The sequence below is a fragment of the Brevibacterium senegalense genome, from assembly GCF_000285835.1.
GTDB classification, from domain to species: domain Bacteria; phylum Actinomycetota; class Actinomycetes; order Actinomycetales; family Brevibacteriaceae; genus Brevibacterium; species Brevibacterium senegalense.
The window spans coordinates 1-57671 of the sequence record NZ_HE978603.1 but is presented as its reverse complement, the minus strand read 5'-3'; the positions used below and the strand labels follow the sequence as shown (position 1 = coordinate 57671).

The 57671-nt window shown below is 71.2% G+C and carries 54 protein-coding genes (1 of these 54 running past the window's edge); 43 read left to right on the top strand and 11 right to left on the bottom strand.

Annotation, left to right across the window (positions count from 1 at the left end; translation table 11 throughout):
• Together dapA and HGBR_RS07970 are read left to right on the top strand one after the other, a co-directional pair.
• Positions 1-351: the final stretch of a 4-hydroxy-tetrahydrodipicolinate synthase gene (dapA, locus tag HGBR_RS07975; RefSeq protein ID WP_019158810.1), read on the top strand. 573 nt of this gene lie to the left of the window's left edge; the window shows 351 of its 924 coding nt (coding positions 574-924); its start codon lies off the left edge, out of view; its stop codon occupies positions 349-351.
• Complete coding sequence (locus HGBR_RS07970) at positions 345-2030, top strand: ribonuclease J (RefSeq protein ID WP_019158809.1); 1686 nt, start codon at positions 345-347, stop codon at positions 2028-2030. Before dapA ends, HGBR_RS07970 begins: the two co-directional genes overlap by 7 nt.
• Positions 2031-2133: 103 nt before the next feature.
• On the opposite strand, the gene HGBR_RS07965 is transcribed toward HGBR_RS07970, so the two are convergent.
• A complete protein-coding gene (locus tag HGBR_RS07965; protein WP_026077435.1) occupies positions 2134-2895 on the bottom strand; it encodes an IclR family transcriptional regulator in 762 nt (253 codons plus the stop codon).
• Between the two features lie 37 nt (positions 2896-2932).
• The gene (locus HGBR_RS07960) at positions 2933-4792 is read right to left on the bottom strand and encodes an L-lactate permease (RefSeq protein WP_019158807.1); all 1860 of its coding nucleotides are present in this window, start codon (positions 4790-4792) and stop codon (positions 2933-2935) included.
• Between the two features lie 335 nt (positions 4793-5127).
• Here HGBR_RS07960 and HGBR_RS17080 point away from each other — a divergent pair, with 335 nt between their 5' ends.
• Entirely contained in the window at positions 5128-7080 is a 1953-nt protein-coding gene (locus HGBR_RS17080) for an FAD-linked oxidase C-terminal domain-containing protein (protein WP_019158806.1), read from the top strand.
• Positions 7081-7126: 46 nt separating this feature from the next.
• Positions 7127-8728, top strand: a complete 1602-nt coding sequence (aceB, locus tag HGBR_RS07950) for a malate synthase A (protein WP_019158805.1) — start codon at positions 7127-7129, stop codon at positions 8726-8728.
• A gap of 104 nt (positions 8729-8832) precedes the next feature.
• Here the strand turns inward: aceB and HGBR_RS07945 are convergent, their stop codons facing one another.
• Positions 8833-10350 carry a DUF1846 domain-containing protein gene (locus tag HGBR_RS07945; protein WP_019158804.1) on the bottom strand — a complete coding sequence of 506 codons (1518 nt, stop codon included), beginning with the start codon at positions 10348-10350 and terminating at the stop codon, positions 8833-8835.
• 302 nt (positions 10351-10652) lie between these two features.
• On the opposite strand from HGBR_RS07945, the gene HGBR_RS07940 reads away from it, so the two are divergent.
• From HGBR_RS07940 to dapF, 12 genes are all read left to right on the top strand, one after another.
• Positions 10653-13391, top strand: a complete 2739-nt coding sequence (locus HGBR_RS07940) for a DNA translocase FtsK (RefSeq protein WP_019158803.1) — start codon at positions 10653-10655, stop codon at positions 13389-13391.
• A gap of 43 nt (positions 13392-13434) precedes the next feature.
• On the top strand, positions 13435-14049 hold the full coding sequence (gene pgsA, locus HGBR_RS07935) for a CDP-diacylglycerol--glycerol-3-phosphate 3-phosphatidyltransferase (RefSeq protein ID WP_026077433.1): 615 nt from the start codon (positions 13435-13437) through the stop codon (positions 14047-14049).
• Complete coding sequence (locus HGBR_RS07930; protein ID WP_019158801.1) at positions 14046-14567, top strand: CinA family protein; 522 nt, start codon at positions 14046-14048, stop codon at positions 14565-14567. The genes pgsA and HGBR_RS07930 overlap by 4 nt, the downstream gene beginning before the upstream one ends.
• 173 nt (positions 14568-14740) lie before the next feature.
• Positions 14741-15061, top strand: a complete 321-nt coding sequence (locus tag HGBR_RS07925; protein WP_019158800.1) for a helix-turn-helix domain-containing protein — start codon at positions 14741-14743, stop codon at positions 15059-15061.
• A 9-nt stretch (positions 15062-15070) separates the two neighbouring features.
• On the top strand, positions 15071-15298 hold the full coding sequence (locus tag HGBR_RS07920; protein ID WP_019158799.1) for a DUF3046 domain-containing protein: 228 nt from the start codon (positions 15071-15073) through the stop codon (positions 15296-15298).
• Positions 15299-15502: 204 nt separating this feature from the next.
• Positions 15503-16606, top strand: a complete 1104-nt coding sequence (gene recA / locus HGBR_RS07915) for a recombinase RecA (protein WP_019158798.1) — start codon at positions 15503-15505, stop codon at positions 16604-16606.
• Between the two features lie 4 nt (positions 16607-16610).
• On the top strand, positions 16611-17219 hold the full coding sequence (locus HGBR_RS17075) for a regulatory protein RecX (protein ID WP_019158797.1): 609 nt from the start codon (positions 16611-16613) through the stop codon (positions 17217-17219).
• Between the two features lie 185 nt (positions 17220-17404).
• A complete protein-coding gene (locus tag HGBR_RS07905; protein WP_019158796.1) occupies positions 17405-17971 on the top strand; it encodes a hypothetical protein in 567 nt (188 codons plus the stop codon).
• 52 nt (positions 17972-18023) lie between these two features.
• Positions 18024-19529 carry a tRNA (N6-isopentenyl adenosine(37)-C2)-methylthiotransferase MiaB gene (miaB, locus tag HGBR_RS07900; protein ID WP_019158795.1) on the top strand — a complete coding sequence of 502 codons (1506 nt, stop codon included), beginning with the start codon at positions 18024-18026 and terminating at the stop codon, positions 19527-19529.
• A gap of 7 nt (positions 19530-19536) precedes the next feature.
• A complete protein-coding gene (locus tag HGBR_RS07895) occupies positions 19537-20238 on the top strand; it encodes a hypothetical protein (protein ID WP_019158794.1) in 702 nt (233 codons plus the stop codon).
• Positions 20235-21143, top strand: coding sequence for a tRNA (adenosine(37)-N6)-dimethylallyltransferase MiaA (gene miaA / locus HGBR_RS07890; RefSeq protein WP_019158793.1), 909 nt, complete (start codon positions 20235-20237; stop codon positions 21141-21143). Before HGBR_RS07895 ends, miaA begins: the two co-directional genes overlap by 4 nt.
• A gap of 12 nt (positions 21144-21155) precedes the next feature.
• Entirely contained in the window at positions 21156-22079 is a 924-nt protein-coding gene (dapF, locus tag HGBR_RS07885; protein WP_040364865.1) for a diaminopimelate epimerase, read from the top strand.
• 45 nt (positions 22080-22124) lie between these two features.
• Here the strand turns inward: dapF and HGBR_RS07880 are convergent, their stop codons facing one another.
• Complete coding sequence (locus HGBR_RS07880; RefSeq protein ID WP_019158791.1) at positions 22125-22742, bottom strand: class I SAM-dependent methyltransferase; 618 nt, start codon at positions 22740-22742, stop codon at positions 22125-22127.
• 56 nt (positions 22743-22798) lie between these two features.
• Here HGBR_RS07880 and hflX point away from each other — a divergent pair, with 56 nt between their 5' ends.
• Entirely contained in the window at positions 22799-24364 is a 1566-nt protein-coding gene (gene hflX / locus HGBR_RS07875; protein WP_019158790.1) for a GTPase HflX, read from the top strand.
• A complete protein-coding gene (locus HGBR_RS07870) occupies positions 24361-26349 on the top strand; it encodes an ATP-dependent DNA helicase (protein ID WP_019158789.1) in 1989 nt (662 codons plus the stop codon). The genes hflX and HGBR_RS07870 overlap by 4 nt, the downstream gene beginning before the upstream one ends.
• Positions 26350-26398: 49 nt before the next feature.
• Here the strand turns inward: HGBR_RS07870 and lexA are convergent, their stop codons facing one another.
• Complete coding sequence (gene lexA, locus HGBR_RS07865) at positions 26399-27151, bottom strand: transcriptional repressor LexA (RefSeq protein WP_019158788.1); 753 nt, start codon at positions 27149-27151, stop codon at positions 26399-26401.
• A 255-nt stretch (positions 27152-27406) separates the two neighbouring features.
• Between lexA and HGBR_RS07860 the strand changes: the two genes are divergently transcribed.
• Genes HGBR_RS07860 through HGBR_RS07830 form a run of 7 tightly spaced genes read left to right on the top strand, consistent with a single transcriptional unit; the run spans position 27407 to position 32347 of the window.
• On the top strand, positions 27407-27802 hold the full coding sequence (locus HGBR_RS07860) for a hypothetical protein (protein ID WP_019158787.1): 396 nt from the start codon (positions 27407-27409) through the stop codon (positions 27800-27802).
• Between the two features lie 9 nt (positions 27803-27811).
• Complete coding sequence (locus tag HGBR_RS07855; protein WP_019158786.1) at positions 27812-28951, top strand: histidinol-phosphate transaminase; 1140 nt, start codon at positions 27812-27814, stop codon at positions 28949-28951.
• A complete protein-coding gene (hisB, locus tag HGBR_RS07850; RefSeq protein WP_019158785.1) occupies positions 28948-29550 on the top strand; it encodes an imidazoleglycerol-phosphate dehydratase HisB in 603 nt (200 codons plus the stop codon). Before HGBR_RS07855 ends, hisB begins: the two co-directional genes overlap by 4 nt.
• Positions 29547-30149, top strand: coding sequence for a hypothetical protein (locus HGBR_RS07845; protein WP_019158784.1), 603 nt, complete (start codon positions 29547-29549; stop codon positions 30147-30149). Before hisB ends, HGBR_RS07845 begins: the two co-directional genes overlap by 4 nt.
• The gene (gene hisH, locus HGBR_RS07840) at positions 30146-30799 is read left to right on the top strand and encodes an imidazole glycerol phosphate synthase subunit HisH (protein WP_019158783.1); all 654 of its coding nucleotides are present in this window, start codon (positions 30146-30148) and stop codon (positions 30797-30799) included. The genes HGBR_RS07845 and hisH overlap by 4 nt, the downstream gene beginning before the upstream one ends.
• On the top strand, positions 30796-31539 hold the full coding sequence (gene priA, locus HGBR_RS07835; RefSeq protein ID WP_019158782.1) for a bifunctional 1-(5-phosphoribosyl)-5-((5-phosphoribosylamino)methylideneamino)imidazole-4-carboxamide isomerase/phosphoribosylanthranilate isomerase PriA: 744 nt from the start codon (positions 30796-30798) through the stop codon (positions 31537-31539). Before hisH ends, priA begins: the two co-directional genes overlap by 4 nt.
• 1 nt (position 31540) lies before the next feature.
• Positions 31541-32347 (top strand): SseB family protein, encoded by an 807-nt coding sequence (locus HGBR_RS07830; RefSeq protein WP_019158781.1) that lies wholly within the window; start codon positions 31541-31543, stop codon positions 32345-32347.
• A 51-nt stretch (positions 32348-32398) separates the two neighbouring features.
• Here HGBR_RS07830 and HGBR_RS07825 read toward each other — a convergent pair whose 3' ends face one another.
• Positions 32399-32812: a DUF1844 domain-containing protein gene (locus HGBR_RS07825; protein WP_019158780.1), complete on the bottom strand. Its 414-nt coding sequence runs from the start codon at positions 32810-32812 to the stop codon at positions 32399-32401.
• Positions 32813-33011: 199 nt separating this feature from the next.
• Here HGBR_RS07825 and infC point away from each other — a divergent pair, with 199 nt between their 5' ends.
• The 8 genes from infC (at position 33012) to HGBR_RS07785 (ending at position 42139) form a co-directional block, all read left to right on the top strand.
• A complete protein-coding gene (infC, locus tag HGBR_RS07820; protein ID WP_390620764.1) occupies positions 33012-33731 on the top strand; it encodes a translation initiation factor IF-3 in 720 nt (239 codons plus the stop codon).
• Between the two features lie 40 nt (positions 33732-33771).
• Positions 33772-33969 carry a 50S ribosomal protein L35 gene (rpmI, locus tag HGBR_RS07815; protein ID WP_019158778.1) on the top strand — a complete coding sequence of 66 codons (198 nt, stop codon included), beginning with the start codon at positions 33772-33774 and terminating at the stop codon, positions 33967-33969.
• A 109-nt stretch (positions 33970-34078) separates the two neighbouring features.
• On the top strand, positions 34079-34468 hold the full coding sequence (gene rplT, locus HGBR_RS07810; protein WP_019158777.1) for a 50S ribosomal protein L20: 390 nt from the start codon (positions 34079-34081) through the stop codon (positions 34466-34468).
• 102 nt (positions 34469-34570) lie between these two features.
• Entirely contained in the window at positions 34571-35476 is a 906-nt protein-coding gene (locus HGBR_RS07805) for a TrmH family RNA methyltransferase (protein WP_019158776.1), read from the top strand.
• Between the two features lie 122 nt (positions 35477-35598).
• Entirely contained in the window at positions 35599-36663 is a 1065-nt protein-coding gene (pheS, locus tag HGBR_RS07800; protein WP_019158775.1) for a phenylalanine--tRNA ligase subunit alpha, read from the top strand.
• Entirely contained in the window at positions 36663-39197 is a 2535-nt protein-coding gene (pheT, locus tag HGBR_RS07795; protein ID WP_019158774.1) for a phenylalanine--tRNA ligase subunit beta, read from the top strand. The genes pheS and pheT overlap by 1 nt, the downstream gene beginning before the upstream one ends.
• Entirely contained in the window at positions 39194-40057 is an 864-nt protein-coding gene (locus tag HGBR_RS07790) for an SDR family oxidoreductase (RefSeq protein WP_019158773.1), read from the top strand. The genes pheT and HGBR_RS07790 overlap by 4 nt, the downstream gene beginning before the upstream one ends.
• Before the next feature lie 45 nt (positions 40058-40102).
• A complete protein-coding gene (locus HGBR_RS07785) occupies positions 40103-42139 on the top strand; it encodes an ABC1 kinase family protein (RefSeq protein ID WP_019158772.1) in 2037 nt (678 codons plus the stop codon).
• Between the two features lie 79 nt (positions 42140-42218).
• Here the strand turns inward: HGBR_RS07785 and HGBR_RS07780 are convergent, their stop codons facing one another.
• From HGBR_RS07780 to HGBR_RS07765, 4 genes are all read right to left on the bottom strand, one after another.
• Entirely contained in the window at positions 42219-43061 is an 843-nt protein-coding gene (locus tag HGBR_RS07780) for a MetQ/NlpA family ABC transporter substrate-binding protein (protein WP_019158771.1), read from the bottom strand.
• Between the two features lie 53 nt (positions 43062-43114).
• Positions 43115-43798, bottom strand: a complete 684-nt coding sequence (locus tag HGBR_RS07775; protein WP_019158770.1) for a methionine ABC transporter permease — start codon at positions 43796-43798, stop codon at positions 43115-43117.
• Positions 43795-44760: a methionine ABC transporter ATP-binding protein gene (locus HGBR_RS07770; protein WP_019158769.1), complete on the bottom strand. Its 966-nt coding sequence runs from the start codon at positions 44758-44760 to the stop codon at positions 43795-43797. The genes HGBR_RS07775 and HGBR_RS07770 overlap by 4 nt, the downstream gene beginning before the upstream one ends.
• Positions 44761-44936: 176 nt before the next feature.
• On the bottom strand, positions 44937-45917 hold the full coding sequence (locus HGBR_RS07765) for a quinone oxidoreductase family protein (RefSeq protein WP_019158768.1): 981 nt from the start codon (positions 45915-45917) through the stop codon (positions 44937-44939).
• A 151-nt stretch (positions 45918-46068) separates the two neighbouring features.
• On the opposite strand from HGBR_RS07765, the gene argC reads away from it, so the two are divergent.
• From argC to HGBR_RS17070, 10 genes are all read left to right on the top strand, one after another.
• The gene (gene argC / locus HGBR_RS07760) at positions 46069-47163 is read left to right on the top strand and encodes an N-acetyl-gamma-glutamyl-phosphate reductase (protein WP_083882799.1); all 1095 of its coding nucleotides are present in this window, start codon (positions 46069-46071) and stop codon (positions 47161-47163) included.
• A complete protein-coding gene (gene argJ, locus HGBR_RS07755; RefSeq protein WP_019158766.1) occupies positions 47160-48347 on the top strand; it encodes a bifunctional glutamate N-acetyltransferase/amino-acid acetyltransferase ArgJ in 1188 nt (395 codons plus the stop codon). Before argC ends, argJ begins: the two co-directional genes overlap by 4 nt.
• Positions 48344-49297, top strand: a complete 954-nt coding sequence (gene argB / locus HGBR_RS07750; protein WP_019158765.1) for an acetylglutamate kinase — start codon at positions 48344-48346, stop codon at positions 49295-49297. Before argJ ends, argB begins: the two co-directional genes overlap by 4 nt.
• The gene (locus HGBR_RS07745) at positions 49294-50574 is read left to right on the top strand and encodes an acetylornithine transaminase (RefSeq protein WP_019158764.1); all 1281 of its coding nucleotides are present in this window, start codon (positions 49294-49296) and stop codon (positions 50572-50574) included. The genes argB and HGBR_RS07745 overlap by 4 nt, the downstream gene beginning before the upstream one ends.
• Complete coding sequence (gene argF / locus HGBR_RS07740) at positions 50571-51506, top strand: ornithine carbamoyltransferase (RefSeq protein WP_019158763.1); 936 nt, start codon at positions 50571-50573, stop codon at positions 51504-51506. Before HGBR_RS07745 ends, argF begins: the two co-directional genes overlap by 4 nt.
• Positions 51488-52042 carry an arginine repressor gene (gene argR, locus HGBR_RS07735; RefSeq protein WP_019158762.1) on the top strand — a complete coding sequence of 185 codons (555 nt, stop codon included), beginning with the start codon at positions 51488-51490 and terminating at the stop codon, positions 52040-52042. The genes argF and argR overlap by 19 nt, the downstream gene beginning before the upstream one ends.
• A gap of 97 nt (positions 52043-52139) precedes the next feature.
• Positions 52140-53354, top strand: a complete 1215-nt coding sequence (locus tag HGBR_RS07730) for an argininosuccinate synthase (protein WP_019158761.1) — start codon at positions 52140-52142, stop codon at positions 53352-53354.
• A complete protein-coding gene (gene argH, locus HGBR_RS07725) occupies positions 53351-54811 on the top strand; it encodes an argininosuccinate lyase (RefSeq protein ID WP_019158760.1) in 1461 nt (486 codons plus the stop codon). The genes HGBR_RS07730 and argH overlap by 4 nt, the downstream gene beginning before the upstream one ends.
• A 115-nt stretch (positions 54812-54926) precedes the next feature.
• A complete protein-coding gene (gene tyrS, locus HGBR_RS07720) occupies positions 54927-56216 on the top strand; it encodes a tyrosine--tRNA ligase (RefSeq protein ID WP_019158759.1) in 1290 nt (429 codons plus the stop codon).
• A 92-nt stretch (positions 56217-56308) separates the two neighbouring features.
• Complete coding sequence (locus HGBR_RS17070) at positions 56309-57280, top strand: CPBP family intramembrane glutamic endopeptidase (RefSeq protein WP_019158758.1); 972 nt, start codon at positions 56309-56311, stop codon at positions 57278-57280.
• A gap of 50 nt (positions 57281-57330) precedes the next feature.
• Here the strand turns inward: HGBR_RS17070 and HGBR_RS20540 are convergent.
• The coding region (locus tag HGBR_RS20540) for a hypothetical protein (RefSeq protein WP_218915956.1) at positions 57331-57671 on the bottom strand (341 nt) is incomplete at its 5' end.

Here is a 57671-nt window from a genome sequence, read left to right as displayed (position 1 = left end):
ACCATCGCCTACTACTCGGGCGAGGACGCGCTCAACCTCCCCCTGCTGTCGATCGGCGCCGTCGGCATCGTGTCCGTCGTGGGACACGTCGCCGCGGACCGCTTCAGCACCCTCGTCTCCCTCGTCGCGTCGAACGATGTCGCGACGGCCCGCCGGATCGCGGCGGACCTGGTCCCCCTGGTGGACGCGATCATGAACCGCATGCCCGGAGTCGTCGCCGCGAAGGCGGCGCTGGAACTCCTGGGCGTGATCCCCTCGCGCACCACGCGACTCCCCCTGCTGCCGGCTGACGCGCAGCAGGTCGACGCGGTGCGCCTAGCCCTGCGAAGGAGCGAATACCTCACGTGCTGACATTCCAATCGGAGACCCGCGAACCGCGCAAGCCGTCCCCCGACGACCTGCGGATCGTCGCGCTGGGCGGCCTGGGCGAGGTCGGTCGCAACATGACCGTCTTCGAGTACCGCGGCAAGATCCTCATCGTCGACTGCGGCGTCCTGTTCCCGGAGGAGGAGCAGCCTGGCGTCGACCTGATCCTGCCGGACCTCACCTACCTCGAGGGCCGCTACGACCGGATCGTGGGCCTCGTCCTCACCCACGGCCACGAGGACCACATCGGCGCGGTCCCGTATCTGCTGCGCAAGCGCAACGACATTCCGATCCTGGGCTCGACGCTCACGCTCGCGCTCATCGAGGCGAAGCTCAAGGAGCACCGCATCCGGCCCGTCACCCGGGTCGTGAAGGAGCACGACACGGACCAGCTGGGTCCGTTCGACCTCGAGTTCCTGGCGGTCAACCACTCGATCCCGGACGCGCTGGCCGTCATGATCCGCACGGGTGCGGGCAACGTGCTCCACACCGGCGACTACAAGATGGACCAGCTGCCGCTGGACGGCCGGATCACGGACCTGCGCGCCTTCGCCCGCCTGGGCGAGGAGGGCGTCGACCTGTTCCTCACTGACTCCACGAACGCGGAGGTGCCGGGCTTCACCCCGTTCGAGAAGGACATCGGACCGGTCCTCGTCAACCTCTTCGCGCAGGCGCAGCGCCGCATCATCGTCGCCTCCTTCGCCTCCCACGTGCACCGCGTCCAGCAGGTGCTCGACGCCGCCAGCGCGCACGGCCGCAAGGTCGCGTTCGTGGGCCGCTCGATGGTCCGGAACATGAAGATCGCACAGGATCTGGGCTACCTGACCGCGCCCGCCGGCACCATCATCGACATGAAGCGGGTCGACGACTACCCGGACGACCAGATCGTCCTCATGAGCACCGGCAGCCAGGGCGAGCCCATGGCGGCACTGGGTCGCATGGCGAACCGCACCCACCCCGTCGAGGTGGGGGAGGGCGACATGGTCATCCTCGCCTCGTCGCTGGTGCCGGGGAACGAGAACGCCGTCTTCCGCGTCATCAACGGGCTCATGAAACTGGGCGCGAAGGTCGTCCACAAGGGGTCTGCGAAGATCCACGTGTCCGGCCACGCCTCTGCGGCCGAGCTGCTGTACACGTACAACATCGTCCAGCCGCGCGGTGTCATGCCGGTCCACGGCGAGTGGCGCCACCTGCTGGCCAACGGCGAGCTGGCGCGGCAGACCGGGGTGCCGGAGGACCGGATCGTGCTGGCGGAGAACGGCTACGTCGTCGACCTGGTCGACGGCGTGCCGCGCGTCGTGGGCGCCCACCCCATGAAGGACCTGTTCGTCGACGGCTCGTCCGTGGGCGGGATCACGGAGGCGGACCTCAAGGACCGCCTCACTCTGGCGGGCGAGGGCTTCGTGTCGATCTTCATGGCGGTCGACGGGTCGCGTCGGGAGGTCATCGCGGGGCCGGAGATCCACACGCGCGGTGTGGCCGAGGACGCGGACACCTTCGCGACCATCGCCCCCAAGGTCGAGGCCGCCGTGCTCGAAGCGCTGCGGAACGGCACGAAGGACCGCCACCAGCTCCAGCAGATCATCCGCCGCACGATCGGCCGGTGGATCTCCTCGAAGCTGCGGCGCAAGCCCATGATCGTCCCGCAGGTCGTCGTCCTCTGATCCTGTGAGTCGACGTCCGCGATGACAGCGAGGCGCCCCGCCACCCGTGAGGGTGGCGGGGCGCCTCGCATTCAGGCCGACGGATCGACGGCTGTGCGTCCTGTCAGCGGCCGGCGCTCGTCGCCCAGCCTGCGGCCAGCTCCTCGGCGGTGGTGCGCAGGTGCATCGCCACCTGCGCGTACACGCGGGGCTCCAGGCGTGAGCTTGGGCCGGAGACGGACAGGGCGGCGGGCGCGGGCCCGCCCGGCACAGCGACAGCCAGACAGCGGACGCCCACCTCCTGCTCCTCGTCGTCGATCGCGAAGCCGCGGCGGCGACTCACCTCGATCTCGTGCAGGACGGCTTCGCGGGTCCGGGCGCCCAGGTGGTCCAGCACGTCGCGCACCCGGGCATCCGGCATCGTCGTGAGGACCGCTTTGCCCACGCCCGAGGTGTGGAGCGCGACCCGCCGACCCACCTCCGTGAACATCCGCATGGACCGGTGCGACGAGGCCTGGGCGACGTACGTCATCGTGTCCTGCGTGAGGAACGCGAGGTTGACCGTCTCCTCCAGCTCCGCGACGAGGCGGCCGAGAGCCGGCTGTACCCGGGCCCCGGACTGCTGAGCGGCGGCGTCGCCCAGTCGTACGAGACGGGACCCCAGGGCGTAGCGGCGATCCGGCAGCTGGAGCACGTATCCGCGCGCATTCAGGGTGGCCAGCAGTCGGTGGACCGTGGGCACGGGGAGGTCGACGGACTGAGCGATCTCCTTCGACCGGGCGATCCCGCCCGCTTCCGCGAGTGCCTCGAGCACGTCGATCGTCCGATCGACGGACTGGACGACCGACGGGCGGGAGGCGTGCGCGCGGTCCTCCGCGGCGGTCATCGGAGCGACGCGGTCGCCGTGGATGCGCGGGCCGCCGTCACCGCGCCACCGCCTCGTCCGCGGCCGTCTCACCCTCCGGCCGTTCCGGCAGCAGCTCCGGGTTGGGGCTGTCGGGTCGAGTGCGCAGCGTGAAGAAGGCGGCGAGCAGTCCGATGACCAGCAGGCAGAAGATGATCGTGCCCAGGTTGAGACCGGCCCCGAAGACCATCATGAAGGCGAGTGAGCCGGCCATGAGGCTGTAGACGAGCATGGGCAGCACCGTCTTGCGGAGGATGAGTCCCTCGCGGCCCAGCAGCCCCACCGTCGCGGAGGCCGCGACGACGTTGTGGACCGCGACCATGTTGCCGGCCGCTCCGCCCACGGCCTGTGCGGCGACGATCGTTTCCGGCGAGGAGACGCCCAGGTTCACGCCCGTGGCGAACTGGAACTGCGAGAACATGAGGTTCGAGACGGTGTTCGAGCCGGCGACGAAGGCGCCCAGCGCGCCCACGAACGGGGCGAAGAGCGGCCACGTGGAGCCGGCGGCGTTCGCTGCGGCGTCCGCCAGGATGAGCGGCATCGAGTCCATGCCGGTCGAGTTGTAGTCCGCACCCGAGTTGATGAAGACGCGGACCATCGGCACCGAGCACAGCAGAGCGAAGGCCGCACCGGCGATCTGGCCTCCGGCCACACGCCAGGCACGGGCCACCTGGGCGCCCTTCATCCGCTGGAGCGGGATCGTGAGGAGCGCCGCGATGATGAAGAGGAATCCGGGGGAGTAGAGGAGGTCCGAGGTCTGGCTGATGCCGGTGCCCAGGATGTCCTCGATCTTGATCGCCGCGGGACCGGTGAGGAAGGCCTTGACGGCGGGGATGTTGCGGGTGAGCAGCAGCAGCGCGACGACGATGAGGTAGGGCGACCACGCGAGGACCAGCGGCATCTTCTTCTCGAGCACGACCTCCTCGTCCTTGGGGTCGACGGACCCCATCCACTGGGAGGGCCAGCGGTGGCGCGGGGCGAACTCCCACGTGTCCTTGGGCTGGAGGAAGCCGGCACGCGCGGCGGAGACGACGATGAGGAGGCCGATGAGGGCGCCCAGCATCGACGGGAACTCCGGACCCAGGAACTTCGCGACGAGCAGGTAGGGGACGACGAACGAGACCGCGGCGAACAGGGCGAACGGAGCCACGGCCAGGCCGGCCCGGAAGCTGCGCTGCTCACCGAAGAATCGGGTCATGAAGCACACGAGGACGAGGGGGATCATGAGGCCGCAGATCGCGTGCAGCGTGGCGACCTGGGCAGCGGTGTGCGCGACGAACGCGGTCTGCTCCGTGATGCCCAGCTCCGCCATGCGGTCGAGGACCGGCTGGGGGTAGGTGAGGGCGTCGCCGGACTGCAGTCCCTGCCCGATGCCGGTGAGCATCGGGGTGCCGACCGCGCCGAAGCTCACGGGGGTCGACTGGATGATGAGGCCCGCCAGCACGGCGGCGACGGCGGGGAAGCCCAGGGCCAGCAGCAGCGGGGCGACGACCGCGGCGGGAGCGCCGAAGCCGGCCGCGCCCTCGATGAAGCTGCCGAACAGCCAGGCGATGATGATGACCTGGATCCGGCGGTCGGGCGAGATCGAGACGAAGCCGGCCTTGATCGAGTCGATCGCCCCGGATTTCGTGAGGGTCGACAGGAGCAGCAGCGCTCCGAACACGATCCACAGCAGTCCCAGGGCGACGATGATGCCCTGGATCACGGAGGCGCTGATCGTGACCCACGAGATGCCCCAGCCGAAGAAGCCCACGAGGGCAGCGACGACGAGGGCCGCGGGCATCGCGACGGTGGCGGGCGCGCGGAAGACGAGCAGCAGCACGCCCGCGACGAGGATGGGCGACGCTGCGAGGAGCGCCGCGAGTGCGATGTTGTCCATGGGGGATCGGATCTCTCTGGAACAGGGGGAGGGCGACGGACGGCCGGCGGTCACGGGTGTGTGGTGCGGGCCACTCCGAGGTTTCTATCACGTTCTTCCCTGTTCGTGGTCAGGATCACGGTCACGATCTCGCAACACGGACTCGATTGCGTCGAGGAGTGGAGTCACAGCCGTCCTGAGCGACGGTGATTTCACTGTGCGGAAGCACAATTTCAGAGGCGTGATCGTGAGGTGCTAGGTTCGGGGCATATCGTGACCCGGAGCACAGCGCGCCCGCGTGGTGCTCCGTCCCGGGCGATCGCCGAACCGCCCGATCGACGTCGAAAGGCCCCTCCATGACAGACACCGTCGCTGCACCGGCGACCCCGGTCGCCACCACGCTCGAGGAGCTGGCGGCACAGCTGCCGGACGGCGCGCTCATCACCGATCCGGTCAAGACCGAGGCGTACCGCCGCGATCGTGCGGAGGACCCGGACGCCGGCGTCCCCGCGGCGGTCGTCCGCGCGACCTCGGCCCAGGACGTCCAGGCCGTCGTCCGCTACGCCGCGGCGACCGGGACCCCCGTCGTCCCGCGCGGTGCGGGCACCAGCCTGTCCGGCGGGTCCACCGCGATCGACGGCGGCATCTCGCTCTCGCTCGACCGCATGCGGGACATCCGCGTGGATCCCGTCACCCGCACCGTCGTCACGCAGCCGGGCGCGTTCAACGCGGAGGTCAAGGACGCCGCCGCGCAGCACGGCCTCTGGTACCCGCCGGACCCCGCGTCCTTCACGTTCTGCTCGATCGGCGGCAACATCGCGACGAACGCCGGCGGCCTCTGCTGCGTCAAGTACGGCGTCACGACCGACTACGTGCTGGGCATGAAGGTCGTCCTGGCGGACGGTCGGCTCATCGAACTGGGCGGACCCCGCCTCAAGGACGTCGCCGGCCTGTCCCTCACGAAGCTGTTCGTGGGCAGCGAGGGCACCCTGGGCATCATCACGGAGGTCACGCTCCGCCTGGTGCCGGCGCAGCGGACCCCGCAGACCCTCGTCGCGACATTCCCCACGCTCGACTCCGCGACCGCGGCCGTCCTGGCGATCACCCAGTCGATGCGCCCGTCGATGCTCGAGTTCATGGACCGGCCCACGATCAACGCGGTCGAGGACGAGACCCGCATGGGACTCGACCGCGACTCCGCCGCGATGATCATCGTCCAGTCCGACGAGCCCGCGGAGCACGCCGGGGTCGAGATCGCGCAGGTGACCGCGATCTGCGAGGAGAACGGCGCGGACGAGGTCTTCTCCACGGACGACCCGGACGAGGGCGAGGCCTTCATCCAGGCCCGCCGCATCGCCATCCCCGCGATCGAGAAGAAGGGCACGATCCTCCTCGAGGACGTGGGCGTCCCGCTGCCCCGCCTGGGCGCCCTGGTGAGCGGCATCGAGGCGATCTCGCAGGAGTTCGACGTCCTCGTCGCCGTCATGGCGCACGCGGGCGACGGCAACACGCACCCGCTCGTCGTCTTCGACCCCACGGACGCCGGTCAGCGTGCGCGGGCGCACGACGCCTACGGCCGCATCATGGACCTCGCGGTCGAGCTGGGCGGCACGATCACGGGCGAGCACGGCGTGGGCCGCCTCAAGCAGCCGTGGCTGCCGGGCTACCTGGGTCCGGATGTGCTCGAGGTCAACCAGCGGATCAAGGACGCCCTCGATCCGCAGGGCATCCTCAACCCGGGCGTCCTCCTGGAGGCGCGGTCATCCGCCGCTCCGACCGCGGACGCCCCCGCCACCACCACACCCGCCGCAGCAGCGGCGACGACCGGAGCAGGAGCAGCAGTGACCGCAGACGCCACCACGACCTCGGCGACGGGGGAGACCGTCTCCTTCGCCCAGCCCACCGTCACGTACGACCTGGCCGCGCGGGCCGTCGCTCTCACGATCGAGGAGGGGCGGAAGGCGGGCGTGCGCACGTGCGCGACCGTCGTCGACCCGGCCCTCCAGATGGTCGCGTACGGACGCACCGACGGGATGACCCCGCACAGCGTCGAGACGAGCCGCCGCAAGGCCCAGACCGCGGCCTCCACCCGCCGCCCCAGCGCACTCATCGTGCCGGAGCTGGCGCAGAAGCTGGAGCACGGCACCGGGGGCCTCCTCACGAGCATCGCCGGCGGCGTCCCGATCGCCTTCGGCGGCGTCGTCGTGGGCGGCCTGGGCGTCGCCGGGGGCAAGCCGGCTGAGGACGCGGTCATCGCGGACGCGGTGCTCGCAGCCCTGGGCGCCGACCCGGCAGAGACGGCCTCCTGACCCACCACTCCACATCCCCGCCGCATCACCCGAAGAGGAGAATCGCATGACCGACACGACCATCGAACTGCCCGAGGGCCTCGAGATCACGACCCCGCTGCCCGAGGGGGCGGAGAAGGTGCTCACCCCCGACGCACTGAAGCTCATCGTCTCGCTCCACCGCGAGTTCGCGGCGACGCGCAAGGAGCGCCTCGCGGCCCGCGTCGAGCGCCAGGCCCGCCTGGACGCCGGCGAGGAGCTGGACTTCCTCGAGGAGACGCGCGCGATCCGCGAGGACGACTCGTGGCAGGTCGCCGCGCCCGCACCCGGCCTGGAGGACCGCCGCGTCGAGGTCACCGGCCCCACCTACAAGAAGATGACGATCAACGCGCTCAACTCCGGCGCGAAGGTCTGGCTGGCCGACCAGGAGGACGCGAACACCCCCGCGTGGGACTCCGTCATCGGCGGCCAGGTGAACCTCCTGGACGCGACCCGCCGCGAGATCGACTTCGTCTCCGAGCAGGGCAAGTCGTACGCGCTGCGCCCCGACGAGGAGCTGCCGACCATCGTCGTGCGCCCCCGCGGCTGGCACCTCGAGGAGAAGCACCTCCTGGTCGACGGCGAGATCGCCTCCGGCTCGCTCGTGGACTTCGCGCTGTACTTCGCGACCGCCGGTCGCGAGCAGATCGCGAAGGGCCGCGGACCGTACTTCTACCTGCCCAAGATGGAGTCGCACCTCGAGGCCCGCCTGTGGAACGCCGTGTTCGTCCACGCGCAGGACGCCCTGGGCGTCCCGCAGGGAACGATCCGCGCGACCTGCCTCATCGAGACCTACCCCGCGGTCTTCGAGATGGAGGAGATCCTCTACGAGCTGCGCGACCACTCCGCAGGCCTCAACGCGGGTCGCTGGGACTACATCTTCTCTGTCATCAAGACCCACCGCGCGAAGGGCGAGGAGTGGATCCTCCCGGACCGCGGCCTCGTCACGATGACCGTGCCGTTCATGCGCGCGTACACGGAGCTCCTGGTCCGCACGTGCCACAAGCGCGGCGCGCACGCGATCGGCGGCATGAGCGCGTTCATCCCGTCCAAGGACGAGGAGGCCAACAAGAAGGCCTTCGACCAGGTCGAGAAGGACAAGACGCGCGAGGCGACCGACGGCTTCGACGGCTCCTGGGTCGCGCACCCGGGCATGGTCGAGGCCTGCCGCGCGCAGTTCGACAAGGTGCTGGGGGAGAACCCCAACCAGATCGGCAAGAAGCGCGAGGACGTGAACGTCACCGCGGCGGATCTGCTGAGCGTCAAGGACACGCCCGGCGACGTGACGGAGGCGGGCCTGCGCGCCAACATCACTGTCGGCATCCAGTACGTCCAGGCGTGGCTGGGCGGCAACGGCGCGGCGGCGATCAACGGCCTCATGGAGGACGCGGCGACGGCGGAGATCTCCCGCTCGCAGGTCTGGCAGTGGCTGCACTTCGGGGTGACGCTGGCCGACACGGGCGAGAAGGTCACGCAGGAGCTCGTGGGCCGTCTCATCGAGGAGGAGGTCGCGAAGCTCCCCGGTGCGGAGACGGACTGGGCGACCTCGCGCGACCTGTTCGCGACGATGGCGACGCAGGAGGAGTACGCGGACTTCCTCACGATCCCCGCGTACGAGCTGCTGGGCTGACGGGCAGACCCCGACCGGCGGTCGTGACCGCCGACCGGACCGCCGAGGGCCGGCCGCACCGCACGGTGCGGCCGGCCCTCCGGCGTTCGGCGGGGTCGCCGCGGTCAGCGCTTGTGGTAGAGCTCCGACTTCCGCTGGTAGACGGGATCGCTCGTGACCCGGATGCCCAGGCTGCGGAAGATCCCCTCGTCGACGGAGCCCAGGATCGTCGTCGTGTGGGCGTCTGTGTCCGTGAGGTCCGCCAGGCGCGCCAGCGCCCGGCGGCTGTTCTCCGAGGACGCCGCGGACACGGACAGGGCGATGAGGACCTCATCCGTGTGGAGGCGCGGGTTGCGGCTGCCCAGGTGCTGGGTCTTGAGGGTCTGGATCGGTTCGATCGACTCCGGGGACAGCAGATGCGCGGTCCGCTCGATCCCGGCCAGGTGCTTGAGCGCGTTCAGCAGCATCGCGGCGGAGCACCCCAGCAGCGGACTCGTCTTGCCGGTCACGAGGGTGCCGTCGTGCAGGCGGATCGCGGAGGCCGGGGACTGCTCCGCCTCTGCCAGAGCGCGGGCGGGTCGCACGACCGGGCGGTCGTCGACGTCGATGCCCGTGCGCCGCATGACGAGGCCGATGCGCTCGGAGACGCCCTCGTCCGTGACCGCGCGCTGCTCCTCGACGCGCGCCTGGAACCAGCGCCGGATGATCTCCTGGCCCGCCGCCTCGCGGCACACCGCGTCGTCCGCGATGCAGGCGCCCACGAGATTGACGCCCATGTCCGTGGGGGAGCGGTACGGGCTGCTGCCATCGATCCGCTCCAGCAGCGCGGTGAGGAGGGGGAACACCTCGACGTCGCGGTTGTAGGACGTCACCTGCTCGCCGTACGCGCGCAGGTGGTACGGATCGATGACGTTGAGGTCCTCGAGGTCCGCCGTCGCCGCCTCGTACGCGAGGTTGACGGGGTGCTCGAGCGGCAGGTCCCACACCGGGAACGTCTCGAACTTCGCGTAGCCGGCCGGCACGCCCCTCCGGTGGTCGTGGTAGATCTGCGACAGGCACGTCGCGAGCTTCCCGGATCCGGGGCCCGGCGCGGTCAGCACGACGAGGTCGCGCGAGGGCTCGAACGCCTCGTTGCGGCCGAAGCCGTCCTCGCCCACGATCCGGGACACGTCCGTGGGATAGCCGGGGATCGTCCGGTGGCGGACCGTCCGCAGGCCCAGCCGCTCGAGGCGGTCGCGGAACCCGTGGCCGGTCTCGTCCGCATCGTCCAGCTGCGTGACGACGACGTTCTCCACGAGGAAGCCGCGGGCGCGGAACGAGTCGACGAGCCGCAGGACCTCGTCCTCGTAGGTGATCCCCAGATCCGCGCGCATCTTGTTCCGGCGCAGATCGCGGGCGTTGACGGCGATGACGATCTCCAGCTCGTCGCGCAGCTGCTCGAGCATCGCGATCTTCGTGTCCGGGGCGAACCCGGGGAGCACGCGCGCGGCGTGCAGGTCGTCGAAGAGCTTGCCGCCCATCTCCAGGTAGAGACGGCCGCCGATCTCCCGCTGCCGGGCGCGGATGCGGTCCGACTGGAGGGCGATGTAGCGCTCGCGGTCGAAGCCGACCTGCGGGACGGAACGGGCGGAGGCGTGGGGCATCGGGACCTCTGTGCGTGGACGACGGCTGACCGCCACGAGCCTAGCGCGTGGCCGCCCCACACGCCGGGATCCGTGAATCCGACGACCGGGGCGGACCTGGGAATACCATGGGCACCATGGCGACCAGTACGACTTCCCCCGCCAGCACAGGTCGCGCGCGCAGGTCCACGAAGGCCGCGGATGCCCCTCCGGCGTCCCGCGGACGCAAGCGGACCGCCGCCGCGCGCACCCGGACCGGGGGATCCGACGACGCATCCGGCCGGAACGGGATCCTGACCGGAGCATGGATGGGAGTGGCTCACATGGCCGGTGACCGGACCAGGCGGACCCTCGACCCCCAGGAGACCCAGGACGCGCCCGTGCGCCGCGACGGCACCGGCTTCGCGCTCGTGGCGCTCGCGATCGTCGTCGCAGCTTTCGAGTGGTGGCACGTGCCCGGCGTCGTGGGCGACGGCGTGCGCGCCGTCGTCGAGGGGACCTTCGGCCGCGTCGCGCTGGCGCTGCCGCTGATCCTGCTGGCCTACGCAATTCGTCTCTTCCTGCGCGGTGAGGACACGCGCGGCAACAACCGCATCCTCGTGGGCGGGTGCGCGCTGATCGTGTCCGCGGCCGGCCTGGCGCACATCGCCGCCGGCGTGCCCGGCTTCGTGAACTCGCGCGAGGCGATGGTCAACGGGGGCGGAGCGATCGGCTATGTCGTCTCCTCCCCGCTCGTCGCGGCCACGACCGTCTACGTCGCCGTGCCGCTGCTGGTGCTCCTGGGACTGTTCTCGCTCCTCATCCTCACCGCCACCCCGGTCCGCCGGATCCCCGAGCGACTCGTGGGCGCCTATCGCCGGCTGGTCGACGGCGCTCCCGCCACCCGGGACGGGGAGGGCGCCGGGGATGACGACCTCGTCGCCAGCGGGCGCACCACCTCGACGCTCAAGCCGATGGGGCGGCGCCGCGGTGCGAAGCGGAAGGCCGCGGACGAGGCCGCGGAGACCCCGCGCCACGAGGACGAGACGGACGTCGCCTACGACAAGGCCTACATCCACGAGGCCGAGGTCGACGGGACTCCCGCGGCCGGGTCCGGGAACTCCGCCCGCCGGCGCACGGCGGACGTGTACGACGTCGACGCGACCGCGGAGGCGGACGCGGAGCCCGCGTACCGACCCGGCGAGCGCCGGCCCACGAAGGCGGAGAAGGAGGCGCAGAAGCTGCGCCGCTCCGTGGGCATGGAGGACGAGACCCGCGCGATGCCGGGGCCCGGCGCGGAGGCGACCCCGGCCTCGGCGGACGACTCCGAGTCCGCGACTGCACCGGTGCCGACGGTGTCCACCCCGGCCCCCCAAGCCACCGGCGAGCTGCCGCAGCGCGTCGCCCAGCTGGAGCTCAACGGCGACGTCACCTACACCCTGCCGTCGTCGGACTCGCTGACGGCCGGACCGCCGCCCAAGGAACGGTCGGAGGCGAACGACCGCGTCGTCGAGGCGCTGCGCGACGTCATGGAGCAGTTCAAGATCGACGCGGAGGTCACCGGCTTCTCGCGCGGTCCCACCGTGACCCGCTACGAGGTCGAGCTGGCGCCGGGCACGAAGGTCGAGAAGGTCACGGCGCTGTCGAAGAACATCAGCTACGCCGTCGCCAGCGCGGACGTGCGGATCCTCTCGCCCATCCCGGGCAAGAAGGCGATCGGCATCGAGATCCCCAACACGGACCGCGAGACGGTGTCGCTGGGAGACGTGCTGCGGTCCAACGCGGCGCGGAAGACCGATCACCCGATGGTCATGGGCGTGGGCAAGGACGTCGAGGGCGGCTTCGTCGTCGCGGACCTCTCGAAGATGCCGCACCTGCTGGTCGCGGGTGCGACCGGTGCCGGCAAGTCGAGCTTCATCAACTCGATGATCACGTCGATCATGATGCGGGCGACCCCGGACGAGGTGCGCATGATCCTCGTCGACCCCAAGCGGGTCGAGCTCACGATCTACGAGGGGATCCCGCACCTCATCACGCCCATCATCACGAACCCCAAGAAGGCCGCCGAGGCCCTCGAGTGGGTCGTGCGGGAGATGGACGCGCGCTACGACGACCTCGCCCACTTCGGATTCAAGCACGTGAAGGAGTTCAACAAGGCGGTGCGCGAGGGGCGCATCAGCGTGCCCCCGGGCTCCGAGCGCGAGCTGCACCCGTACCCGTACCTGCTGGTCGTCGTCGACGAGCTGGCGGACCTCATGATGGTCGCCCCGCGCGACGTCGAGGCGAGCATCCAGCGCATCACCCAGCTGGCCCGCGCCGCGGGCATCCACCTGATCCTCGCCACGCAGCGGCCCTCCGTCGACGTCGTCACCGGCCTCATCAAGGCCAACGTGCCCTCGCGCCTGGCGTTCGCGACGTCGTCGCTGGCGGACTCCCGCGTCGTGCTGGACCAGCCGGGTGCGGAGAAGCTGATCGGGCAGGGCGACGCACTGTTCCTCCCCATGGGCGCCGCGAAGCCCATGCGCGTGCAGGGCGCGTGGGTCAACGAATCGGAGATCGAGGAGGTCGTCGCGCATGTGAAGTCGCAGCTGACCCCGGTCTACCGCGAGGACGTCGCCGTCGAAGCGCCCAAGAAGCAGATCGACGAGGAGATCGGCGACGACCTCGACCTGCTGCTGCAGGCGGCGGAGCTCGTCGTCACGACCCAGTTCGGCTCGACCTCGATGCTGCAGCGCAAGCTGCGCGTGGGCTTCGCGAAGGCCGGCCGGCTCATGGACCTCATGGAGTCCCGTGGGGTCGTGGGCGCCTCCGAGGGGTCCAAGGCGCGCGACGTCCTCGTGCGCCCCGAGGACCTTCCGGCCACGCTCGCGGTCATCCGCGGCGAGGAGCCTCCGGCGGAGGAGGCCGCCCCGCCGGCCGCAGCGGGCGGCGAGGGCTGGGACGACGGCGGCGACGGCCTCGGCGGCGATGTGCTGGACCACAGCACGACGACGGACGCCTCCGGGCGGGTGTGGGACGACGCGACCGGGCTCGAGGTCGTCGAGACCGCGGACGAGGACGTGTGGGAGCAGACGGGGCGGTGAGGCGCCCGGTCGCGGTCGCGGCCGTGCCGATAGGCTGGTGGACGTGAACGAGTCGACGACGGGTGCGCAGGCGCCCAGCAGCTGGAACCTGCCCAACGCCCTCACGGTGCTGAGGATCCTGCTGGTGCCGGTGTTCCTCGTCCTGCTGCTCCAGCAGGGCGGTGGGGACCCGGTCCTGCGCACGTGGGCCTTCGCGGTCTTCGCCGGCGCGATGGTGACGGACTGGATCGATGGGACGCTGGCCCGGCGCTGGGACATCATCACGGACTTCGGCAAGATCGCGGACCCCATCGCGGACAAGGCGCTCATGGCCTCCGCCCTCATCGGACTGTGGATCGTGGGCACGCTGCCCCTGTGGGTGCCGCTCGTCATCCTCATCCGCGAGTTCGGCATCACCGTGCTGCGCTTCGTCATCATCCGATGGGTCGTCCTACCGGCGTCGAAGGGCGGCAAGCTCAAGACCGTGCTCCAGACCGTCGCGATCGGGATGATGCTCCTCTGGGTCCCGGTCCTCCTCTGGCTGCCGCACGCCGTCGCGATCGGCTGGACCGTCGTCGCCTGGATCATCCTCACCGCGGCGATCGTCGTGACCCTCGTGACGGGCATCGACTACTGCGTGAAGTCCTACCGCCTCGTCCGTGAGGCGAAGGCGGCGTGACCGGCGCCGGCGGGGCGGGCGTCCTCACGGGTGAGGACAGGCCCGCGGGGTCCGATCCGCTCGCGGTCGAGGCCGTCGCGGCACTGCGGTCCGCAGGGTTCACGGTCGCGACGTGCGAATCCCTGACAGCGGGCCTCGTCGCGGCGACGATCGCGTCGGTGCCCGGGGCCTCGGCGGTGCTGCGGGGAGGCCTCATCACCTACGCGACGGACCTCAAGAGCGCACTGGCCGGGGTCGACGCGGACCTGCTGGAGAGCCGCGGCGCCGTCGACGGCGACGTCGCGATGCAGATGGCCCGCGGCGCGCGCACGGCGTGCGGTGCGTCGATCGGACTGTCCTGCACGGGCGTGGCGGGACCGGACCCGCAGGACGGGCAGCCGGTGGGCACGGTCCATCTGGCGCTCGACCGGGAGGGTGCTTCCCCCGTCGTACGGCGTTTGGCGCTGGCCGGGGACCGGGACGCGATCAGGCGGGAGACCGTCACCGCCGGCCTGCGCCTCCTCCTGTCCGTGCTCTGACCGGGACCCGCGCGCCGTGCCGGAGCGGGCGGAGCGAGCGGGGACCGGGCGCGCAGGAATGTGTCAGGGGGCGCCTGTAGGCTGGCGGGAACAGAATCGGTCCGACGGGGGTTGGACGGGTATCAGTGTCGTCACCGCCCGGCGGTGACCGGCGTCGGCAAGAAAGGATCCGCATGACTCTCCTGCGCATCGAGATCGGTGATGCTCTGCGCACCGCCCGCCGTCGTCAGGGCCGGACGTTGCGCGAGGTGTCCTCGGACGCGCGCGTGTCGCTGGGGTATCTCAGCGAGATCGAGCGCGGTCAGAAGGAGGCCTCCTCGGAGCTCCTGGCCTCGATCTGCGGCGCACTGGAGATGCCCGTCTCGAGCCTGCTGCGCGACGTGAGCGACCGCTTCGCCCTGGACGAGGGCGTCGCAATCCCGGACACCGTCCCCGTCGAACTCCTGCACCAGGACTCGCTGTCGGACGGCCCCGCACTGGCCGGCCGGATCTGAGGACCCGCCGTGCGCCACGCCCTGTACTGGGAGCTCATGGAGGACGAGTTCGGCAGCGCCCGGGCCGCCTCGCTCCACACGGACCTGGCACTCAGCTCCCTGGGCTCCCGCACCCCGGCGCAGGCGTTCGAGGCGGGTCTGGGCCCGCGCGAGGTGTGGCACGCCGTCTGCGAGGCGGCGGGCGTGCCCGCGGAGCGGCGCCTGGGTCGCGACAAGCCGCACTCGACGCCGCTGTAGCGGGGGAGACGGCGCGCGACATGCCCGCCGTCGTGTTCGAACACGTGTTCCCATTGCGCTAGGCTGGACCACGATCACGGTGCGTCGATCCGCATGGGGACGACCGCACCGCTCATGCACACGACGGGGAGCGCGGACGTGTGTGTCCGTGCCGGTGCCTAGTGTGGGCACAGGTGATCACACAGGTCCGCTGGAGGAGGAGACATGGCAGGGAAGTCGACCCGCACACCGCGTGCGGCAGGCGCAGACAAGTCGAAGGCGCTCGAATCGGCGCTGGGACAGATCGACCGGCAGTACGGTAAGGGCGCGATCATGCGCCTGGGCGATGAGACCCGCGCACCCATCGAGGCGATCCCCACGGGCTCCGTCGCCCTCGACATCGCCCTGGGCATCGGAGGGCTGCCGCGCGGCCGCGTCGTGGAGATCTACGGTCCGGAATCGTCCGGCAAGACGACCGTCGCGCTCCACGCGGTCGCCAACGCGCAGCGCAACGGTGGCATCGCCGGCTTCATCGACGCGGAGCACGCGCTGGACCCGGTGTACGCGAAGGCGCTGGGCGTGGACACGGACCAGCTGCTCGTCTCGCAGCCGGACACCGGTGAGCAGGCACTGGAGATCGCGGACATGCTGATCCGCTCGGGCGCGCTCGACATCGTCGTCGTCGACTCGGTCGCGGCACTCGTGCCCAAGGCGGAGATCGAGGGTGAGATGGGCGACTCCCACGTGGGTCTCCAGGCCCGCCTCATGTCGCAGGCGCTGCGCAAGCTGGCCGGAGCCCTGTCCGCGTCGAACACGACGGCGATCTTCATCAACCAGCTGCGAGAGAAGGTGGGTGTGTTCTTCGGCTCCCCGGAGACCACCTCCGGCGGCAAGGCTCTCAAGTTCTACGCGTCCGTCCGACTGGACGTGCGCCGGATCGAGACCCTCAAGGAGGGCGGCGACGCGGTGGGCAACCGCACGCGCGTCAAGGTCGTGAAGAACAAGGTCGCCCCGCCGTTCAAGCAGGCGGAGTTCGACATCATCTACGGCCAGGGCATCTCCCGCGAGGGTAGCCTCATCGACATGGGCGTGGACAACGGCATCGTCCGGAAGTCCGGGTCGTGGTTCACCTACGAGGGTGACCAGCTGGGCCAGGGCAAGGAGAACGTCCGCAGCTTCCTCAAGGACAACCCGGCGCTGGCGGACGAGATCGAGATGAAGATCAAGCAGAAGCTGGGTCTCCTCGAGGACCCGTCGCAGGCTGCGACGGATGACGACGCGGCCCCGGACGCGACGCTGCCGCAGGAGCCCGCTGCGGCGGAACTCTGAGTCCATGGAGCAGCGCGACGACCGCGCCGCCCTGGTCGACTCCCTGCAGAGGGCGATCGACGCCGTCCCTCGGGAGGGTCTCCCGGGGGACGGGACTGCGCCCGCGTCCACATCCGCGCCGCGGGACGATGACGACCGCAGTGAGCTGTCGGCCGCCGCGAACCGCGCCTACGCCATCCTGGCCCAGCGGGACCACAGCCGTGCGGAGCTGCGGACGAAGCTGATCGCCCGCGATCATCCGGAGCCGGTGGTCGACGATCTGCTGGACCGCCTCGCAGACGCCCGGCTGCTGGACGACCAGCGCTTCGCGGAGTCGTTCGTGCGCTCCCAGCGGCAGGGGCGCGGGTCGTCGCAGGGGGCCATCCGCCGGTCACTGCGCCAGAAGGGCGTGGCGGACGAGGACGCCGCAGACGCTCTGGCGGATGCGGGCGACGACCTCCCCTTCGCCCTCGAGGCTGCGCGGAAGAAGGCGCGGTCCACTCGATCCCTGGCGCCGGAGGTGCGGCTGCGTCGGATCCTGGGCGTGCTGGGGCGGCGCGGCTTCGGCGGTTCGATCGCCCAGCGCGCCGCACGGCAGGCGCTGGAGGAGGAGCCCGGAACCCACGCACCGTGACGTGCCGCACCCGGAGCGGCCGCAGGACGCGCTCAGTGGAGAGTCGTTCGCACATAACGTGACAGATTTGATATCTTGGACGCCGCGCGGACCATCTCCGTGCGGCCCTGCGGGGCCCTAGACTCGACTGCATCGCGGCAGACACGAGTCGTCGCGGTCGTACCCGAACGACGACAGGAGTGGCGATGTCTGTGGAACCGACTCGCGGCCGCCCCTGGGAGTCGCGCGACGACGCGCTCCTCCCGCGCGCTCTCACCGGCCTCCTGGACTCCCGCGTGAGCGCCCACTTCGGTGTCGCCCGCTCGGAGATGCAGGTGAGTCCGGTGCGCACCTACTCCGACGGCAGCGGTGCCGTCGCGGTCTTCTCCGTGCCCGCCCGTGACGGTGCGCCCCGTCAGCTCTCCGGCAGGGCGGAGATGATCGTCGTCTCCGCCCTCGCGGTCGAGAACGGCCCCTCGGAGGCCGGCCTCGACTCGATCCGCGAGGAGTACGATCACCCCGGCGTCCGGGTGGTGGAGATGGAGGCGCCCGGCTGGAACGTCGCCTACTCCGTCTTCGTCGACGCGGGCACCGCCTACGCGGGCGGTGCCGTCCTGCGGTTCGTGAAGCTGTGCGGGCCCGCGGCACTGTCCGTGACCCTCAGCGGGGTCCGCGGCCCGGTCGACCACGACGAGGCGCGATCAGTGGCACTGGCGATCCTGCACGCAGCGGGGTGGGCGGACGACTCGGCACGTCGTGCGGTGGGCGGCTGACCGGCATCCTGACGAGCCCGGCGGAGTTCGCCGCGGATAGGATGGCGGTGCCATGACACAGAACACCCTCGTCTCCCCGCAAGCACCGGCCGCCGTGCCGCAGACGTACTCCGTCACGACGTACGGCTGCCAGATGAACGTGCACGATTCGGAGCGGATCTCCGGACTCCTCGACACCGCGGGCTATCAGCCCGCCCCGGATGGTGAACAGGCGGACATCGTGGTCTTCAACACGTGCGCGGTCCGGGAGAACGCGGACAACCGCCTCTACGGCAACCTGGGCCGGCTGGCGCGCGTCAAGGAGCAGCGTCCCGGCATGCAGATCGCGGTGGGCGGCTGCATGGCGCAGAAGGACCGCGACACGATCGTGCGCCGCGCACCGTGGGTCGACGTCGTCTTCGGCACGCACAACATGGGGGCGCTGCCGGTCCTCCTCGAGCGGGCCCGCCACAACGCGGAGGCCCAGGTCGAGATCCTCGAATCCCTGGACGTCTTCCCCTCGACGCTGCCCACCCGCCGCGAGTCGACGCATTCCGCCTGGGTCTCCATCAGCGTGGGCTGCAACAACACGTGCACGTTCTGCATCGTCCCGTCGCTGCGCGGCAAGGAGAAGGACCGGCGTCCCGGCGACATCCTCGCGGAGGTCGAGGCTCTGGCCGCGGAGGGCGTCATCGAGGTGACCCTACTGGGTCAGAACGTCAACTCCTACGGTGCGGAGTTCCGCGACCGCGGTGCCTTCGCGTCCCTCCTGCGCGCCGTCGGTCGGGTCGACGGCATCGAGCGGGTCCGCTTCACCAGCCCGCACCCGGCCGCGTTCTCCGACGACGTCATCGACGCGATGGCGGAGACCCCCACCGTCATGCCGCAGCTGCACATGCCCCTGCAATCCGGGTCGGACGCGATCCTCAAGGCGATGCGCCGCTCCTACCGCTCCACCCGCTTCCTCTCGATCCTCGACCGGGTGCGCGACCGGATCCCGCACGCGGCCATCACGACGGACATCATCGTCGGCTTCCCGGGGGAGACGGAGGACGACTTCCGGGCGACCCTCGACGTCGTGGAGGCGTCGCGGTTCTCGCAGGCGTTCACGTTCCAGTACTCGATCCGACCGGGGACTCCGGCCGCGACCATGCCGGACCAGGTGCCCAAGGAGCTCGTGCAGGAGCGCTTCGAGCGCCTCACCGCGCTGCAGGACCGGATCGGCCACGAGGAGAACCGCGCCCTCATCGGCACGGAGCAGCGGGTCCTCGTCAACACCGCCCCGGACGACCAGCACGGCCGCTTCTCCGGTCGCGCGGAGGACAACCGGCTCGTGCACGTGGGGATGGGCGACCGGACGGACGCTCCGCGTCCCGGCGACGTCGTCACCGTCTCGATCGACGACGCGAAGCCGTACTTCCTGCTGAGCGACTCCGGCTTCACGACCCGCGCGACCCGCGCCGGCGACGCCCACGACCGGGCACAGGCGGAGTCGTGCGGCACCCCGGCACCGGGTGCCTCCGCAGGCGCCGCCACCTCGTTGGGCATGCCCGCGCTGCGCCCCGGCCTGGAGGCCTGAGCCCGGGATGGCGGACGGACCCGCGGGCCTCGTCGTCCCCGGCACCCCCCTGCTGCTGCCCGGTGTCGATCCTCGGGAACCGGGACGGATGGCGGTCCTGCGCGCGCACGTCGGCGCGCTCCTGCGGACGTCGCCGGACTGGGTGCTGCCCGTGCCCGTGGTGCCGCCGGCAGTGAGTCTGGGCGGCCTCGGCGTCGCCCGCGGTGCCCGCGTGCGGAACACCGGCTCGTGCGGGCGGGTGGATCCGGACGCGCTGCGGGAGGGTCCCGGCCTCGCCCGTCTCGTCGACGGACTGGGCGACGCCGAGGCCGCACGGGCCGGGCAGGCGGGTCACGGCACCGTCGTCGCGGCTCTGCTGGCCGCGCAGTCGGGCGTCCGGGTGCACCTCCACGCGGGTTCCGCGGACTGTCCGGCGGCGGACGCGCCTCTGCTGCTCCCGGTCGACTTCTCCGCCGCGGCGCACCCGGACGCACCGCTGGCGCCGCGCACCGGCGCGGACGGCTTCGACGACCGACTCCTGCGGGCGCTGCGCGGTCCGGTCGACACGGCGACGATCGCCGCGCTGGCCGACGAGGCCCACAGGTTCGCAGCGGATCCGGGCCCGCTGGTGCTCGCAGACCTCGCGGGACTCACGGGGACCGTCGTGGCGCAGGAGGACCTCCACCACGTCCGGTACTCCGTCGTCGTCCTGCGGACGGACGCGGGATGACGGCGTCGACCCGCCCCCTCGTGACCGTGGTGGGCGCGACCGCGACGGGCAAGTCCGACCTGGGCATCGCGCTGGCGCAGGCGAACGGCGGCGAGATCGTCAACGGCGACGCCCTGCAGCTGTACCGGGGCATGGACATCGGCACGGCCAAGCTGCCGGCAGATCAGCGCGGCGGGATCCCGCACCACCTCATCGACGTCCTGGACGTCGACGAGACCTCGACCGTCGTGGACTTCCAGACCCGCGCCCGCACCGCGATCGCACAGATCGATGCGCGAGGGGCGCAGCCGGTGCTGGTGGGCGGATCAGGCCTCTACGTCCGGGCCGTCACCGACGACCTGCGCTTCCCGGGCACGGACCCTCACGTGCGGGCGCGGCTGGAGGCCGAGGCCCGGAGCGCGGGTTCCGGCGCCCTGCACGCGCGCCTCGCCCAGCGGGATCCGGACGCCGCGGCCACGATCGCACCCGGCGACGCGCGTCGGGTCGTCCGCGCCCTGGAGGTCATCGAGATCACGGGGGAGCCCTTCACCGCGTTCCTGCCCGACTACACGTCCGTCCGCCCCACCGTGCAGATCGGCCTCGTCCTGGACCGCGCGCTGCTGCATGACCGGATCGCGCGGCGCGTCCACCGCATGTGGGAGGACGGCTGGGTCGAGGAGGTCGAAGGTCTCGCGGCCCGCGGGCTGGTGCGCGACTCCACCGCGGGGCAGGCGATCGGGTACGCGGAGATCATGGACCACCTGGACGGATCGCTCACGCGCGCGCAGGCGATCGAGCGCACGATCGTCCGCACGCGGCAGTTCGCGAAGCGGCAGGAGACGTGGTTCCGCCGCGACCCCCGGATCACGGTGCTGCCGGCGGACGCCCCGGACCTTGTCGGGAGAGCTCTGCGGATCGCCCCGTAGACTGCCCGCGTGATGACTCCACAGGTGACCAAGGGACACGGGACCGCCAACGACTTCGTCCTCGTCGAGGACCCGCACGCCCAGCAGGCGATCCCGGCGGAGACGGTCCATGCGCTCACCGACCGCCGTCGCGGGATCGGCGCGGACGGGCTCATCCGGGTCGTGCGCTCCACGGCGCTGGCCGAGGGCGACGAGCACGTCGCGCACGCGGACGAGGCGGTCGCGGCCGGCGCCACGTGGTTCATGGACTACCGCAATGCGGACGGGTCGATCGCACAGATGTGCGGCAACGGCGTCCGCGTGTTCGCGCACTACCTCGTGACCCGCGGTCTGGCCGATCCCGCGTCCCCCGTCCTCGTGGGCACGCGCGGCGGGGTGAAGACCGTGACCCTCGTCCCGGACCCCACCGGCGGATCCGCCCCCTGGTACCGCGTCGACATGGGCGTCTGGCGCATGCCCCTGCCGGAGACGGACGCGGGTGCGGCGGCGGACGCGGTGGTCACGACCTCGGACCAGGACGTCGCCCGCCCGGCGGTGAGCGTCGACATGGGCAACCCGCACACGGTCGTCGCGCTGCCGGACCTCCAGCAGCTCATCGGTGCGGACCTCGCCGTCGCGCCCGTCGTCCAGCCGGTGCCCGCGGACGGCACGAACGTCGAGTTCATCGTCGTCGACGCGGACGGCGACGGCGACCCGCGCACCGGCACACTGCGGATGCGCGTGCACGAGCGCGGTGTGGGCGAGACGATGGCGTGCGGCACCGGAGCGTGCGCGGCGGCCCTGGCCGCACGGTTCTGGGCGGGCCCGGACGGACCCGTCGACTGGACCGTCGAGCAGCCCGGAGGGCCCGTCCGCGTCGAGATCGAGGGGCCGCGCGTCTTCCTGTCCGGACCTGCGGTCCTCGTCGCGGATGCGACCCTGCTGCCACAGGGTTGAGGCCGCACGGCCGGACCGGCGGTCACGCGTGCGGAGGGGAGGGCCTCAGGGTCTGCGCGTCACCCGCAGGATCCGGAACCCCTTCGCCGTCGCGGTCCGCTCGACATCGCAGTCCGCACCGAACTCCTGGTCCAGCCACGCGCGCAGCGAGTCCGCTCCCAGCTTCTTCGCGACGACGAGGTGCGCGGCCCCGCCCGGGCCCAGCCGGGGCAGCCACTCGGAGAGCATCCCGTGCAGGACGGCCTTCCCCACCCGGATGGGCGGGTTCGACCAGATCGCGGAGAACCGCACGTCGGCCGGGACGTCCTCCGGTGCGACGGTCCGGACGTCCGTGAGCCCCAGCGCGGCGGCGTTGCGGGTCGTGAGCTCACGCGCCCGCTCGTTCACGTCGACGGCCCACACCTGCAGGGGGACCCGGTTCTCCCGCGCACGCAGCGCCGCGTCGAGGGCGATGGGCCCCCACCCGCAGCCCAGATCGAGGAGGGCGCCCGGTTCGGGATCCGGCACGTGCTGCAGGAGGACGCGCGTGCCGGTGTCCACGTGACCGGGGGAGAAGACACCGCCGGCGGTGTCGACCTCGACGTCCCGGCCGCCCAGCCGGACGGTGAGCGTGCGCAGCTGCGCCTCGCCCGCGGGAGCCTCCGAGAAGTAGTGATCGGCCATGGGACGGAGTCTAAGCGCTGTGGGAGAATGGACATCCATCCGCAGAGAGGGAGTACATGACGCAGAGCGACGGCTCGACCACCCGGTCCGGGCGCCCCGGACCGGACGCGCGGGACGACCGCGACGGTGCGGATCCGATCGACCGCATCCTGGGGCGGGCCCCGGCGCTGGACGCGGGAGGCGTCTCCCACGAGGAGGCACACCAGCTCGACGTGCAGGACCGGTCCGCGCTGCGCCGCGTCGCCGGCCTGTCGACGGAGCTCGAGGACGTCACGGAGGTCGAGTACCGGCAGCTGCGGCTGGAGCGCGTCGTTCTGGCGGGTCTGTACGAGTCCGGCCGCGGCCACGACGGTGAGACCAGCCTGCGGGAGCTCGCGGCGCTCGCGGAGACGGCGGGCTCGACCGTGCTGGACGGAGTGCTGCAGAAGCGCGACAAGCCGGATCCGCGCACGTACCTGGGCAGCGGCAAAGCCGCCGAGCTCAAGGAGATCGTCGAGGACGTGGGCGCGGACACCGTCGTCGTGGATGCCGAGCTGCCGCCCAGCCAGCGGCGTGCCCTCGAGGACGTCGTCAAGGTCAAGGTGATCGATCGCGTCGCGCTCATCCTCGACATCTTCGCCCAGCACGCGAAGTCGCGGGAGGGCAAGGCGCAGGTGGAGCTCGCGCAGCTCGAGTACCTGCTGCCGCGCCTGCGCGGCTGGGGCGAGTCGATGTCCCGCCAGGCGGGCGGCCGTGTGGCCGGCGGTGAGGGCATCGGCTCCCGCGGCCCGGGCGAGACGAAGATCGAGCTGGACCGTCGTCGGATCCGCATGCGGATGGCCAAGCTGCGGAAGCAGATCCGCGCCATGGAGCCCGCCCGCCGGACCAAGCGCGCGGACCGCGAGCGCAACGCGATCCCCTCGGCCGCCATCGTGGGGTACACGAACGCGGGCAAGTCGTCCCTCCTCAACCGGCTCACGGACGCCGGGGTCATGGTGCAGAACCAGCTGTTCGCGACCCTGGACCCCACCGTGCGGCGCGCGGAGACGGAGGACGGTCGCACCTACACGCTCACGGACACCGTGGGCTTCGTGCGGAACCTACCGCACCAGCTCGTCGAGGCCTTCCGCTCGACGCTCGAGGAGGCGGCGGAGGCGGACCTCATCGTGCACGTCGTGGACGCCTCGCATCCGGACCCCAGCGGACAGATCGCCGCGGTGCGCGAGGTGCTGGCGGATGCGGGCGCCACCGGGCTGCCGGAGCTCATCGCCTTCAACAAGTCCGACGCGGCGGACCCCGCGACACTGGCGGGGCTCCTCGTCGAGTACCCGGGGTCGATCGCCGTCTCCGCGCGCACCGGCGAGGGCCTGACCGCGCTCCAGGACACGATCGCCGCGATGCTGCCGGTGCTGGCGCGCGAGCTCACTGTCCTCATCCCTTTCGAGCGAGGAGACCTCTCCAGCAGGATCCATGACGACGGCGTGGTGCTGGACGAGCGCTTCCTGCCGGAGGGGACACTCCTGCAGGCGCGCGTGGGGGATGCACTCGCCGCCGAGCTGGAGCCGTACGTCCAGCCGGACATGTACGCGGGCACGGATGCGCCTGTCCAGGATCCGGAGGACTCGCAGGACCCCGCCGGATGAGCGAGGTGGGCCCGCTGCTCGAGGCCGCCGTCGCCGCCGTGGGCGGCACGGAGCGCGAGGGGCAGACGACGATGGCCGCCGCTGTCGCGAGTGCTCTGGACGGGGGCAGCCACCTCCTGGTCCAGGCGGGGACGGGGACCGGCAAGTCGCTCGCCTACCTGGTGCCGGCCCTCGACCACGCGACGCGGACCGGCGACCGCGTCATCGTCTCGACGGCGACCCTGGCGCTGCAGGCGCAGATCGTCGACCGGGACCTGCCGCGGCTCATCCGCGCGATCAAGGGCGACCTCACCCGCCGACCGTCCGCCGCGGTCCTCAAGGGGCGTCGGAACTACGTGTGCCGCCACAAGCTGGACGGGGGCTTCCCCGATGACGAGGCCGGCCTGCTGTTCGACTTCGGCGCGGACCAGACCGCTTCCCGCCCGCCGGCAGAGCGCGGTGGGGGCGGAGCCTCGCAGCTGGGTGAGGAGATCACGCGGATCCGCAGCTGGGTGCGCACGACGGAGACCGGCGACCGGGACGACCTGGTGCCGGGTGTGTCCGATCGCGCGTGGTCGCAGGTCTCCGTCAACGCCTTCGACTGTCTGGGGTCGAAGTGCCCCGCGTTCGAGGAGTGCTTCGCGGAGATCGCGAAGATCCGCGCTGGCGGCGCGGACGTCGTCGTGACGAACCACGCCCTGCTGGCGATCGACGCGTTCGGCGACCACGCGGTCCTCCCGGAGCATTCCGCGGTCATCATCGACGAGGCGCACGAGCTGCGCGACCGGGTGACGAACGCGCTGACGGGGAGTCTCACGGGCGCGATGATCGATCATGCCGCAGGAGCGGTGCGGCGGACCGGTCTGGTCCAGGACGGCGTCATCGGCCTCCTCGAGACCGCGGGGGCGGCGCTCGTGAAGGCACTCGACGCCGCAGAGGAGGGGCTGCTCACCCGGTGGCCGCAGGCCCTGGCGGCAGCGGTCGTGCAGGTGCGCGACGCGGCTCGCCAGCTCATCGCGGACCTGGGCACCGGCGCGGGCGAGGCGGAACCGGACGCGGGACGGCAGCTGGCGCGGGCCCGGGTCCTCGAGGTGTTCGACGTCGCGACCCGGATCAGCGATGAGGCGGACAACGACGTCGCATGGGTGACGCGCTCGACCTTCCGCGAGCGGACCACGACCTCGCTGGTCGTCGCACCGCTGTCCGTCGCGGGCACCATGCGGTCCGGCATCTTCGAGAAGTCGACGGTCGTCGCAACGTCCGCCACGCTGGCGCTGGGAGGCCGGTTCGACGCGGTCGCCGGTGCGCTGGGGCTCGCCGGACCGGACGCGCCGCGCTACGACGCGATCGACGTGGGCTCCCCGTTCGACTACTCCGCCCAGGGCATCCTCTACGTCGCCTCGCACCTGCCCCGTCCCGGCCGCAGCGGAGCCAGCGCGGAGGCGCTCGACGAACTGGAGGAGCTGCTGCGCGCGTCCGGGGGAGGGGCACTGGGCCTCTTCTCGTCCCGTGCCGCCGCGCAGGCCGCGGCCGAGGAGATGCGCCGGCGTACGGACCTGCCGATCCTGGCCCAGGGGGAGGACGGTCTCTCGTCCCTCGTCAAGCGGTTCTCGGCGGACGACGAGGCCTGCCTGTTCGGGACTCTGTCGCTCTGGCAGGGTGTCGACGTCCCCGGTCGCACGTGTCGGCTGGTCGTCATCGACCGCATCCCGTTCCCCCGTCCCGACGACCCCCTGGTGCGCGCGCGGACGGAGTCCGCGCAGCGTGCCGGTGCGAATGGCTTCATGTCCGTGAGCGCCTCGCACGCGGCCCTGCTGCTGGCGCAGGGCGCGGGTCGCCTCATCCGCTCGACGGCGGACCGGGGCGTCGTGGCAGTGCTGGACGAACGACTACGCACCGCGCGGTACGGCGGTTTCCTGGCGGCCTCGCTGCCGCCCATGTGGAGGACCGAGGACCCTGCACTGGTGCGCGGGGCCCTCGAGCGCCTGCGCGACGCGGACGCCTGACGGGTCGCCCGGCTGATCGCGTCCCCGGGGCGATCAGCCGGGACAGAGCTCAGCCGACGCGGCGGATGACGGCGGCGACGACGCCCATGATCGTCGCGTGGTCGCCGTCGATCGGGTCGTAGAACCGGTTCTGGGGCAGCAGCCACTGCTTGCCGTCCGCGCGCTTGAGCGTCTTGACCGTGGCCTCGTCGTCCAGGAGCGCGGCGACGATCTGCCCGTTCTCCGCGTCCGGCTGCCGACGGACGACGACGAAGTCGCCGTCGCAGATCGCGGCGTCCTGCATCGAATCCCCCACGACGTTGAGGAGGAACAGCTCGCCGGACCCCACGACCTGGCGCGGCAGGGCAAAGACGTCCTCGACGTCCTGCTCCGCGAGGATCGGACCGCCGGCCGCGATCCGGCCCACGACCGGCACCATGGCCGTATTGGGGGTGGGGTCGATGCCCTTGCGGACCTCCTCCGGCGGCGTGACGACCTCGATCGCGCGCGGGCGCTTGGGGTCGCGGCGCAGGTATCCCAGGCGCTCCAGCTGGGAGAGCTGGTGGGCGACGGAGGACAGGGAGGCCAGCCCCACGGCCTTGCCGATCTCCCGCATGCTGGGCGGATACCCGTTCACGTAGACCGCGCGCTCGATCGTCTCGAGCACCAGACGCTGCCGCTGGGTCAGCCGCGTGTCGCCCTCGGCCGCCGACCCGCCGGGAAGCTCCACCTCCTCGCTCTGCGCCCTGCGCACCACTTCGATCTCCTCGTCGAGGCCGCTGGTCCGCGGCCGGCCTCTGCGCCGCTGCTGCTCCGGAGTCATCGTCGTTGTCCTCCCCATCCTTGACGGGTGCCGTCACCTGTCGTGTCACCTGCGTGAACGCTGCGACGCGAGGCTGTGTCCGTGCCTCGTGATCGACTCAGACGCATGACCGCACCACAGACGTTCGATTCCCATCATCGCATATCCGTTCGAAAGAATCTGGACATTCCGTCGAACGTGGTGTTCAATAGTACAAGCGTTCGAAACCAGGCGGGGCGGCACGGATCGTCCCGGCATCACGCAGGAGGTGGCGACATGAGTGCTGCAGTGCTCACCCGGCAGGCCCAGGTGCGACCCGTGGCGGCCGTGTGCGGGGTCGCGGGCGACGCGGGACGGGCGTCCGCGCACCGGATCGGTGCGACCCGGCGTGCCCGGCTGCTCCGCACCGCCTGCTTCGCGGCCGTACTGCTGGCGGTCCTCCTGGGCGCGCTGGCTGCGGTGTGGTCGCCCACGGCGGCGGCGGAGGAGGCCGGGCCGGCCGTGGACACCGTCAGCGTCGTGGTGGAGGAGGGCGAGAGCCTGTGGTCGGTCGTCGTCGACCGGTCCTACGACCGGGATCCGCGGGTCGTCCTGGACGAGGTGCAGACCCTCAACGGGATGAGCACCGGTGTGGTCCACCCCGGTCAGGTCCTCGAACTGCCCGCGCGCTAAACTCCATGCGTGACTTCACTCGGCTCCCTTCCGCTGCGGGACGACCTGCGCGGCCGCTCGCCGTACGGCGCTCCCGTCATCGACGTGCCCGTCCGGCTCAATGTCAATGAGAACGCGTTCGCGGTCCCCGCGGACGTCACAGCGGCACTCCAGACCCGCATCGCGGACGTCGCCGCGTCGCTCAACCGCTATCCGGACCGGGAGTTCACCGGTCTGCGCACACAGCTCGCCGGGTATCTGACGGACGTCCTGTCGCGCGAGGGTGCTGCGGACGTCGCGATCGACCCCAGCATGATCTGGGCCGCGAACGGCTCCAACGAGGTGCTGTTCCACATCCTCCAGGCCTTCGGCGGACCGGGGCGGACCGTCCTTGGCTTCACCCCCAGCTACTCGATGCACCCCCTCATCACCCAGTCGACCGGCGCCCGCTGGGCCGAGGTCCCGCGCGGTGAGGACTACGCGATCACCGCGGACGCGGCGCGGACGGCCATCCGGCAGCACGACCCGGACGTCGTCTTCCTCTGCACCCCCAACAACCCCACCGGCAACCGCACGCCGCTCGACGTCATCGAGGCGGTCTGCGACGCGGCCGGCGGCATCGTCATCGTCGACGAGGCGTACGCGGAGTTCGCTGGGCCGGATTTCCGCACGGCGCTGTCGCTGCTGCCCGGACGCCCGCGCCTCGTCGTCTCGCGGACGATGAGCAAGGCGTTCGCGTTCGCCGGCGCGCGTGTGGGATACGCTGCGGCGGATCCGGCACTCATCGACGGGCTGCGGCTCGTGCGGATGCCCTACCACCTCTCGTCCCTCACCCAGGCGGCCGCCGAGGCCGCACTCCAGCACCCGGGGTCGCTGCTGGCGGGCGTGCGCGAACTGGCGCAGCAGCGCGACGCGATCGTCGACCGCCTGCGCGCCCTGGGCTTCGACGTCGTCGAGTCGGACGCGAACTTCGTCCTGTTCTCCGGCGTCGCGGATCCCGCCCTCCTGTGGCAGCGGCTGGTGGACCGCGGAGTGCTGATCCGCGACGTGGGCATCCCGGGATCCCTCCGGGTCAACGCCGGGACGCCGGAGGAGACGACGGCGTTCCTCACCGCTGTGGAGGACATCCTGTCCGCCCACCCCGACACCCTTGGAAGGAGCTCCCAGTGACCCAGCGCACCGCGCGAGCACAGAGGACCACCAGCGAATCGGACGTGCGGGTGTCGGTCGACCTCGACGGCACCGGTGTCTCGACGATCGACACGGGCGTGCCGTTCTTCGACCACATGCTCACCGCGCTGTCGAAGCACTCGCTCATCGACATGGACATCCAGGCCACGGGCGATGTCCACATCGACGTGCACCACACGGTGGAGGACACTGCGATCACCCTGGGACGCGCCCTGGGCGAGGCGTTGGGGGACAAGGCGGGCATCCGCCGCTACGGCGATGCGACCGTCCCCCTCGACGAGGCACTCGCACAGGCCGTCGTGGACGTGTCCGGGCGCCCGTACTTCGTCCACGAGGGCGAGTCGGAGGCGCAGCGCTACCACCTGGTGGGCGGCCACTTCACGGGTTCGATGACCGGGCACGCGCTCGAGTCCCTCGCCTTCCACGCGGGTCTCACGATGCACGTCCGACTGCTGGCCGGCCGCGATCCCCACCACATCGTGGAGGCGCAGTTCAAGGCCGTGGCCCGCGCTCTGCGCACGGCGGTGGAGCCGGACCCGCGGTCGACCGGCGTGCCGTCGACGAAGGGGGCCCTGTGAGCCGTACGGTCATCGTCACCCCGTTCGGGCGACCCGACCAGCTGGCGGCGGCGTGCGTCCTGTCGGACATCCAGGGGGACGTCGTCCCCCTGGGTGACTTCTCCGCGATCGTCCAGCAGGGGACGGACATCGCCGCGGGCAACCGCGCGGCCGCCGCGATCTCGCGGCTGACGGGCAAGCACGAGGTGCTGCTCATGGTCCGCAGCGAGGAGCAGATCGACGCGGCGCACTACCGCAGGGGCGAGCGGGAGGCGGATGTGCCCGCCGGCCTCGCTCTGTCGAACCTGCCGGACGACCTCGAGCGGCTCCTCCTCGAGACCGCTCAGCCCCGGGACATCGAGGGGTGGATCGACACCTCCACGATGTCGAAGCTGGACGCGTCGCGAGCGACGATGACGCCTCAGCGCGCCGCCCTGGCTCGCGCCGCGCTGCTGTGGATCGTCGTCGCGCTCCTCGCCCTGGTCGTCGTCGTCTTCGGAGCCGTGCAGGGCGCCGGCGGGTCCGTCGTGGGCTGGATCGTCGCAGTCTTCGGCGCCGCCGTCCTCGTCGCGTCCCTCGTGCGCGTCCGCGGTCTGCTGGGCGCCGGGAGGTCGACATGACCGCCGCGCGTGTGGCCGTCCTCGACTACGGCTCCGGCAACGTGCACTCCGCCGTGCGCGCGCTGGAGCGCACCGGGGCCTCGGTCGTCCTCACCGCGGACACGACTCTCATCGAGGAGGCCGACGGCCTCGTGGTCCCCGGTGTCGGAGCCTTCGCGTCCGTCATGGACGCCCTCGCATCGGCCGGTGGTGTCGACCTGCTGCGCGACCGCCACTCCCGGGGCCGACCCACGCTGGGCATCTGCGTGGGGATGCAGGTCCTGTTCTCCGCCGGTACGGAGCACGGCACGCGGACGGAGGGCGTCGCGCTGTGGCCGGGCGAGATCGCGCGACTGGACTCGCCCCTCGTCCCGCACATGGGATGGTCGCGGGTGCACGCCCCCGCCGGCTCCCGTCTGTTCGCGGGTCTGCAGGATGAGTACTTCTACTTCGTCCACTCCTACGCAGCACCGACGGGTCCGCCCGAGGCCCTCACCGCGACCGCGGACCACGGAGGCGCCTTCGCGGCGGCCGTCGAGGACGGCGCCACGGTCGCCACCCAGTTCCACCCGGAGAAGTCCGGGGACACCGGCGCAGCCCTCCTGGCCAACTGGGTCCGCACACTGACCGAACGACCACACGACCACCCGACCTCGGAGGAACAGCAATGACCCCGCTCGTGGAGACCCCCGCCCTCACCCTGCTGCCCGCAGTCGACGTCGCGGACGGCCAGGCCGTCCGCCTCGTGCAGGGCGAGGCCGGCACGGAGACGGTCTACGGCTCGCCGCTCGAAGCCGCCGGCTCGTTCGAGCAGGAGGGTGCAGAGTGGATCCACCTCGTCGATCTGGACGCCGCCTTCGGACGCGGCACCAACTACGATCTCCTGCGCAAGGTGACGAAGTCCCTGTCGATCAAGGTGGAACTGTCCGGCGGCATCCGGGACACGGAGTCCCTGGAGCGTGCGCTCGACACCGGTGCGGAGCGCGTCAACATCGGCACCGCCGCGCTCGAGGACCCCGAGTGGACGGCGGAGGTCATCGCACACTACGGCGACAAGATCGCGATCGGCCTGGATGTGCGCGGACGCACGCTCGCCGCACGCGGGTGGACGCGCGACGGCGGCGACCTCTACGAGGTGTTCGATCAGCTCGAGGCCGCCGGCTGCACGCGCTACGTCGTGACGGACGTGACGAAGGACGGCACGCTCAAGGGACCCAACACGGAGCTGCTCGCGGACCTGGCCGCCCGCACGGACCGACCGATCGTGGCTTCCGGCGGCATCTCGACCCTCGACGACATCGCCGCGCTGCGCGAACTGGTGCCCGCGGGCGTCGACTCGGCGATCGTCGGCAAGGCTCTCTACGCGGGACGCTTCACGCTCGCCGAGGCGCTCGACGTCGCCGGACGCTGAGATGACGGACCCCACCGGAGGCTCGCCGCAGATCCCCGCGCACCTGCAGGGGGCCATGGGCGGGCCCGCGGACTCCGCGGGCGTCCCGTGGGGAGGGCGTGAGCTCCATTCCAATCCTTTCGCGGGGGACACGGGCGAGGCGGACCCCGGGCTGCTGGAGGCTCTGCGTGCGGTCGCGGCCCAGCCGCTGGAGCCGCAGCGGCATCAGCGCGTGCTGAGTGCGCTGGCGGGAGCACGGCTGTACGCACCCATCCTGCCCACGGTGCTGGAGCAGACGGTCGACGACCGCGGTCTCATGCACGACAACTCCTCGGAGATGGCGATGGTGCGCCTCACCTCCGGGGACGGCCGGGAGGCGACACCCGCGTTCACGGACATCCCCGCACTCACCGCATGGCACCCGGACGCCCGGCCGGTCCCCATCGAGGCGGAGCGGCTGGGCGCCGCCGCTGTCGAGGAGGGGGCCCAGCTGGTCGTCCTCGACCCCGGCACCCCGCACACGTTCCTGCTGCGCCGGCCGGCGCTGTGGTCGTTCCTGCAGGGGCTGCCGTGGGTCCCGGCGTGGGCGGACGCGGCCGTGGCGTCCGCACTCAGGACCGCGACGGGGGAGTTCGGTTGGATCACCGGTGTGGGGCTGGGGCCGGCGTCCCGTGCCGTGCACGCCGGGGGGACGGAGGTCCGGATCGAGGTCCGGGCGGCCGGTGCTCCCACCACTCAGCAGAGCGCGCAGCTGCAGGAGGCCCTGGCCGCCAGTGAGCCCCTGGTCGAGCGGATCGACTCGCTGGCTCTCACCTTCACGCAGGTCTGACGGACCGCGGCTCGGGCCTCGGACTCGTCGTCCGGGCCCGAGGCTCGCTGCTCAGCGGACCGGGCCGGTGTACTTCTCCCCGGGCCCCTTGCCGGGCTCGTCGGGGATCGCAGACGCCTCGCGGAACGCGAGCTGGAGAGACCGCAGCCCGTCGCGCAGCGGGCGGGCGTGCTGGTCGCCCACCTCCGGTGCGCCGGCAGTGATGAGACCCGCCAGCGCCGTGATCAACTTCCGCGCCTCGTCCAGATCGATGAGATCCTCCGCCCGCTCCGAGTCCGTGTCCTCGCTGAGACCCAGCTTGACCGCGGCGGCGCTCATGAGGTGGATCGCGGCGGTCGAGATGACCTCGACGGCCGGCACCTCGGAGATGTCGCGGACCGCTTGCGCAGTCGTGTCGTCTTGACCGGCGGGCGAGGCGGACGCCGCGGCGTCGGGATCGAAGCTGAAGGAATGCGTCTGGGTCATGCCCTCCAGTCTCCCACACCGCTGATGTGCACTTCTGGGGGAACTCGCGTATGATCGGATGCGTGCGAAGAGGGGCTTCGAGCTCCCACCTGGATCGCTCACGGCGATCGGGTACCTTTCGATGCGGTCTCACCCGCCGCATCGAGCAGTGACGGTCGACCCCCGGTCGGTCGTCCGCTGCGGAGCATCCAAGGCCCCTCTGCATCGGCAGTCGGGGCCTTCTTCCGTTCTCGACCGCCGCAGATCATCTTCAGTCGAGAAGGAGCAGCACATCAGCGAGCCACGTATCAACGACAAGATCCGGGTCCCGGAAGTCCGCCTCGTCGGACCCAACGGGGAGCAGGTGGGCATCGTCGCAATGCGCAAGGCCCTTGACCTCGCCCGTGAAGCGGACCTCGATCTCGTCGAGGTGGCACCGCAGGCCAAGCCCCCCGTCGCCAAGCTCATGGACTTCGGCAAGTTCAAGTACGAGTCTGCGCAGAAGGCGCGCGAAGCCCGCAAGAACCAGGCCAACACGGCTCTCAAGGAGATCCGTTTCCGGCTCAAGATCGATGAGCACGACTACGAGACCAAGAAGGGCCACGTCACGCGGTTCCTCACGGGCGGTGACAAGGTCAAGGTCATGATCATGTTCCGCGGTCGCGAGCAGTCGCGACCGGAGATGGGCGTGCGCCTCCTCAACCGACTCGCGGAGGACGTGTCCGAACTGGGCACGGTCGAGTCGTCCCCCCGGGTCGATGGCCGCAATATGGTCATGGTCATCGCACCCACGAAGTCCAAGGCCGATGCGAAGGCGGAGTCGCGCGAAGCGTCCGCCGGATCGAAGGGCACGCGTGCGGAGGTCAAGTCCCGCCGCGACCGCGAAGCACAGGCGAAGGCGCAGGTCCGCGAGGAGCAGCGCTCCGAGCAGGATTCCTGATCCGCCCCGTCTGACGACACGATGTAAGGAGAACGGCACCATGCCGAAGCAGAAGACCCACAGCGGCGCCAAGAAGCGTCTGCGCCTCACCGGCAGCGGCAAGGTCATGCGCGAGGGCGTCAACAAGCGCCACCTCGCCGAGCACAAGTCCTCGCGCCGCAAGCGCCGGATCTCGATGGACCAGGTGCTGACGGGGGGCGACCGGGCCAAGGGCCTCAAGCTCCTCGGCAAGCGCTGATCCGCCGGACAGCAGACATTCGAGGCCGCATCACCGGGCAGCCCCACGGGCACCGTGATGCCGCCGCACCAGGGCCGCGCCACCGCGGCTGAATCCACAAGGAGTACACGTGGCACGTGTGAAGAGGGCGGTCAACGCCAAGAAGAAGCGCCGGGTCGTCCTGGACCGGGCGAGCGGCTACCGCGGACAGCGTTCGCGCCTGTACCGCAAGGCCAAGGAACAGGTCATCCACTCGCTGGTCTACAGCTACCGCGACCGTCGTGCGCGGAAGGGCGACTTCCGTCGTCTCTGGATCCAGCGCATCAATGCCGGCGCGCGCGCCAACGGCATGACGTACAACCGCTTCATCCAGGGTCTCAAGGCCGCCGGCGTCGAGGTCGATCGCCGCATGCTGGCCGAGCTGGCCGTCAACGACCAGGCGACGTTCGCGACGCTCGTCAAGGTCGCCAAGGACGCGCTCCCCTCGGATGTGAACGCACCCAAGACCTCCGCAGCCTGACCTGCGCGTCTCCCGCACCCGGGAGGCACCTTCGGCGGGGCCGCACGATCCACGGATCGTGCGGCCCCGCCGTTCGTCTGTCCGCCTGGGTAGGCTGAGCTCATGGACCTCCACCCCGGCCTCACCGGCCCCGTCGTCACGCGCACCGATACGCCCCGCATCAGGGAGGCGGCGAAGCTCTCGCGGCGCGCCTGGCGGACGAAGGCCCGCCGCTTCCTCGTCGAGGGCCCCCAGGCGGTCCGCGAGGCGCTCGTGCGCCACGGCGAGCTGGCTCCGGCCCCGGCGACCCTGCCGAGCAAGGGTGAGGACGCGACGATCCTCCGGTCCGACGGTGCACTCCTGGACGTCTGGGCCACCGCCGAGGCCGCGGACAGGAACCCGGATCTCCTCGAGCTGGCGACGGCGGCACGCATCCGCATCCGGCAGGCCGTGCCCGAGGTCCTCGCGCACCTCACCGACACCGTCGCCTCCCAGGGCATCGTCGCCGTCGTCGAACACCTCGACGTGCCGCTCACGGACGTCGTGCACACGGAGACGACGCTGCTCGTCGTCCTCTCCCAGGTGCGGGATCCCGGCAATGCGGGCACCGCCCTGCGGGTCGCGGACGCCGCGGGCGCCGATGCCGTCGTGGTCACCTCCTCGAGTGTGGACGTCTACAACCCGAAGACCGTGCGGTCGACGGCCGGTTCGCTCTTCCACATCCCCGTCGTCACCGGGGTGGGACTGTCCGAGGTCACCGAGCTCGCGCGGGCCCGCGGACTCCAGGTCCTCGCTGCGGACGCGCACCCGCCCGCACACGATCTCCATGCGCCGTGGGAGACCGGACTCGACCTGGCAGCGCGCACCGCCTGGGTCTTCGGCAACGAAGCGTGGGGCCTCCCGGAGTCCGACCGCGCGCTGTGCGACGGCGCGGTCGCGATCCCGCTCTACGGTCGTGCGGAGAGCCTCAATCTCGCCACCGCGGCGAGCATCTGCATCTACGAGTCCGCCCGCGTCCAGCAGGCGTGACCGCGACGGGAGCCCGTCCGCCGCGGCGCTAGACTGGACCGCGGCGCCCAGGCGCACGGCGGAGGGCCCCCACGGGAGCCCGCCCGCACCGACCACCCGGCCCCCATCACGAGAGAAGGACGATGTCCGAGTCCAGTGCCGTCGATCCGACACCGATCGATCCCCGCGACGAGGCGGCGGTGACCGCAGCCGTCGAGACCGCCTTGCGCGACATCAGCGCCGCGCGAGACCTCGAGGCGCTCAAGGCGGCGAAGATCGCGCACACGGGTGACAAGTCCCCACTGGCGCTCGCGAATCGCGGGATCGGCGCTCTCGACAAGACGGAGAAGGCGGCGGCCGGCAAACTCGTGGGCCAGTCGCGCGGACAGGTGTCCCGCGCGCTCGCGACGCGCCAGGAGGAGCTCGAGGCTCAGCGCGACGCGCAGGTGCTCGTCGAGGAGTCCATCGACGTGACCCTGCCCGCGCAGCGCGCACCGCAGGGCGCGCGCCACCCCCTGCAGCTGCTCCAGGAGCAGATCGCGGACCACTTCGTGGGCCACGGCTGGGAGGTCGCGGAGGGTCCGGAGATCGAGTCCGAGTGGTTCAACTTCGACGCCCTGAACTTCGGACCCGACCACCCCGCGCGCCAGATGCAGGACACGTTCTTCGTCGACCCGCCGGAGGCCGGCCTCGTGCTGCGCACGCACACGTCGCCCGTGCAGTCCCGCAGCCTCCTGGAGAGAGGCGTCCCGCTCTACGTCGTGTGCCCGGGCAAGGTATTCCGCACCGACGAGCTCGATGCGACCCACACCCCGGTCTTCCACCAGGTCGAGGGCATCGCGATCGACCGAGGACTCACGATGGCGCATCTCAAGGGCACGCTCGACGCGTTCGCACGCGCGATGTTCGGCTCGGACTCGCGGACCCGCCTGCGCCCGTCCTTCTTCCCCTTCACGGAGCCCAGCGCAGAGATGGACTTCTGGTTCCCGGAGAAGGTGGGGGGCCCCGGCTGGATCGAGTGGGGCGGCTGCGGCATGGTCCACCCCAACGTGCTGCGGTCCGCGGGCATCGACCCGGACGAGTACCAGGGATTCGCATTCGGAATGGGCATCGAGCGGACGCTCATGCTCAGGGAGGGCATCAACGACATGCACGACATGGTGGAGGGCGACCTCCGCTTCTCCGCACGATTCGGGGTGAACGCCTGATGCGCGTCCCCCTCGAATGGCTGTCCGACCTCGTCGACCTCTCAGCGGTCGACGACGCACACGTCCTCGCCGCGGAGCTCGCGGGCATCGGCCTCGAGGAGGAGGAGTTCTTCGGTCCCCAGACGACCGGTCCCCTCGTCGTCGGCCGGGTCCTCACCGCGGAGCCCGAGGAGCACTCGAACGGCAAGACCGTCAACTGGTGCAGCGTCGACGTGGGCGAGGAGCAGCCGCGCGGCATCGTCTGCGGCGCCCATAACTTCGGACCCGGCGACCTCGTCGTCGCGGCGCTGCCGGGAGCCGTCCTGCCGGGCGACTTCGCGATCGCGGCGCGCAGGACCTACGGCCACGTGTCCGATGGCATGATCTGCTCGCAGCGCGAGCTGGGCCTGGGCGACGACCACGACGGCATCATCGTGCTCTCCGCCCTGGGACTGACCGGCGAACCCGGTGACGACGCGATCGAGCTCCTGGGCCTCGACCGGGTGACCCTCGACGTCAACGTCACCCCGGACCGCGGCTATCAGCTGAGCATGCGCGGCATCGCCCGCGAGTTCGCGATGCTCAAGGGCCAGGACTTCACCGACCCCGCGCAGATCGATGTCGACGCGCCCACGGCGGACGGGTTCCCCGTCGATCTGGACGACGCGGCGCCGATCCACGGTGAGCCCGGCTGCTCGCGGTTCACGGCGCTCACCGTCACGGGCATCGACCCCTCTGTGCGCACGCCGTTCTGGATGGCGCGCCGCCTCCTCGAGGCGGGCATGCGCCCCATCAGCCTGACCGTCGACGTCACGAACTACGTGATGCTCGAACTGGGACAGCCGCTGCACGCGTACGACGCGCAGAAGCTCGCGGGCCCCATCACGGTGCGCCGGGCACGCGCCCGCGAGACCCTCGTGACGCTCGACGACGTCACGCGCACCCTCCATCCGGAGGACCTCCTCATCACGGACGCGGGCGACGGCGCTGCAGCCTCCCGCATCATCGGCCTCGCCGGCGTCATGGGATCTGCAGCCCTCGAGGTGACGGAGTCCACGCGCGACGTCGTGCTCGAGGCCGCGCACTTCGACCCCATCTCGATCGCTCGCACCGCACGGCGCCACAAGCTGCCCAGCGAGGCGGCGCGCCGCTTCGAGCGCGGAGTCGACCCCGCACTGGGTCCGGCCGCAGCGCGCCGTGCCGCGAACCTCCTCGTCGAGCTCGCCGGCGGCACGCTCAGCCCGGACGCGACGGTTGAGGGCGAAGCGCCCGCTCCCCGCATCGTCGAGATGTCCGCGGGGCTTCCGTCCGCACGCGTGGGCGTCGACTACTCCGTCGACCGCGTCGTCGAGCTGCTCGCCGCTGTGGGCGCCTCGACCGAGGTCGTCGAGACGGATGCGCAGGACGGTCCCGTCCTGCGGGTGACCGTCCCGACGTGGCGCTCCGACCTCACCTCGGACGTCGATCTCGTCGAGGAGGTCGTCCGCGCCGGCGGCTACGAGGAGATCCCCTCGGTGCAGCCGCAGGCGCCCGGCGGCGCCGGTCTCACACCCGCGCAGCGCACGCGCCGTCGCGTCTCGAACCTGCTCGCGAACCGCGGCCTCAGCGAAGTGCTCACCTACCCGTTCACCTCCCTCGACCGTGCGGACGCGCTCCTCATCCCCGCGGACGATCCGCGCCGCAGGCTCGTCCGGCTCGCGAACCCGCTGGGCGAGGACCGTCCCTACATGCGGTCACATCTGCTGGGCACGCTGCTCGACGCCGTCGTGCGCAACAGCGGACGCGGTTTCAAGGACGTCGCCGTCTTCGAGGCGGGCCTCGTGACGGTCGGCGGCCTTCCGCAGCCCGAAGAGGCCGCGCACTTCGCACCGGGTCATCACCCGGAGGCCGCGGAGCTCGAGGCCATCCGGTCCTCGGTCCCCGCCCAGCCGTTCCACGTCGCCGGCGTCCTCGCCGGGCACGCCGAGCTGTCCGGACCCGCCTCCGCGGGCCGCCGCGCGGACGCGCAGGACGCCATCGACCTCGTCCACCGCATCGCGACGGCCAACGGGCAGACGGTGCGCGCCGAGGCCGCGGCGTTCGCACCCTGGCACCCGGGCCGTTGCGCCCGCTTCGTCCTGGCCGACGGCTCCGAGCTGGGGCACGCGGGCGAACTGCATCCGAAGGTGTGCGAGAACCTCGGCCTGCCCGCGCGGACCGTCGCCTTCGAGATCGACCTCGACGCGCTGATCGCCCAGGAGGACCGCCGGACCTGGTCCGGTGCGCTGTCCACCTACCCGGTGTCGCGTCAGGACGTCGCACTCGTCGTCGACGCGGAGCTGCCCGCGAGCACGCTCATGGCCACGCTGCGCGAGGCGGCAGGCTCCGAGCTGGAGCTCCTCGAGGTGTTCGACGTGTACACGGGCGACCAGGTCCCGGAGGGCCGGAAGTCGGTGGCACTGCGAATGACCTTCCGCGCAGCCGACCGCACCCTCACCGCGGACGAGGCCTCCGCCCTGCGCGAGGCGGCGACGCAGGCCGCAGCGTCCGCCCACGGCGCGGAGGTCCGCTCATGAGCGACACCGTCGCATCGACCGTTCCTCCGGTCGACCCCGCGTCCGGCCTGGCGATCGTCACGGGCGGGACGCGAGGCATCGGCCGCGCCCTCACCCGAGGCCTCGCCGCCGCCGGGCATCCGGTGCTCCTCACCGGCCGCAGCGCGCAGAGCGCGCGGGCCGCGGCGCTCGAAATCGCCGCGGAGGCCGGCGCGGGACGCATCGAGGGCGTCGCCCTCGACGTGACGGACTCCGCCTCCGTCGAGGCCTTCGCCCGGTCCGTCGAGGCGCTCGCGCAGCAGTGGGGGACGCCCCTGCGGACGCTCGTGAACAACGCGGGTCTCGTCGAGGCGACGGAGGGTCCGCTCTGGGAGGCGGACGCGGAGGACCTCGCCGCCGTCGTCGACACGAACCTCACCGGTCCGATCCGCGTGATCCGCGCCCTGCTGCCGCAGCTGCTGGCCGCGGCGGAGTCGACGGGTGCACCCGTGCGGATCATCGACCTGAACTCCGGCTCCGGAGCGCAGGGCACTCCCGCGCACCCGGCGTACTCCGCCGCGAAGACCGGACTGTTCCGGATCGCCGAGTCGCTCGTTCACTACGGGCACGACCGCGGTCTGCGCGTCTTCGAGATGTCGCCCGGCGTCGTCGAATCTGACATGACCCGTTCGATGCCGATGCACGACCACCGGACCGGTGCGGACTGGACGGACCTGCAGGAGGTCGCGGACCTCGCGGTCGCGCTGGCCTCGGGAGAGCTGGACGCGTGGACCGGTCGCTATGTCCGTGCGGGCGTCGACACGCCGGCATCCCTCGAGCAGCGGACGCAGTCCCTCGTCACGGGAGATGGCTTCCGCACACTCGACATGCGCATGCGCTAGTCTTGCCGCGCCCCCGCGCTTACCCCTGCCGAGGAGAGGAGACCCGTGGACATCTTCTGGACGATCGTGCTGGGCCTCGCCAATGCACTCATCGTCGGGGTCTTCGTCCGTCGCCTCATCTCCGTGGGCACGGGCGCGCTGCGCAACACCGTCGTCTCCGTCGTCATGGGCCTCTCGATCTGGCCCGTGACCCTCCAGGCATTCGACATGCTGCAGATAGTCCAGCGGGGGACGGTCCCGTTCCTGGGGATGAGCTTCCCGGCCGTCATGGTCTTCCTGCTCATCTTCAGCTGGTTCATCGCCATCCAGCTGTACGTCATGCTCGCGATCGAGCTCGTCCTGCCCTCCGGGTCGTTCTCGCAGGCTGCGCGGACGGCCGCGCGGTTGCCCACCTGGTACCGCCGCGTCCGCCGGATAGGCGAGATCCAGAACCTCCTCATCCGCTTCGGCCTGCGCCAGTATCTGCGACCGCGGATCCCCACGACCCTGCGCGTGTCGATGCGCGAGGTCGCACACGCCGCTGCACAGGCGCTCGCGGCCGCGGGCGTCACCTTCGTGAAGCTGGGGCAGTTCGTCGCGACCCGGGCGGACATGATCCCGGCGGAGTTCGTCGAGGAGTTCTCCGCCCTCCAGTCGGACGTCCCGCCCGTGCCGCTGTCCGTCGTGCGGCCGGAGCTCGAGCGCGCGTGGGGACGCACGATCGAAGACGTGTGCCGCGAGTTCGACGAGAAGCCGCTCGCCGCAGCCTCCGTCGCGCAGGTCCACCGGGCGGTCCTCCACAGCGGCAAGGAGGTCGTCGTCAAGGTCCAGCGCCCCAACCTGCGCAGGCAGGTGCGTGCGGACTCGGACATCATCATGGTGCTCGCCGAGCGGTTCGAGCGGACCGCGTCGTGGGCCCGCGGCATCGGCCTCACGACCATCGTCCGCGGCTTCCTCGACTCGCTCGCGGAGGAGCTCGACTACCGCGGCGAGATCCGGCAGACGCGTGCGATGCGCGAGGACCTCGAGTCGCGGCCGACCGCACTCGTGCGCATCCCCGTCGTCCACGAGGAGCTGTCCGGGCGGCAGGTCATCGTCATGGAGCGGATGCCCGGCCGCCCGCTGGCGCGCGGCGAGGAGGTCCTGGGAGGCCTCTCGACGATCGCGCGCCGGGAGATGGCGGAACAGCTGTTCCTCGTCGTCGCCCGGCAGATGCTGGAGTCCGGCGTCTTCCACTCCGATCTGCATGCCGGCAACATCATGATCTCCGACTCCGCGCGGATCGGCCTCATCGACTTCGGCGCCGTGGGCCGCCTCGACTCGCGCGACCGGCACGACGTCCTCCAACTGCTCCTCGCCTTCGAGCAGCAGAACTCGCTGGCGGCGACGAACGCGGTCATCGACCTCTTCGGAGTCCAGTCCGGGATGGACCTGCGCAACGTGCAGCGCGAGATCGGACAGATCATGCTCAAGTACGACGGCGGGGTCGCCTCGGCGACGGCCGGCACGGACGGGGGAGCGGCCTCGGGCTTCTTCCGCGAGCTGCTCTCCTTCATCCTCGACCACGGGTTCACGATGCCGTCGGCGGTCGCCCAGGCGTTCCGCGCGATCACGACCCTCGAGGACAGCCTGCGGCGGCTCGACCCCACGGCTGACCTCCTGGGACTCGTGCGCTCCCACGGCCGGATGCTGCTCGCGGAGTCGCGGAACATGCGGGACTCGCTGCGCAGCGCGATGCTGTACGCGAACTCGACCGGCCCCGTCATCGCGAACTTCCCCGTCGAGCTCTCGCGCGTCGTCAAGCACCTGCAGGACGGGACGCTGGACATCGGCACGAGCGGACTCAACATCGACCTCATCCGCACACTCGTGCGCACGGTCGTCGACCAGCTCGTCCAGGTCGTCCTCGCGACGGCTCTCGTCCTCGCCGGTGTCATCATGATGGCCTTCGACTTCGGTCCGCCGCTGGCGGAGGGTCTCACGATCTTCACGTACTTCGGGGCCTGGGTCTTACTGGGGGGGATGGTCCTCGCCGCGATCGTCCTCGCACCCGCGCTGCGGGACCGCCGGGCCGACGCACTCGCACCGCCCGATCAGCGCTGACGGACTCGCACGCAGATGCACGAGGGGTCCTGCTCCACCTCATGGTGGATCAGGACCCCTCGTGCGTGGGGAGAGCGGATCAGAAGGCCGGCAGCACCGCGCCGTCCGACCACGTGTCCTCGATGTACTGCTTGACCTCGTCGGAGTGCAGCAGATCGTCGAGGGCGATGATCGCCTCGTTCGTCTCGTCGCCGGCGCGGACGGCCAGGAAGTTCGAGTACGGGTTGCCCTCGCCGTCCTCGACGAGGATGCTGTCCTCCGTCGGGGAGAGTCCGGCCTCGAGGGCGTTGTTGCCGTTGATGACCGAGGCATCGGTGTCCGCCAGGGTGCGAGCGAGCTGCGCGGCGTCCGCCTCGACGAACTCGAGGTTCTTCGGGTTGTCCGCGACGTCGTGGATCGTCGCCGTCACCGCGTCGACCCCGTCGGCCAGCCCGATGACGCCGGCCTGGGCGAGGAGGTCGAGCGCGCGGCCCTGGTTGGAGGGATCGTTGTTGATGCCGATCGTCGCACCGTCCGGCAGGTCCTCGATGTTCTCGAGCGTCTCCGAGTACAGGGCGAAGGGTTCGATATGGACTCCCTCGAAGTGGGCGAGCTCGTAGCCCTGGCCCTCGACCTCGGACTCGTAGTACGGGAGGTGCTGGAAGTAGTTCGCGTCGAGGTCACCGTCGACCAGCGCCTTGTTGGGCGCCGTGTAGTCGGTGAATTCCTTGATCTCGAGGTCGAGTCCCGCGTCCTCGGCGAGGTTCTCGTCGACGAAGCGGAGGATGTCGCCGTGGGGCACGGGCGAGACGCCGACAGTGAGCGTCGTGACGCCGTCGGACTCCTGGCCGACGGTCTCCTCGTCGCCGCCGCCTGCGCCGCAGGCGCTCAGGGTGAGGACGGTCGCCGCGACGGCGGCTGCGAGGGTGAGAGACGTGCGCATGGTTCTCCTTCGGATGATGCGGTGGTGGGTGAGGCTGGGGGAGTCCGGAGCGATCACTTGCGGTGATCGACCGCGCGGGCGAGCAGATCGCCCAGCAGCTGGATGAGGCCGACGCAGGCGACGAGCAGGACGATGCACGCGATCATCGTGTCCGTCTGGTAGCGCTGGTAGCCGTATGAGATGGCGAGGGCGCCCAGACCGCCGCCGCCCACGGCACCGGCCATCGCCGTGTAGCTCACGAGCGCCACGGACGTGACCGTCGCGCCGGAGACGAGGCCGGGCAGCGCCTCGGGGACGAGCACCTGCCGGATGAGCTGCCACCGGCCGGCTCCCATCATCTGGACCGCTTCGATCTTGCCCGCGGACACCTCGCGCAGCGCGGACTCGACGAGGCGCGCGTAGAACGGGATGGCGCTCACGGTGAGCGACACGACCGCCGCCTGCCAGCCCAGGGCCGAATCCGTGATGAAGCGGGCCAGGGGGATGAGCGCGATCATGAGGATGATGAACGGGATCGAGCGGCCGATGTCGACGACGACGGACACGACGCGGTAGACCACGGGGTTCGCCGCGAGCGATTTCTTCGCCGTCATGTAGAGCCAGATGCCCAGGGGCAGACCGGCGATGATCGCGAAGAGCGTCGCGAAGAGCGTCATGAGAAGGGTGTCGCCCAGTGCGGGCCACAGCTCCACGCGGATGGCCGGGTTCTCGAACCAGGTGGGGCGGTCGGCGGTCATGCGGCCTCCTCGACGTGGATCCCGCCGTCGCGCAGGATGGAGGAGAGGGCGTCGCGAGCATCGCGGTCCGCGCAGAGCAGGCGGATGCGGCCCACCGGCTTCCCGTCGATCGTCTCGAGGGTGCCGGACTCGACCTCGGCCTCGGGCGCTCCGGCCGCACGTGCGAGTGCGAAGACCTGGGCGAGCGACGTGCCCGCGAGCGACACCTCGAGGGCGCGTCCGTCGATGCCCTGGGGGGACGGCGGCAGGGGGACGAGGTCCTTGGCGAGCGGGGTGCCTGGGGAGGAGAGGATCTCCTGGAGAGAGCCGGTCTGCGTGACGGCCCCGTTCTCCAGCAGCGTGGCTGAGTCGCAGATCTCGCGGACCACGGACATCTCGTGCGTGATGATGAGCACGGTGATGTCCAGGCGGTCGCGCAGCGAGGAGATGAGGGAGAGGATCTGGCCCGTCGTCTGCGTGTCGAGAGCGCTCGTCGGCTCGTCGCAGAGGAGGATCCTGGGCTCCGTCGCCAGCGCGCGGGCGATGCCGACGCGCTGCTGCTGACCGCCGGACAGCTGTGCGGGGTGGTTCCCGGCACGATCGGACAGCCCCACGAGGTCGAGCAGCTCGCGTGCGCGGGCGCGTCGCTCGGCGCGGGGGACCCCGGCGACCTGGAGCGGGTGCTCGACGTTCGCCAGCGCGGTGCGGGAGTCCAGCAGGTTCGCGTGCTGGAAGACCATGCCGATGCTGCGGCGCGACCGGCGCAGGGCGGCGCCGCGCTGCTGCGTGATGTCGAGTCCGTCGACGACTGCGCTGCCGCTCGTCGCGGGCTCGAGCCCGGTGAGGCAGCGGATGAGGGTCGATTTGCCGGCGCCGGAGCGGCCTACGATGCCATGGATCTCTCCGGCGGCGACGGACAGCGAGATGCCCTCCAGCGCGGTGACGCCTGCGAACTCCTTGCGGAGATCTCTGAGTTCGATCAAGGGGTGTCCTCGTCTGAGTGCGGAGCCGGGATCGCCGGCAAACGTTCACATTCTGGACTCCCCGCACCGCGGGAGAGACATCGTTCGTCATATTCCGCAACAGTCCGCATGACACCGCGCCCCCGCCCGCCGGAGGGTGGGTGGGGGCGCGCTGTGAGAGGGTGCGGTGGCTCGACTCAGACGGTGAGGATGACCTTGCCCGTCGTGCGGCGACCCTCGAGGGCGCGGTGGGCCTCCTCTGCCTCCGCGAGGGGGAACGTCTGCCCCACGCGGAAGTCCAGCCAGCCGTCCTTCAGGCCATCGAAGAGCATGGCCGAGCGCTCGGCGAGCTCCTCCGGCGTGCGTACGAACCAGGCGAGCGAGGGACGGGAGAGGAAGACGCCGCCCTCGCCGTTGAGGCGCTGGATGTCGAACGGCGGCACCTGTCCGGACGCGCCGCCGAAGAGGACGAGCGAGCCGCGCACCGCGGTCGCCCGCAGCGACGCATCGAAGGTGTCCTTGCCGACTCCGTCGTACGCCACGTCGACGCCGCGGCCGTCCGTGAGGTCGAAGACCTTCTGCGCGACGTCGACGCCCTCGCCGTAGAGGAACACCTCGTCCGCACCGGCGTCGCGGGCCAGCTGCGCCTTCTCCTCCGTCGACACGGTGCCGATGACCCGTCCGCCCAGGTGCTTGATGAGCTGGATGAGCAGGAGGCCCACGCCGCCGGCGGCCGCGTGGACGAGGGCCGTCTGACCCGGCACGATCCGGTGCGAGTCGGTCACGAGGTACTGGGCGGTGAGGCCCTGGAGCGGGATCGCCGCGGCGGCGGCGAAGTCGACGCCCTCCGGCACCCGCATCGCCACGTCGGCACGGACGATCGCATGCGTCGCGTACGAGCCCGGCGCATCGTGCCAGGCGACGCGATCGCCCTCACTCCAGAGGGTGACGCCCTCGCCCACGGCGGTCACGACGCCGGCGCCCTCGACGCCCACGGTGTGGGGGTAGTCCATGGGGTACACACCGGAGCGGCGGTACGTGTCGATGAAGTTGATGCCCGCGGCGTGCACCTCGACGAGGATCTCGCCCTCGCCCGGCTCCGCGACGTCGATCGGTCCGTACTCGAGGACCTCGGGTCCTCCGGCCTCCAGGGCCCTCACTCCGAATGCTTCCACCATGGTCCGCCTCATCTCCGCGCGGTCGCCGCGCCGGTTCGGGTCTACGCTGACAGCACGACACTAACGCGCAGCCGCGCTGCGGCACGAGAGCGTTCGGCAGTCGGACGCGCGGTGCACCCCGTGCCGGACAACAGGGTGTATGATTATTCGCATGAGTGAATACACTGTGGCGGTCTCTGGTGCCACCGGGTACGCGGGCGGTGAGCTCCTCCGCCTGCTGGCCGGGCACCCGCGCCTTCGCGTCACGACGGTCGCGGGCCATTCGACGGCGGGCGACGCGCTGGGTCAGCACCAGCCCCACCTCGCGGCGTACGCGGACCGGGTCATCGTCCCCTCGACCGCGCAGGAGCTCGCGGGTCACGACGTCGTCGTCCTCGCGCTGCCGCACGGCGCCTCTGGGGCGATCGCCGCGGAGCTCGAGCAGACGAGCCCCGGGACCCTCATCCTCGACCTCGCCGCCGACCACCGGCTGCAGGACGCGTCGGCGTGGACGGAGTTCTACGGCGGCGAGCACCCCGGCACGTGGACCTATGGACTCCCGGAGCTCCTGCGCGCGGACGGGACGAAGCAGCGCGAGGCTCTCCGTGAGGCGACGCGGATCGCCGTCCCCGGCTGCAACGTCACCGCCGTGACTCTGGGTCTCCAGCCGCTCCTCGCCGCCGGGTTCGTCGACCCGACCCGACTCACCGCGGCACTGGCCAACGGGGTCTCCGGCGCGGGGAAGGCGCTCAAGCCCCACCTGCTGGCCGGTGAGATCCTCTCCGACGTGAGCTCGTACGGGCAGGCGGGAACGCACCGGCACGTCCCGGAGATCGAGCAGAACCTCGCCGGAGTGCTGGGCGTCGACCCGGGCCGGCAGCACGACGGCGCCGTGAGAATCTCCTTCACCCCCACTCTCGTCCCCGTCGTCCGCGGCATCCACGCGACCCTCTCCGCGCCCCTGGTGCCCGGTGTGAGCCCGGACGAGGCTGCAGAGCGTGCAGCAGAGGCCTTCGCGTCCGCCTACGCGGACGAACCGTTCGTGACTGCCCTGCCGCAGGGCCGGTGGCCGCGCACGTCGTCCGTCACCGGCTCGAACACCGCGCAGATCCAGTGGGCGCTCGATGCCCGGGCCGGGACCGTCCTCGTGACGGTGGCCCTCGACAACCTGGTCCGCGGCACCGCGGGTCAGGCCCTGCAGTCCGCGCACCTCGCCCTGGGCCTCGACGAGGCGCTCGCCCTCCCCGTGAATGGAGTCGCACCATGACGATCACCCACCCGTCCGGCTTCCGCGCCGCAGGGAGCGCCGTGGGCCTCAAGCCCTCCGGCAGGCCTGACCTCACCCTCGTCGTGAACGACGGACCGTCCGACGCGGTCGCCGCCGTCTACACGTCGAACCGCTGCAAGGCGAACCCCGTCCTCTGGTCGGAGACCGCCGGTGCGGACGGCCGCGCCCGCGCCGTCGTGCTCAACTCCGGCGGCGCGAACTGCTACACCGGCAGCTTCGGCTTCCAGACGTCCCACATGACCGCCGAGCGGGCCGGCGAACTGCTCGACGTGTCCGCGCAGGACGTCCTCATCTGCTCGACCGGCCTCATCGGGGTGGGCGGCCAGGACTTCCGGGATCGGATCCTGGGCGGCCTGCCGGACCTCGTCACGGCTGCGGGCTCCGAGCCCCGGCACGGGCAGGACTCCGCCGAGGCCATCATGACGACCGACACCGTGCCCAAGACGATCGAGCGCACCGCGCAGGTCGACGGTGCGGCCGGCGCCCCCGGCGAATACCGCATGGGCGGCATGGCGAAGGGCGCTGGCATGCTGGCCCCCGGTCTCGCGACGATGCTCGTCGTCCTCACGACGGACGCGGACCTGCCGGCCGCGGTGCTGGACCGCGCGCTGCGCACGGCGACCGCGCAGTCGTTCGACCGCCTCGACACGGACGGCTGCATGTCGACGAACGACACGGTCATCCTCATGGCTTCGGGCGCCTCCGGCGCGACGCCGGACGAGGGGTCCTTCACGGAGCTCCTCACGGACGCGTGCCTCGACCTCATGCGGCAGCTCCATGTGGACGCGGAGGGTGCGCACCACGACATCGCGATCACGACCTCGGGAGCGGCGAGCGTCGCAGAGGCCGTCGCTGTCAGCCGATCCGTCGCCCGCTCGAACCTCTTCAAGGCCGCGATCTTCGGCGAGGACCCCAACTGGGGCCGCGTCGTCGCGCAGGTCGGGACGACCGACGCGACCTTCGATCCCGCCCGCATCGACGTGACGATCAACGGGGTGCGGGTCTGCACGGACTCGACCCCGGACGACGACCCCGAGTCCGTCGTCTTCACCCGCGAGGTGACCGTCGAGATCGACCTGAAATCCGGTCCGGAATCCGCGACCGTCTGGACCTCAGACCTCACCCACGACTACGTCGAAGAGAACAGCGCATACTCGACATGAGCACAGCAGACCCCATCACGACACCGGCCCAGCGGCTGGCGCAGGCGCAGGCGAAGGCGGACGTCCTCACGGAGGCGCTGCCCTGGATCAAGACGTTCGCGGGCGCGACCGTCGTCATCAAGTACGGCGGGAACGCGATGGTCAGCCCGGAGCTCCAGCAGGCGTTCGCGGACGACATCGCGTTCCTCCGCTTCGCGGGCATCCGCCCCATCGTCGTCCACGGCGGCGGGCCGCAGATCTCGACGATGCTCGACCGGCTGGGGATCAGCAGCGAGTTCCGTGCGGGCCAGCGCGTCACCAGTGAAGAGGCGGCGCACGTGGCCCGGATGGTGCTGGCCGGCGACGTCAACCGGGACATCGTCGCCCGCATCAACCAGAACGGCAGCGCGGCGGTGGGCCTCTCCGGCGAGGACGGCGATCTCCTGCTGGCGCGGCCCGCCACCGTCGTCGTGGGCGACGAACGCGTCGAGCTGGGCCGCGTGGGCACTGTCGCGTCCGTGTCCACGGACCTCATCCACGAGCTGCTGGACGCCGGTCGGGTGCCCGTCATCTGCTCGATCGCGGCGGAGGCGGGCGGCGAGCCCGGTCGACCGCTCAACGTGAACGCGGACCTGGCGGCGGCGGCGATCGCCCGGCACATGCGCGCGGACAAGCTCATGATGCTGACGGACGTCGCCGGTCTCTACCGGAACTGGCCGGACACGGACAGCCTCATCTCGCAGATCTCGACCGACGAGCTGCGGGAGCTGCTGCCCCGTCTGGACTCGGGGATGATCCCCAAGATGACCGCCGCGCTCGAGGCCGTCGAGGCCGGGGTGGGCCACGCCCACATCGTCGACGGCCGAGTCGCGCACTCGATCCTCCTGGAGGTCTTCACGACGGAGGGGATCGGGACGATGGTGAGCGCGGATCCGGAGGCGCTCGAGAGGACGAGGGGAGGACTCGCATGAGCAGCACGACAGACACCACGACGGACGGCGGAGCCGTGACGGCCGGGCCGGCGGGATCGGGGGTCCCGGTGCCGGACGGCGACTGGCGAACGCACCACTCCGCGTCGATCCTGCCCGCACTGGGCCGCCCGCAGCGGCTGCTGGTGCGCGGTGAGGGCGTCCACGTGTGGGACGAGACCGGCAAGCGGTACACGGACCTGCTGGCGGGCATCGCCGTCAACTCCCTGGGACATGCGCACCCGGCGATCGTCGAGGCGCTCACCGCACAGGTGGGGACGCTGGGCCACATCTCGAACTACTTCGCCTCGCCCCCGCAGATCGCCCTCGCGGAGCGCGTGCTGGACCTTGCCGGCGCACCGGAGGGTTCGAGCGTCTACTTCTCGAACTCGGGTGCGGAGGCGAACGAGGCCGCGCTCAAGATCACCCGCCGGACGGGTCGGACGAAGGTCGTCGCGGTCGAGGGGTCCTTCCACGGCCGGACGATGGGGGCGCTCGCTCTCACGTCGAAGGCCGCCTACCGCACGCCGTTCGACCCGGGGGTGCCCGGCGTCGTCCACGTGCCCTTCGGCGATGAGGAGGCGCTGCGCGCGGCGGTCGACGATCAGACCGCAGCGGTCGTCCTCGAGCCGATCCAGGGCGAGTCGGGCGTGCGCCGCCACCCCGCCGGCTATCTGCGCGCCGCGCGCCAGGCGACGACGGCCGCCGGCGCCCTGCTGGTCCTCGACGAGGTCCAGACGGGGATCGGCCGCACCGGCGCGTGGTTCGCGTTCCAGCGCCCGGAGGTGGGCGAGGGCGTCGTCCCGGACGTCATGACCCTGGCCAAGGGCCTGGGCGGCGGCATGCCGATCGGTGCGACCGTCACCTTCGGCTCCGCCGTCACACAGCTGCTGCAGCCGGGCCAGCACGGGTCGACCTACTCCGGCAACCCGCTCGCCACGGCCGTCGCGCTGGCGGTCGTCACGACTCTCGAGTCCGAGGGGCTTGTCGCGCACACCGCGGCGCTGGGGGAGCGCACCCGCGCGCTGCTGGGCGACCTGCCGCAGGTCGCCGGGATCACCGGCGCCGGGATGCTGCTGGGCGTCGAGCTGACCGACGGCCGCGCGAAGGCCGTCGCGGACGCCGCGCTGGAGGCGGGCTTCATCGTGAATCCCGTGACGGACACCCGCCTGCGCCTGGCCCCGCCCCTCATCATCACCGACGAACCGCTGCAGGAGTTCGCCCGGGTCCTGCCGGACCTCGTCGCGACCGCCGCCACGACCACGGAAGCAGGAGCATGACCCGTCACTTCCTCACGGACACGGACCTGAGCCCGGACGAGCTCACCCAGGTGCTCGACCTGGCCGACGAGCTCAAGGCCGCGCCCTACGCGCACCGCCCCCTCGAGGGTCCGCAGACCGTCGCCGTCTTCTTCGACAAGACCTCGACCCGCACCCGCGTGAGCTTCGCGGCCGGCATCAGCCAGCTGGGCGGTGCGCCCCTCATCATCAACCCGGGCGAGAGCCAGCTGGGCCACAAGGAGTCGATCGCCGACACCGCGCAGGTGCTCGAGCGCATGGTCTCCGCGATCGTGTGGCGCACGTTCGCGCAGGCGGGCCTCGAGGAGATGGCGCAGCACTCGTCCGTCCCCGTCGTGAACGCCCTGTCGGACGACTTCCACCCGTGCCAGATCCTCGCGGACCTCGTAACGATCCGCGAGCACCGGCACACCGGCACCGGGAACGGTCTGGCCGGCCTCACGATGAGCTACTTCGGAGACGGCGCGAACAACATGGCGAACTCGTACGCGCTGGGCGGGGTGAATGCGGGCATGCACGTGCGGATCGCCGCGCCGGTCGGCCACCAGCCGGCGGAGGCGATCGTCGCCGAGGCCCGGGTCCTGTCCCAGCGCACCGGCGGCTCGCTGACCGTGACGGACGACGCCGCCGAGGCCGCGGCCGGGGCGAACGTGCTCGTCACCGACACGTGGGTGTCGATGGGGCAGGACGCCGCCGGTCGCGATGACGAGTCGTCCCCGTTCGCGCCCTTCCAGGTGACGGGCGAGCTCATGGCGCTGGGCGAGGACCCGATCTTCCTCCACTGCCTGCCCGCCTACCGCGGCAAGGAGGTCGCCGCCTCGGTCATCGACGGGCCGGCCTCCGTCGTGTTCGACGAAGCGGAGAACCGCCTCCACGCGCAGAAGGCTCTGCTGGCATGGCTGCTGAGCAGCTGAGGTCGAAGACGGCGCGGCAGCAGCTGATCGTGTCGCTCATCGAGCGGCAGCCGATCGCCTCGCAGTCGGAGCTGGCGATGCGCCTCTCCGCGATGGGGGTCACCGTCACCCAGGCCACCCTCTCCCGGGACCTGGGTGAGATCGGGGCCGTCAAGGTGCGCGGGGCCTCGGGAGCGGTGTACGCGGTGCCCGGCGAGGGAGGCGAGCGGGGCACCCTCTTCTCCGCGCAGGGCGCCGACGTGTTCGACGCGCGCCTCCAGAGGCTCCTCGAGGAGCTGCTGGTCAGCGCGATCCACTCGGAGAACCTCGTCGTCCTGCGCACCCCGCCGGGTGCCGCGCAGTACCTGGCCAGTGCGATCGACCGCTCCGTCCTCACCGGTGTCATCGGCTCCATCGCGGGCGATGACACGGTCCTCGTCATCGCGGCCGCGGATGCGGGCGGGGAGACGATCGCGCGACTGTTCCTCGAGCTCGCCGGCCACGAGGTCGCCGCGGACCAGCCGACCGAGGCCGGGGAGCCCGGCCCGCAGACGTGACCTGCGCGTGCGCGGACGACGCGCATGCCTCACACTGAACCCAGACGCGCGTCCGGCGGACGCGCACCCGTGACAACCGAACAAGGAGAACCACCCCATGACTGACCGGATCGTCCTCGCCTACTCGGGCGGACTCGACACCTCCGTCGCGATCGGCTGGATCCACGACGCCACCGGCGCCGAGGTCGTGGCCATGGCCGTCGACGTCGGCCAGGACGGCGAGGACCTCGAGACCATCCGCCAGCGCGCGCTGGACTGCGGTGCGGTCGAGGCGTACGTGGCGGACGCCCGCGACGAGTTCGCGGACGAGTACTGCATGCCCGGCCTCAAGGCGAACACGCTGTACATGGACTCGTACCCCAACGTGTCCGCCCTGTCCCGCCCGCTCATCACGAAGCACCTGGTGCGCGCGGCCCGCCAGTTCGGGGCGACGACCGTGGCCCATGGCTGCACCGGCAAGGGCAACGACCAGGTCCGCTTCGAGGTGTCGCTCACGTCGCTGGCACCGGACCTCACGTGCATCGCCCCCGTCCGCGACCTGGCGCTCACCCGCGAGGCGGCGATCGAGTACGCGGAGAAGAACTCCCTGCCGATCGTCACGACGAAGTCGAACCCCTTCTCGATCGACCAGAACGTGTGGGGCCGCGCCGTGGAGACTGGATTCCTCGAGGACATCTGGAACAGCCCCACGAAGGACGTCTACGACTACACGGACGATCCTGCGTTCCCGCCGCCGGCGGACGAGGTGACGATCCGCTTCGAGAAGGGGATCCCCGTCGCGATCGACGGCCGGCCCGTCACCCCGCTCGAGGCGATCATGGAGCTCAACAAGCGCGCCGGCGCCCAGGGCATCGGCCGCATCGACATCGTCGAGGACCGCCTCGTGGGCATCAAGTCCCGTGAGGTGTACGAGGCACCGGGCGCGATGACCCTCATCGCGGCGCACCGCGAGCTGGAGAACATCACGCTCGAGCGCGAGCAGGCCCGCTTCAAGAAGCTCGTCGACCAGCGCTGGACCGAGCTGGTGTACGACGGCCAGTGGTTCTCGCCGCTCAAGAAGAACCTGGACTCCTTCATCGAGGACTCGCAGGAGTACGTGACCGGGGAGATCCGCATGGTGCTGCACGGCGGTCGTGCGACCGTCGAGGGCCGCCGGTCGGATTCGACGCTGTACGACTTCGGACTGGCGACCTACGACGAGGGTCAGACCTTCGACCAGTCCGCGGCGCGCGGCTTCATCGACATCTACGGACTGTCGTCCAAGCAGGCGGCGGCGCGCGACGTGCGGTTCGGCAAGGACATGCTCAAGTGACCGGAGCGCCGAACGCCGCCGCAGGTGCCGCCGGGCAGGACGGGGAGCGGGTCGCCCTGTGGGGCGGCCGGTTCGCGGCCGGGCCCGCGGATGCGCTCGCGCAGCTGTCGAAGTCGACGGACTTCGACTGGCGCTTGGCCCGCTACGACCTCGCGGCGTCCCGGGCCCACGCCCGCGTGCTGTCCGGCGCGGGACTCCTGACGGACGATGACCTCTCCGCGATGATCGCGGCGCTCGACGAGCTCGAGCGCCGCGTGGTCGCGGGGGAGTTCCTGCCCGCGCAGGACGACGAGGACGTGCACTCCGCCCTGGAGCGCGGGCTCATGGAGGTCGCGGGTGCGGAGCTGGGCGGTCGCCTGCGGGCCGGCCGCTCGCGCAACGACCAGATCGCGACGTTCGGCCGCATGTACCTGCGCGACCACGCGCGGGTGATCGGCGGCCTCGTCCTGGACGTCGTCGACGCACTCATCGCACAGTCGGAGGCGCACCCGGACGCGGCGATGCCCGGACGGACCCATCTCCAGCACGCCCAGCCGGTCCTCCTGGCGCATCACTTGCTGGCGCACGCGTGGCCGCTGCTGCGCGACGTCGCGCGTCTGGTCGACCTGGACGCACGACTCGCGGTGTCGCCGTACGGGTCCGGCGCGCTGGCGGGGTCGTCCCTGGGGCTGGACCCCCAGGCGGTCGCGGAGGAGCTGGGCTTCAGCGATTCGGTCGAGAACTCGATCGACGGAACGGCCTCCCGCGACGTGTTCGCGGAGTTCGCGTTCGTGACCGCCATGATCGGCGTCGACCTGTCGCGGCTGAGCGAGGAGATCATCGTGTGGGCGACGAAGGAGTTCTCCTTCGTGACCCTGGACGATGCGTTCTCCACCGGCTCGTCGATCATGCCGCAGAAGAAGAACCCGGACGTCGCCGAGCTGACGCGCGGCAAATCCGGGCGGCTCATCGGCGACCTCACCGGTCTGCTGGCAACGCTCAAGGCGATGCCGCTCGCGTACAACCGGGACCTCCAGGAGGACAAGGAACCCGTGTTCGACGCGACGGACACCCTGGAGCTGCTGCTGCCGGCCTTCACCGGGATGGTCGCGACGCTCGTCTTCGACGTCGACCGGATGGAGCACCTGGCGCCGCGCGGGTTCGCGCTCGCGACCGATGTCGCGGAATGGCTGGTGCGGCAGGGCGTTCCGTTCCGGGTCGCGCATGAGCTGTCCGGCGAGGCGGTCCGCCTGGCCGAGTCGCGCGACGTCGAGCTCTGGGACCTGACGGACGAGGACTACGCGGGGATCTCCCCGCACCTCACCCCCGCGGTCCGCGAGGTCCTCACCACCCGCGGCTCGATCGACTCGCGCAATGCGAAGGGCGGCACCGCCCGCACCGCGGTGGCCGTCCAGCTGGAGAACGCCCGGGCCGAGTCCGCGCGGCTGCGCGACTTCGCCGCCTCGCGCCTCCGCTGACGGACACCCCCTCACGCCGCCCTCCGGACACGCACCCCGTGCGCGCCCGGAGGGCGGCTACACTTGCACCCGGCGTCCGACCGCACAGGTCGCGACCGGGCGGGAAAGGAAGACTGTGACCGACATCCTCAGCGAACTGCAGGCACGAGGGCTGGTAGCGCTGTCCACCGACGAGGACGCGCTGCGGAAGGCGCTCACGGAGGAGACGGTCCGGTTCTATGTGGGCTTCGACCCCACCGCCCCCAGCCTGCACATGGGGAACCTCGTCCAGATCCTCACCGCCAAGCGCCTGCAGGCCGCCGGTCACCAGCCGTTCGCGCTGGTGGGCGGAGCGACCGGCCTGATCGGCGATCCGCGCATGTCGGGGGAGCGCACCCTCAACCCGCGGGAGGTCGTCGACGGGTGGGTGGAGAGCATCCGCGGCCAGATCGAGCGCTTCCTCGATTTCGACGGACCCGTCGCCGCTCAGATGGTCAACAATCTGGACTGGACCGGCGGGCTCAGCGCACTCGACTTCCTGCGGGACATCGGCAAGCACTTCTCCGTCAACCGGATGCTCGCGAAGGAGACCGTCGCGACGCGTCTGAACAGCGAGCACGGGATCTCGTTCACGGAGTTCTCCTACCAGATCCTCCAGGGCAACGACTTCCTGGAGCTGCACCGTCGCCACGGCATCACGATGCAGACGGGCGGCTCCGACCAGTGGGGCAATCTGACCTCGGGCACGGACCTCATCCGACGGGTGGAGCAGCGCACCGTCCACGCGATGGCGACGCCGCTCATCACGAAGGCGGACGGCACGAAGTTCGGCAAGACGGAGTCCGGCACGGTCTGGTTGGACCCGGCTCTCACCAGCCCGTATGCCTTCAGCCAGTTCTGGCTCAACGCGGACGACCGCGACGTCCTCACGTACCTCCACGTGTTCTCCTTCCGCTCGCTCGAGGAGATCGAGGACATCCGGGTCCGGTTCGAGGAGGCGCCCCACACGCGACTGGCGCAGAAGGAACTCGCGCACGAGGTCACGGCGATGGTCCACGGCGAGGAGCAGGCGGCACAGGCGTTCGCCGCGGCGGACGCGCTGTTCCGCGGTGGGGAGCTGCGCGACATCGCGCCCGCCACCCTGGCCGCCGCGACCGCAGAGCTGCCGCGCGGGGAGGTGACCGCCGCGCAGCTGGCCGAGGGCCTGCCCGTCGCGGACGCGCTCGCGCTGGCCGGCATCGTGAAGTCCAAGTCGGAGGGACGCCGCGCGACGCGCGAGGGCGGTGCCTCCGTCAACAACGCGAAGGTCGACGGCGAGGACGCGGTCCTCACGCAGGCGGACGTGCTGGACGCAGGCGAGACTGGCGTCATCGTCCTGCGTCGGGGCAAGAAGACCCTGGGCGCCCTCACCGTCGTCCGGGGCTGAGGCCCTCAGCGGAGGAGGGGCCGCGTCCGGAGCGGCGGCCCCATGCACAGCGGGCGGGGCGGTGGACGACCGGGGCCGGTGGGAGTGATCGGATGATCGGGGACACGACGAGGCGCGATGACGCGCGAGGCGCACTGGTGTTCACGATCCTGGCACTGGCCGCCGGCTGGATCGTCCTCGCACCCCTCTGGCTCCTGGTCGACGGGCGACCCGTCTACGCGAGCGGCGGTGCCGGACCGGTCGGCGGGACGGACGCGGTCCGAGCCCTCCTGCTCCAGGTGTTCCCGGCGGTCATGATGCTCACGCCCGCTCTGGCCGCATGGGTGACGATGCGGTGGGTCCACGGCATCCGCTTCCGCACGATGCTCACCGACCTGGGACTGGGTGTCCCGCCCGCCACGCGCAGACGCCCGTTCGTCACCCTCCTGCTCTGGAGCCTCCTGGCGATCGCGGGAACGATCGGCCTCGTCGTGGCGTCCGTGGCGGTCGCGGCACTGCTGGGCTTCCTTCCGGTCGATCGCAGCCTGCCCGTCCTGGCATCCGCGGCGCAGGAGACGGGTCTGCCGGTCGGCCTGCTGCTGGCGTTGCAGCTCGTGTCCGTCCCCGTGGCGGCCGTCGTGCCCAACGCCTTCTTCGCCGCGGGCGAGGAGATCGGGTGGCGCGGGTACCTGCTGCCGCGCCTGCGCAGACTCTGGGGAGCCCCGGTGGCCGTGATCGTGTCCGGCATCGTGTGGGGCGCGTGGCACGCGCCGGTCATCCTGCTGGGCTACAACTTCTCCCGGCCCGATGGTGGGGGAGTGCTGCTCATGATCGCCGGTTGCGTGGCCGTAGGCGCGTGGTTCAGCTGGCTCGCCCTCGCCGGCCGGACGATCTGGCCGGCGATCGTGGCGCACGGCGCCCTCAACGCCTCGGCTGCGTTCTACCTGCTGGTGTCCGGTGACCCGCAGGTCGACGGTGCTCTGGCCGGCCCGCTGGGTGTGGCCGGCTGGCTCGCGTTCGGCGTGATGGGCACCGTCCTGCTGGCGGTGTACCACCGTCGGTCATGGCACGCTCACCAGGTGTGATGGGTGCCATAGGGTTCTGAGTTGCGGGTGGGTGAACTCCTGGCGTAGGTTTATACCTGTTGCTCGACGGGAACACCGAAGAGAACGGGATGGCCGGTCGGATACGAACCGCAGTTGTCCCGGTACCACTGGAACGGCAGTCGGCAACAGGTTCCACACACGGTGATGATCCGCTGGGCAGTTTCAGCGGGGCGAAGCGTGTGGCGCAGGTCACGGAGACGGGATTTGCGTCGCAGGGCCGGGTGGGGATAGAGTTTCATCTCGTCGCTCTGCAGCAGGGTGGCCCTCAGGGGGCCGGCTGGCAGCGGGTGGCGGTAGATGTAAACGTAGAACTTATCAGGCCTTACGGTGAGTGCTGGGTGTGTTTGCGCCTGGTGTGAGCGGTTTGTGC

Excerpts from the sequence above, each read along its gene's own strand:
- HGBR_RS07965 (WP_026077435.1), bottom strand. The coding sequence starts at position 2,895 with ATGACCGCCGCGGAGGACCGCGCGCACGCCTCCCGCCCGTCGGTCGTC.
- HGBR_RS07960 (WP_019158807.1), bottom strand. The coding sequence starts at position 4,792 with ATGGACAACATCGCACTCGCGGCGCTCCTCGCAGCGTCGCCCATCCTC.
- HGBR_RS17080 (WP_019158806.1), top strand. The coding sequence starts at position 5,128 with ATGACAGACACCGTCGCTGCACCGGCGACCCCGGTCGCCACCACGCTC.
- aceB (WP_019158805.1), top strand. The coding sequence starts at position 7,127 with ATGACCGACACGACCATCGAACTGCCCGAGGGCCTCGAGATCACGACC.
- HGBR_RS07945 (WP_019158804.1), bottom strand. The coding sequence starts at position 10,350 with ATGCCCCACGCCTCCGCCCGTTCCGTCCCGCAGGTCGGCTTCGACCGC.
- HGBR_RS07940 (WP_019158803.1), top strand. The coding sequence starts at position 10,653 with ATGGCCGGTGACCGGACCAGGCGGACCCTCGACCCCCAGGAGACCCAG.
- HGBR_RS07925 (WP_019158800.1), top strand. The coding sequence starts at position 14,741 with ATGACTCTCCTGCGCATCGAGATCGGTGATGCTCTGCGCACCGCCCGC.
- recA (WP_019158798.1), top strand. The coding sequence starts at position 15,503 with ATGGCAGGGAAGTCGACCCGCACACCGCGTGCGGCAGGCGCAGACAAG.
- HGBR_RS17075 (WP_019158797.1), top strand. The coding sequence starts at position 16,611 with ATGGAGCAGCGCGACGACCGCGCCGCCCTGGTCGACTCCCTGCAGAGG.
- HGBR_RS07905 (WP_019158796.1), top strand. The coding sequence starts at position 17,405 with ATGTCTGTGGAACCGACTCGCGGCCGCCCCTGGGAGTCGCGCGACGAC.
- miaB (WP_019158795.1), top strand. The coding sequence starts at position 18,024 with ATGACACAGAACACCCTCGTCTCCCCGCAAGCACCGGCCGCCGTGCCG.
- HGBR_RS07895 (WP_019158794.1), top strand. The coding sequence starts at position 19,537 with ATGGCGGACGGACCCGCGGGCCTCGTCGTCCCCGGCACCCCCCTGCTG.
- miaA (WP_019158793.1), top strand. The coding sequence starts at position 20,235 with ATGACGGCGTCGACCCGCCCCCTCGTGACCGTGGTGGGCGCGACCGCG.
- dapF (WP_040364865.1), top strand. The coding sequence starts at position 21,156 with ATGACTCCACAGGTGACCAAGGGACACGGGACCGCCAACGACTTCGTC.
- HGBR_RS07880 (WP_019158791.1), bottom strand. The coding sequence starts at position 22,742 with ATGGCCGATCACTACTTCTCGGAGGCTCCCGCGGGCGAGGCGCAGCTG.
- hflX (WP_019158790.1), top strand. The coding sequence starts at position 22,799 with ATGACGCAGAGCGACGGCTCGACCACCCGGTCCGGGCGCCCCGGACCG.
- HGBR_RS07870 (WP_019158789.1), top strand. The coding sequence starts at position 24,361 with ATGAGCGAGGTGGGCCCGCTGCTCGAGGCCGCCGTCGCCGCCGTGGGC.
- lexA (WP_019158788.1), bottom strand. The coding sequence starts at position 27,151 with ATGACTCCGGAGCAGCAGCGGCGCAGAGGCCGGCCGCGGACCAGCGGC.
- HGBR_RS07860 (WP_019158787.1), top strand. The coding sequence starts at position 27,407 with ATGAGTGCTGCAGTGCTCACCCGGCAGGCCCAGGTGCGACCCGTGGCG.
- hisH (WP_019158783.1), top strand. The coding sequence starts at position 30,146 with ATGACCGCCGCGCGTGTGGCCGTCCTCGACTACGGCTCCGGCAACGTG.
- priA (WP_019158782.1), top strand. The coding sequence starts at position 30,796 with ATGACCCCGCTCGTGGAGACCCCCGCCCTCACCCTGCTGCCCGCAGTC.
- HGBR_RS07830 (WP_019158781.1), top strand. The coding sequence starts at position 31,541 with ATGACGGACCCCACCGGAGGCTCGCCGCAGATCCCCGCGCACCTGCAG.
- HGBR_RS07825 (WP_019158780.1), bottom strand. The coding sequence starts at position 32,812 with ATGACCCAGACGCATTCCTTCAGCTTCGATCCCGACGCCGCGGCGTCC.
- rpmI (WP_019158778.1), top strand. The coding sequence starts at position 33,772 with ATGCCGAAGCAGAAGACCCACAGCGGCGCCAAGAAGCGTCTGCGCCTC.
- HGBR_RS07805 (WP_019158776.1), top strand. The coding sequence starts at position 34,571 with ATGGACCTCCACCCCGGCCTCACCGGCCCCGTCGTCACGCGCACCGAT.
- pheS (WP_019158775.1), top strand. The coding sequence starts at position 35,599 with ATGTCCGAGTCCAGTGCCGTCGATCCGACACCGATCGATCCCCGCGAC.
- pheT (WP_019158774.1), top strand. The coding sequence starts at position 36,663 with ATGCGCGTCCCCCTCGAATGGCTGTCCGACCTCGTCGACCTCTCAGCG.
- HGBR_RS07790 (WP_019158773.1), top strand. The coding sequence starts at position 39,194 with ATGAGCGACACCGTCGCATCGACCGTTCCTCCGGTCGACCCCGCGTCC.
- HGBR_RS07780 (WP_019158771.1), bottom strand. The coding sequence starts at position 43,061 with ATGCGCACGTCTCTCACCCTCGCAGCCGCCGTCGCGGCGACCGTCCTC.
- HGBR_RS07775 (WP_019158770.1), bottom strand. The coding sequence starts at position 43,798 with ATGACCGCCGACCGCCCCACCTGGTTCGAGAACCCGGCCATCCGCGTG.
- HGBR_RS07765 (WP_019158768.1), bottom strand. The coding sequence starts at position 45,917 with ATGGTGGAAGCATTCGGAGTGAGGGCCCTGGAGGCCGGAGGACCCGAG.
- argC (WP_083882799.1), top strand. The coding sequence starts at position 46,069 with ATGAGTGAATACACTGTGGCGGTCTCTGGTGCCACCGGGTACGCGGGC.
- argJ (WP_019158766.1), top strand. The coding sequence starts at position 47,160 with ATGACGATCACCCACCCGTCCGGCTTCCGCGCCGCAGGGAGCGCCGTG.
- argB (WP_019158765.1), top strand. The coding sequence starts at position 48,344 with ATGAGCACAGCAGACCCCATCACGACACCGGCCCAGCGGCTGGCGCAG.
- HGBR_RS07745 (WP_019158764.1), top strand. The coding sequence starts at position 49,294 with ATGAGCAGCACGACAGACACCACGACGGACGGCGGAGCCGTGACGGCC.
- argF (WP_019158763.1), top strand. The coding sequence starts at position 50,571 with ATGACCCGTCACTTCCTCACGGACACGGACCTGAGCCCGGACGAGCTC.
- argR (WP_019158762.1), top strand. The coding sequence starts at position 51,488 with ATGGCTGCTGAGCAGCTGAGGTCGAAGACGGCGCGGCAGCAGCTGATC.
- HGBR_RS07730 (WP_019158761.1), top strand. The coding sequence starts at position 52,140 with ATGACTGACCGGATCGTCCTCGCCTACTCGGGCGGACTCGACACCTCC.
- HGBR_RS17070 (WP_019158758.1), top strand. The coding sequence starts at position 56,309 with ATGATCGGGGACACGACGAGGCGCGATGACGCGCGAGGCGCACTGGTG.